The organism is Sphingomonas sp. EU05-FHT14C10 (genome assembly GCF_058790595.1).
Map to the genome: position 1 here is coordinate 1 of NZ_JBYTEN010000020.1, position 56291 is coordinate 56291.

Genomic DNA, 56291 nt, shown 5'->3' on the forward strand with positions numbered 1-56291 from the left:
GCGCAGCGAAGCAATCCAGCACGGTGTCGACATTTTTCTGGATTGCTTCGCTGCGCTCGCAATGACGGGCCGGGGGCGGAAATGGGACTTGCCGTCCGGCGACAGCCGCCCGTTTTCACTTGCCTTCCGTCCCGCTTTCCGTCATTGGCGCGCGGTCCGGGGTGGAGAGTCTCTCTCTGCCCCCGATATTTTTTGAACGACAGCCGGAGGGGCGTCCGCATGGGGCGGCGTCAGCGATCGGCCAAGAAGAGGTGAGTTGCATGGCTCTTTACGAGCATGTGTTCCTTGCGCGCCAGGATCTGGCACAGGCGCAGGTGGACGCACTGGCGGAAGCCGCCACCAAGATCGTCGAGGACAATAACGGCAAGGTCGTGAAGACCGAGACGTGGGGCCTGCGTGGCCTGGCCTACCGGATCGCCAAGAACCGCAAGGCGCACTACGTGATGCTCGACATCGACGCGCCCGCCGGCGTTGTCGCCGAGCTGGAGCGCCAGACCGCGATCAACGAAGACGTGATCCGCTACATGACCATCCGCGTCGACGCGCACGAGAACGGCCCGTCGGTGATGATGCGCAAGAGCGACCGCGACGGCCGCCGTGGCGACCGCCCGGACCGTGGCGAGCGTGGCGACCGCCCGCGCCGCGACCGTGACGACCGCGACGAGATCTGAGGAGCAACAGCACCATGGCACGCCCGTTTTTCCGCCGCCGCAAGAGCTGCCCCTTCTCCGCGAAGGACGCGCCCCGGATCGACTATAAGGACGTCCGGTTGCTTCAGGGCTTCGTCTCTGAGCGTGGCAAGATCGTTCCGAGCCGCATCACTGCGGTTTCGGCCAAGAAGCAGCGCGAGCTCGCCCAGGCGATCAAGCGCGCCCGTCACATCGGGCTTCTCCCCTACATCGTGAAATAAGGAGGGCCCGAAAATGGAAGTCATCCTGCTCGAGCGCGTCGAGAAGCTGGGCCAGATCGGCGACGTCGTGAACGTCAAGGCCGGTTTCGCCCGCAATTTCCTTCTCCCGCGCAAGAAGGCGCTTCGCGCCAACGAAGCCAACCGCAAGGTCTTCGAAGCCAACCGCGCCCAGATCGAGGCCGACAACGCCAAGCGCCGCGATGGCGCGGTCGCCGAGTCGAAGAATGTCGACGGCGCGTCGGTCACGCTGATCCGCCAGGCGTCGAACACCGGCCAGCTCTACGGCTCGGTCTCGGTGCGCGACATCGCGGAGCTGCTGGTTGCCGAGGGCAAGAAGGTCGCCAAGAACCAGATCGTCCTCGATCGCCCGATCAAGGCGATCGGCGTCTACGAGGTGAAGGTCGTCCTTCACCCCGAGGTGTCGGTCAGCGTCTCGGTCAACGTCGCCCGCTCGCCTGAAGAGGCCGAGCTGCAGGCGCAGGGCGTCGACGTGATGGCCGAAATGTTCGAGAAGGACGAAGCTGGCTTCACCGAGGATTTCGATCCGAACGCCGAGCCCGGCACGATCGTTGCCGAGCCGGAAGCCCCGGAAGGCGAGCAGGCGGAAGCCTGATCGATCCGGAACCGGACAAGAAAAGGCCGCGCGACCCAGGGGTTGCGCGGCCTTTTTCTTTTTTGGGTCGAGCACAGACCCTGTTTGCCCCCACTCCGTTCGCTTCGAGCGCAGTCGAGAAGCGGCGGCGCGGGCGTGTCTCAACTACGCTCGACACGAACGGCCGGCTGGAGTGGCGAGACCCAATCCCTCTCGGACGCCCCCAAGGCCCACCGCTGCAAGGGGAGGATTTATTCCCCGATCAACGCAAGCACTTCCTTGCGGCTGCGTTCGTCATCGCGGAACACGCCCATCATGCGGCTGGTGACCATGCCGACGCCCGGCGTGCGCACGCCGCGCGCGGTCATGCAGGCGTGGCTCGCCTCGATCACCACCGCGACGCCATGCGGGTGGAGATGCTCCCAGATGCAGTTGGCGACCTCGGCGGTCAGGCGTTCCTGTACCTGAAGCCGCCGCGCGAAACCGTGGAGCACGCGCGCCAGCTTCGAGATGCCGACGACGCGGTCGCGCGGCAGATAGGCGATATGCGCCTTGCCGATGATCGGCGCCATGTGATGTTCGCAGTGCGACTGAAAGGGAATGTCCTTCAGCAGCACGATCTCGTCATAGCCGCCCACTTCCTCGAAGGTGCGGCTGAGGTGGATCGCCGGATCCTCGGCATAGCCCTGGCAATATTCCTTCCAGGCACGCGCGACGCGCTTGGGCGTGTCGAGCAGGCCTTCGCGCGCGGGATCGTCGCCGGCCCAGCGGATGAGCGTGCGGACGGCGTCCGCCACATCCTCCGGTACGGCGATCTTCGACTGACTTTCCGGTGCGGCAGCGGCCACAGGCATCCCCTTATCGAGTCCGTAACGAGCAATGATACGTGCCAAGATGGGAAGCACGCGCCCGGTTGACCAGACGGCCGGAACGCGCCTTCCGCTACGGCATCGGGGCACGCCGTGCGAAATGCCGCCCCTTCCCGGCCAAGACGAGCGGGAATCGGCGGACAAACGTGGTTGAAGCCATTGACGGCAGCGTCAAGTGAAAGCAACATTCATCACAGAGCACCGAAAATGGTGCCGAGCCGGGAGACCGGCGCCATTTGGGAGGATGGTCTGATGAGGAAGCTCGAACTTCTTGGTGCGAGCGCGCTCGCCCTGTTTGCGGCGGCGCCTGTCTTTGCGCAAACGACGCCGGCCAATAACGCGCCCGACACCGGGCTTGAAGACATTGTCGTCACCGCCCAGCGCCAGTCCGAACGGCTTCAGGACGTGCCGATCGCGGTCTCGGCCTTCTCGGCCGAAGCGCTGCAGAAGCAGCAGATCAACAACGCGACCGACCTGCAGCTCTCGCTGCCCAACATCACCTTCACCAAGACCAACTTCACCACATCGAGCTTCACCATCCGCGGCATCGGCGACCTGTGCGTGGGCGAGACCTGCGACACGGCGACTGGCATCCATGTCAACGACATGCCGCTGGTCTCCACCCGCCTGTTCGAAACCGAATATTTCGATCTGGAGCGCGTCGAGGTGCTGCGCGGCCCGCAGGGCACGCTGTTCGGCCGCAACGCGACGTCGGGCGTGGTCAACTTCATCACCGCCAAGCCCAACCTCTCGGCCTTCGGGGCGAGCGGATCGGCCGAATATGGCAATTACAATTCAATCAAGCTCAACGGCATGATCAACGCGCCGATCGGCGACACGCTGGGCGTGCGCGTGGCGGGCTATTATCTGAACCGCGACGGCTACACGAAGAATCTGTTCGACAACAAGCGCATCGACGGACGCGACCTTTATGCCTTCCGCGCCTCGGTCCGCTGGGAGCCGACGCCCGACACCACGCTCGACCTGATCGGCTATTATTTCCGCGAGAAGGACGACCGCTCGCGCATCCAGAAGCAGCTCTGCCACCGCGACCCGACCGGCATATTGGGCTGCCTGCCCGACAAGCTGGCGAACGAGACGCTCAACGGCAATTCCACGCTCGCGGGCGTCCAGAGCTCGAGCGAGTTCCTCGGCATCGCATCGGCGGCCTCGGGCGGCGCGCTCGCACGCTTCGGCCTCGGCAGCGTCTATGGCACCGATCCCTTCTCGAACGCGGTTAACCCCAATGATCCGCGCACGGTGAACATCGATTATTCGCCGACTTACTACGCCAAGGAATATCACATCATGGGCAAGCTGCAGCAGCAGCTTGGCGAGAAGGCGCAGCTGAGCGTGACCGGCGGCTATGCCTGGAACACGGTCGATTCGACGAGCGACTACAACCTCGCGGTCGAGAATTCGCTGACGGGCAATGCCGGCCTGGCCCAGCTCAACGCGCTGGGCCGCGCCGGATCGCCCTTCGCCTTCCTCAATCCCGTGCGGCAGGCCCTGATCCCCAACGGCCCGGCCAACGGAGTCTGCCAGTCGGCCGCCGATCCCAACGGCGTCGGCGTCTATGGCGGCAATTCGGTCGGTTGCTTTCCGACCAGCCTCGACTTCGACCGGTCCAAGGCGACGACGCGGCAATTCTCGGTCGAGGCGCATGTCGACACGCATTTCGACGGGATGTTCAACTTCCTGATCGGCGGCCTCTATCTGGACAGCAAGACGCGCGACAACAGCTATTATGTGAACTCGTTCGGCCTCGATTACGCCTCGGGTATCCTGGGCGCGGCGAACAGCAACGGCGCGGTGTTCTTCGCCACGCCATTCTACCGCAATTATTCCGAGCTGTTCCGGCTGAAATCCTACGGCATCTTCGGTGAGGCCTATGCCGAATTCACCGACAAGCTGAAGCTGACCCTCGGCCTGCGCTACAATCACGATCAGAAATATGTCCGCGCACGCACGACCTATCTGACGGATTCCGCCGGCAATTATCCGCTGGTGCCGTTCGGTTCGGACAGCTTCATGGACGCGCTCAACTATGCCCAGCTCGATTTCGACGCGACGCAGGCGGGCGCGCAGCCCTTTGCGATCAACCGGGTGAAGTTCGGCCGGCTGACCGGGCGCGCGGTGCTCGACTACAAGATCACCGACGACAATCTGCTCTATTTCTCCTACGCGCGCGGCTACAAGTCGGGCGGCATCAACCCGCCGCTGTCGCCGCTGTTCGCAGTGCCGGTGACCTTCGGGCCGGAGACGGTGAACGCCTTCGAGATCGGTTCCAAGAACACCTTCGCGGGTGGCAAGCTGCGCCTCAACCTGACCGGCTTCTATTATGACTACAAGAATCTGCAGCTGAGCCGCATCGTCGCGCGCACGGCGGTGAACGACAACGTCACCGCGCAGATCTATGGCGTCGAGGCCGAAGCGATCGTCAGCCCGGTGCGCAGCCTGCTGGTCAACATGGGCTTCAGCTACCTGCACACCAAGGTGTCGACCGACAAGTTCCTCGCCAATCCGCGCGATCCTTCGGGCGGGCGGTCCGACGCGGTCATCATCAAGGACATCCAGAACGCATCCAACTGCGCGATCATCCCGACGACGGCGGGCAATGTCGTGGGCGTCAACACCTTCGTCGCTGCGGTCAACAGCGGGCTCGGCCTCCGCGCGCCGACGGCGATCCCGAGCACCAACACCACGGGCGCCTACAGCATCTGCTCGGTCCTCGCGCAGACGGCGGCCAACCCGCCCTCGACGCTGCGCGCGCTGTTCGGCGTGCCCAGCGGCCCCCTGCCCTTCACCATGCTGGGCAGCGGCGTCGAAGTGAACATCAAGGGCAACAAGCTGCCGCAGGCGCCGTCGCTCAAGGCGTCGGCGGGCATCCAGTATACGGCCGACTTCGCCAACGGCATGTCGCTCGTCCCGCGCTTCGACATCACCTACACGGGCGAATCCTACGGCAGCATCTTCAACGGCAATGTCGATCGCATCCCGGGCTATGCGATCCTCAACGCGCAGGTGCAGCTCAACGGCCGCGACGACCGCTGGTTCCTGCGCGGCTTCGTCCAGAACCTGACGAACAACAATGCGACGACCGGCCAATATGTGACCGACCAGTCGTCGGGCCTGTTCACCAACATCTTCACGCTGGAGCCACGCCGCTACGGCATCGCCGCCGGCTTCAAATTCTGAGGCTATCCTGCGGGATGGAGGGGGCTCCGGCAGCGATGCCGGAGCCCCTTTTTCGTCATTGCGAGGAGGCGGAACCGACGAAGCAATCCAGACCGATGCCAAACATCGGCTGGATTGCTTCGCTCCGCTCGCGATGACGGTAGAAGCGGAGGCTACTGCGCGGCAACGCTCGCGGTCGCGCCCGCGCTGGCATCGTAGAAGGCGGCCAGATCGGCGTGCATCTGGTGCCGCGCCTCGGGGTTGAGATAGGCCATATGCCCCGCCGGATAGTAGCGGAACATCACGTTGCCGCGCAGCGCGGGCTCCAGCATCATGTGCGACAGATCATATTCGGTGCCGAAGAAGGGCGTCGCCATATCGTACCAGCCGTTGAGCGACAGCACCTTGAGGCCGGGGTTGGTGCGCATCGCGACCGACAGGTCGATCGCGACGTCGGGCGATGCCTGCGGCTGGCGGAAGCCGGGGGCGCGGTGGCTGAAATCCCAGCGCCAGCCTTCTGAATCGCGCGCGCTGAGGCGGTAGCCGAGATCGGTCTTGTAGCCGAGCCCGTTGGCCAGATAGTCGTGCAGGCTGGCGATATAGGCGCCGCTGACCGCGACATCCGAGGCGTCGAATTCCGGCCCCTCGCCTGCCGCGTCGGCATCGACGCCGGTGTAGCGTGAGTCGAAGCGGCCGATGGTCAGGCGCTGATCGCGCAGCAATTCCTTGCGGAAGCGGCTGAGATCGACGCGCAGATTGGCGTTTTTCAGATACTCGACCGAAAGGCCCGTATAGGCCGCCATCTGCTGCGCGACGGCATCACGCTCCGCATCGGGGAGGTTCTGGCCCTTGGCGAGCGCCGCCGCATAGGGGCCATAGGTCCAGGCGCGCACCTCGGCGAGATAGGCGGACAGATCGGCCGGGCGGTTCTGGATGCGGTTATGGTACCAGGCGGTCGCCGCATAGCTGGGCAGATAGGTGAGATAGATCTGGTCGAAGCCCGGCTGGCGCACGCCATAGTTGAGGATCGACGAGAGCAGGATCACGCCGTTGAGCGCGACGCCGCGATCCTGAAGCTGGTAGGCAAGCGCGCCCGAACGGGTGGTGCCATAGCTTTCGCCGAAGATATATTTGGGGCTGTTCCAGCGGCCATTCTTGCCGAGATAGCGGATCACCGCCTTGGCGAAGGCATCCGCATCCTGATCGACGCCCCAGAAATCCTTGCCCTTCGCGTCGCCCAGCGGGCGCGAATAGCCGGTGCCGACCGCGTCGATGAACACCAGATCGGTCTTGTCGAGCAGCGTATCGGGGTTGGGGCCATAGCCATAGGGCGCGGGCTTCACATAATCGGGATTGGTCGTCTCGACGCGCATCGGGCCGAACGAGCCCATGTGCAGCCACAGGCTCGCCGAGCCGGGGCCGCCATTATAGAGGAAGGTGATCGGCCGGCGCGTGCCGGGCTTGGTGCCGTCTGCCGTGTAGGCGACATAGAAGACGCTGGCGGTGGGCTTGCCTTCGTCGTTGCGGATGGTGAGCGTGCCCGCCGTCGCCTTGTAGGCGATGGTGCGGCCCTGCGCGACGATGCTGTGCGCGCTCGTCTTCTCGACTTCCTCGATCGGCGCCTGCGCCCAGCCCTTGTCGACGGCGCCGGCAGCGCTCGACTCATGCGCGCGATCGGCGGCGGACTGATCCTTCTTGGGGGTGGCATCGGGCTTCTCCTGCGCGACGACGGGCGTGGCGCCGGCCAGGGCGAGAGCAATCAACGGCAGGGTGGAGAACAGGCGCATCGGCAGTATTTCCCTCTGAACTTCAAGGCGACGGCGCCCGCCCCCAGGCGCCTGCATGGCGTTTCTACACGGCTGATCGCAAACCAGCCCCGGCCCGGCGGCAATGGCGGCCCATCAGGGAAACCATGCTGCGGCGCGGCGTTTGTGCCTCGCCATCATACTTTTGGCTAGTGGCTTTGCTGTAACGGGGAGAATGGCGATGGCTCGCCTGCTGGAAAGACTGATCTGCGGCCTGCGCGGGCATCCGGGCCATTATGCCGAGGCCGAGCATCTGCAATTCTATGTCTGCCATTGCCCCAATTGCGGCGCGCAGTTCGAGCGCATGGAATTGGCGAGGGAAAAGCCGGCGCGCGCAGCACCGGCCCGAACTCCGGCTCACGTCCCCGAGATGCACCAGCCCGCCGGCCGCCAGCCGCGTCCCCAGCCTGCGCCGGCGATGGCGTACTATGCGATGCCGGGTGCCGGCCGCCGCCGGATCTGAAAGCCGGAGTGCGCCACGCCGGGCGCGGGGGACACCCCCGCTCCCGGCGATGGATCAGGCCGCCTTGTCCCGCGCCGCGCTGCCCGGCCGCAGCCCCAGCAGGTGACAGATGGCGTAGCTCAGCTCGGCCCGGTTGAGCGTGTAGAAGTGGAAATTGCGGACGCCGCCGGCATAGAGGCGGCGCGAAAGCTCCGCCGCGATCGTGGCCGCGACGAGCTGGCGCGCGGCGGGATGATCGTCCAGCCCCTCGAACAGCCGGTCCATCCACGGCGGGATCGCCGCGCCGCACATGGCGGCGAACTTGCGCGTCTGCGCGACGTTGGAGACGGGCAGGATGCCCGGCACGATCTCCGCATCGATCCCCGCCGCCGCCGCCGCGTCGCGGAAGCGGAAGAAGGCATCGGCCGAGAAGAAGAACTGGCTGATCGCGCGCGTGGCGCCGGCATCCAGCTTGCGCTTCAGATTGTCGAGATCGCTGCGCGCGCTCACCGCCTCGGGATGCGTTTCGGGATAGGCGGCGACCGAAATCTCGAACGGGTGGAGCTTGCGCAGTCCTTCGACCAGCGCGGCGGCGCCGTCATAGCCCTGCGGGTGCGGGGCGAATTTCGATCCCATCACCGGCGGATCGCCGCGCAGCGCGACGATATGGCGCACGCCTGCCGCCCAATAGGCCTCGGCGACCTCGGCGATCTCGTCCTTCGACGCCTCGACGCAGGTCAGGTGCGCGGCGGCGGCGACCGGCGTTTCACGGGCGATGCGCGCCACGGTGGAATGGGTGCGCTCGCGCGTCGACCCGCCCGCCCCGTAGGTGACCGAAACGAAGCGCGGCGACAGCGGCACCAGCGTCTCGATCGCGTCCCAGAGCTGCTGCTCCATCTTCTCGGTCTTGGGCGGGAAGAATTCGAAGCTCACCTGCGCGTCGCCGGACAGATCGGCGAACAGGGGCGCCTCGAGCGCGCGGCGGGCCTCGGCCAGTTGTTCAAGCGACAGGCTCACGCGGCCTTCTCCTGCAAGAGGCCCGGCCGTTCGCCGAGCCATAGTTTAACGGTCAGTTCGCCGCCGGTCAGCGCTTCCACGGCGGCAAGATCGAGCCCGGCGGCGGCGAACCAGCCGGCGACCTGATCATCGTCGAAGCCCAGGCGGACATGCGCATCCTGCTGGCGCAATTCATCCCGGTCATGGCTGGCGAAATCGACGATCAGCACGCGCCCGCCGGGGGCGAGCAGCCGCGCTGCCTCGGCGATCGCCGCCGCCGGCTGGTGCGCGAAATGCAGCACCTGATGCAGGATCACCGTATCGGCGCTGCCATCGTCGAGCGGGAGGGCATACATGTCGCCCTGCCGCAGCTCGGCCTTGTGGACGTCGCATTCGGCCAGCTTGACGCGCGCGAGGCGCAGCATCTCGGGGCTGCGATCGACGCCCGTCGCGCTGACCGCGCCGCTGCCGAACAGCTCGAGCATCCGCCCGGTGCCGGTGCCGATGTCGACGAGCCTGCCGATCGGGCGCAGCCGGATGAGCGCGCCCATCGCGGCCTCGACTTCGCTTTCGGCAACATGAAGCGAGCGGATCGCGTCCCACTGATCCGCATGGGCGGAAAAATAGCGCTCAGCCGAGGCCGCGCGCTCGGTCAGCACATCGGCCAGCTTCTGCGCGTCGCGGGCATTTTCGCCCACGAAGCGGTCGAGCAGCATGAACAACGGCTCGATCGCCGGGCCTTCCCCGATGCCGAGGAAGACCCAGCTGCCTTCCTTGCGGCGCGCGACGAGGCCGGCGTCGGCGAGAATCTTCACATGGCGCGAAACGCGTGGCTGGCTTTGCTCCAGAACCTGTGCAAGTTCGCCGACCGAAAGGTCGATTGTGCGCAGCAACACGAAGATGCGCAGCCGTGTCGGATCGGCAAGGGCGCGCAGAAGATCGAGCAGGCGTCGCATGATGAGACGGATATAAAGATTTCTTTATATGTCGTCAATGGTAACGGGAGGGGGAGCGGGCCGGCGCCGCGAAAAGCGCTTCGGCGCATTTCCGCGCCGCACCTTTGATGGAAGGGATTGCGCGAGCAAAACCGGAACGCTAGAGAATCCGGGCTCGCTCGGGGCAACCTCCCGAGGTGCATGACCGAAACAGGGAGGGATACCCCATGAAGAAGTTCGCCACCGTGTCGCTGATCGCCGCCGCCGCATTCGGCCTCGCCGCTTGCACGAGCCACGCGCAGAACGAGAGCGCCGAAGCCGCCAACGCCGTCGCTGCCGACGTCGCGAACACCACCGATGCCGCGCTGGGCAGCATCGACAACGCCACCGACAATGCCCTCTCGGCGATCGACAACGCCGCTTCGAACGCGACCGACGCCGCCGGCAACACGCTGACCAACGCCGGTGAGGCGCTGAAGAAGTAAGTTTCTTCGCCACGCGAGAAACGGGGCCGTGCGACCGGGAGGTCGCGCGGCCCTTTTCTTTTGCGCGCAGCCGGACGCGGAGCGCCGCCGCGAAATGCGCGCTTGCACGGCTTTCCCAACGCACCCTAAGAATTGACCATGCGCCGCGCCGTGCTGCCCCTCCTGCTGATCGGCCTTTCCGCTTGCCAGGCGAACGACAATGATCCGGGCGTCGGCGGCGTGACCGTGGGCGAGGCGCGCGCGCTGAACGAGGCCGCCGCCAGCCTCGACGCCCAGGCGCTGCCCCCGCTCAACGAAATCGGCGATCAGCAACCCTGACGCCGCCATCCAACCCTATCGCCCAAGGCCAGAATCCAAGGACCGCCATGCGCCATCAACTTCGCACCAGCCTGATCGCCCTCGCAGCCATCCTCGCAGCGCCGATCGCCGCCGCCGACAGCGATCCCAACGCCTATCTGGAGGAGGTCGACGGCGCACGCGCGCTCGATCAGGTGAAAGCCTGGAACAAGGCGACGCTCGACGTGCTTGCCGCCGATCCGCATTTCGCCGCCTATCGCGATCGCGCGCTGACCCTGCTGCAGGACGACGCCCAGATCGCCGAGCCCGACCGGATCATCGGTGGCAATGTGCTCAACCTGTGGCGCGACGCGAAGAACCCGCGCGGCCTGTGGCGCATCGCGTCGCTCGACAGCTTTGCCGCAGGCAAGCCACAATGGCGCGTGCTGATCGATGTCGACGCGCTGGGCAAGGCCGAGGGCAAGAGCTGGGTGTGGAAAGGCGCCACCTGCCGCGCGCCGGCCTATGATCGCTGCATCGTCGCGCTGGCAGACGGCGGCACCGACGCGGCGGTCGAGCGCGAGTTCGACATGGCGAGCACCAGCTTCGTCACCGGCGGGTTCACTTTGCCCGCCGCCAAGACCGGCGTCGCCTGGGCGGGGCCGGACGCGCTTTACGTCGCGACCGATTTCGGGCCGGGCAGCCTGACCAGCTCGGGCTATGCGCGGATCGTGAAGCTGTGGAAGCGCGGCATGCCGATCAGCGCCGCGACGACGGTGTTCGAAGGGCAGGCCACCGACGTATCGGTCGGCGCGAGCGTGAGCGTGGACGGCGACAGGAGCTGGCCGATCATTCGCCGCGGCATCGATTTCTACCATAGCGAGCTGCGCCACGTCGCGCCCGACGGGAAGCTCTTCGCCTCGCCGCTGCCGACCGACGCCGACCTGCAGGATATATTGAACGGCCGCGCGATCGCGCTGCTCAACAAGGACTGGCGCGGCATTCCCGCCGGTTCGCTGGTCGCCTATCGCATCGACGACGTTCTCGCCGGGCGCACACCCGCGATCGAGCGCGTGTTCACCCCCGGACCGACGCAGGCGATCGAGGACGTCTCGGCCAGCAAATCGCTGCTGTGGGTGAAGCTGCTCGACGACGTGTCGGGCAAGCTGCTGACGCTCGGCCGCCAGCCGGACGGCAGCTGGGCGCAGAACGCCATCGCGCTTCCAGCCAATTCGACCATCCATCTGGACGCGACCGCAGGCGTCAGCGACCTCGCCTTCGCGACGGTGGAAGGGATGCTGACCCCGCCGACGCTCTATGCCGTCGCGCCCGCGCAGGCGCCGCAGGTCGTGCAGGCGCTCCCTGCCCGCTTCGACGCCGCGAACATGCAGGTCAAGCAGCGCTTCGCGACCTCGAAGGACGGCACCAAGGTCCCTTACTTCCTCGTCCGGCGGAAGGACGTGAAAGGCCCCGTTCCGGCGCTGATCCACGCCTATGGCGGCTTCCGCCTTGCCCAGACGCCGACTTACCTCGTCGATCAGCCCTATCGCGCCGGCCCGGCGGGGCTGTTCTGGGTCGAGGAAGGCAATGCCTTCATCCTCGCCAATATCCGCGGCGGCGGCGAATATGGGCCGCGCTGGCACGACGCCGCGCTGCGCGAGAAGCGCCAGAATGCCTATGACGATCTCCATGCCGTCGCCGAGGATCTGATCAAGGCCGGGGTCAGCGCGCCGAAGCGGATCGCGGTTTCCGGCCGCTCCAATGGCGGCCTGCTCGTCGGCGTCGCGATGACGCAGCGGCCTGACCTTTACGGCGCGGTGGTGATGGGATCGCCGCTAACCGACATGAAGCGCTATTCGCACCTGCTGGCGGGCGCATCGTGGATGGGCGAATATGGCGATCCGGACAAGCCGGCCGACTGGGCGTTCATCTCCAGATATTCGCCCTATCAGAATCTGAAGGCAGGCGTGAAATATCCCGTTCCCTTCATCTACACCTCGACCCGCGACGATCGCGTCCACCCGGCGCATGCACGCAAGTTCGCCGCGAAGCTGGGCGAGCTGGGCGACCAGTTCTTCTATTCCGAGGCGATCGAGGGCGGTCACGCCGCCGGCGCGGACCGCAAGGAAGATGCGCAGCGCGCGGCGCTGATCATCACCTATCTCAACCGCGAGCTGCCGGATGATACGACGGCAAAATGAGGAGGCTTGCCCTCAATGATATAATATATCATTGAGGAGTCATGACGTCTCCCGCACATGATCGCAGGGGCGAGGATTGGATCGAGCGCGCGGCGCTCGCCGCGTCGTTCCTCTGCCTCGTCCACTGCCTCGCCCTGCCGCTGCTCATCGCCGCGCTCCCTGCGCTGTCGGCGCTCTTTTCGCTGCCCGAGACAACGCACGTCTGGCTGCTCGGCTTTGCGGCACCGGCCAGCGGCGCCGCATTGCTGGCGGGGCATCGCCGCCACCAGGCGCCATGGCCGCTCGGCGCCGGAGGGTTGGGCCTGCTGCTGCTCGCGATCGGCGCGTTGCTTCTGGCGGGCGGCAATGCCGAGACGCCGGTAACGGTGGCAGGCAGCTTGATCCTGGCGACCGCGCATATCGGCAACTGGCGGCTGCGCCATTGCGACGGCGCGTGCGACACGCGGCCGGAATGAAGACATGGTTCAGTTCTGCCCGCCTTCGCCTTAGCCTGAGGGCATGATCCACCGATTCGCCGCCGCAACGCTCCTCCTCCTGACCGCGCTTCCTGCCTTCGCGCAGACCGCGCCCGTGCCGGTAGCATCGCCCGCACCGGCGGAGGATCTGCCCAGGGTCGCGATCGTCACGGCCGACGGCACGATCGTCGTCGCGCTGGAGGTCAGGAAAGCGCCGATCACCAGCGCCAATTTCCTCCGCTATGTCGACCAGAAGCGCTTCGATGGCGCGACCTTCTACCGCGCGTTGACCGTCAAGGGCGGCAGCGGGGAAGGACTGGTCCAGGGCGGCGTGAGCAACGATCCGAAAAAAGTGCTGCCCCCGATCAAGCATGAGCCGACGACGCTGACCGGGCTCAGCCATGTCGACGGCGCCATATCGATGGCGCGCCACGAACCGGGCAGCGCGCAGGGCGAATTCTTCATCACCATCGGCTCGATGACCTATATCGACGCCGATCCCAAGGCAGCAGGCGACAATCTGGGTTTCGCCGCCTTCGGCCATGTCGTCGAGGGGATGGACGTGGCGAAGAAGATCCTCGCCGAACCGATCTCGGCCACCGACACCAGCCCGATGAAAGGCGAGATTCTTGCCAAGCCGGTGAAGATCATCTCGGCGCGGCGGGTGAAATAGGCCCGGGCGGCGCTAACCTCCTCGTCATTGCGAGCGCAGCGAAGCAATCCAGAATGCCCGGCATCGCACTGGATTGCTTCGCTGCGCTCGCAATGACGAAGGGGCTAGCCTTCAACCCTGGGGAAAGCCCTTATTGGCCGCGCGCCCGGCCATCGCCGATATGGCAGAATCGATGTCCGGAGGTTCCATGTTTCTTTTCGCGCGTCTGCTGCTCCTCGTGCCGTCGATCGTCGCGGGATGGTTCGTCTCGCGGGAGGATCCGCGCTACTGGGTCATCGCGCTCGTCGTGGCGCTGACCTTCATGGCGCTGAGCATCGTCGCCGGCATCTATGTGCCCGACCTGCGCCTCTGGCCCGCGAAGCGAAAATAGAGGCCCGAGCAATCAAACCAGAACGGATTGTTTCGATCGGCCGTGTGGCATAGCCTCGTCCTTCGCGAGGGGGCGCGATGACCGACGAGCAGAAGCTGGCAGCGAAGCGGCTGAACGAAACGCTGAAGGCGGTGTCGGGTCTCTGCGCCAATGGCGGGCTCGGTCTCGTCGGTTATGCGATCGGTATTCTGATCCTCGCCCAGCCGACGGGCTGGGCCATTGCGGCCGGTGCGACAGGGCTGCTGTTGCTCCTTCTCTCCGTCGGGGCAGTGCGCTATATTGAGCTCGAGGAATGATATGAGCGAAATCGCGCAAATATTGCCTTTCTTCTCGGGCTTGGCCTTGCTGGCGATTGCCGGCATCGCGATCTGGCGCGCCCGGGCCAGCTATCGGCTGGCCTTCGCCGAAACCGCTGCCGCTCGGGCCGACGAAGGGCAGGAAGTGGTTTTGCCGGTCGGTATCGATAATGGCGGGAGCGTGATCGCGCCGGGGAGCTACCGCGTCACCGTCGGTGCCGGAGCCGTGACCTTCATCGAGGAAGATCCCTTTCTCGCCGGCATGGAAACGCCCCAGCCCGCGCGCGCGCGATAGCCTCAGGCAAAAGGATCGCGCGCCGTCGCATAGTGCGACATCGCCATCGTCGTCAGTTGCGCGTTCACGCGGATGCAACTGGGGAAGACGCTGGCGTCGGTGACGAAGACGTTGGTCGTGCCATGGACGCGGCAATCGAGGTCGACCACGCCCTTCGCAGGATCGGCATTGCGGGCGTTGCCGCCCTGCGGGTGCGAGCTCGACAGCACGATATCGTCGGCCTCACCGATCGCCTCGGCGAAGAAGGCATCGACATCGTCGCCGGGCCGTATCGCCCGCCCGCGCGCGATCCCCGGATAGACCTCGATCGCGCCGGCGGCGAAATGCACCCTGGTCAGCGTCGCGAGCGCGCGGCGGATGAGCGGCAGCTCGACATCGTCGCGCAGCTTGAAGCTCAGCCCGCCGCCGCGCATCCGCCCGCAACGATCGGCGGGGACGAGGATGCCGGCAGAGGCCATGCGGTTATAGTTGATCATCCGCGCGGCATGTTCGCCGAACCAGCCGGGCATCAGCGTCGACATGCTCATCGGCGGCTGGAAATGCGATTCGAGCAGGAAATCGCCACGATCGACATAGGTCGCCATCTGGTCCTCGTCCCACGCCTTCACGCTCCGCCCCTCGGGCATCAGCGCGACGACGGGGCAGGCGATGTTGAGCGACATGCCCTCGCCGGTGCCCTCGATCCCGCTCGCGTCGAGGATGCGGCTGGAATTGAGCGCGCCGGCGGCGACGACCACGCCTTTGCGGGCCTTGACGAAGCGCTTGCGCCCGTCGGTCATCACGATCTCGATCCCGTCGGCGACGCGGCGGCCGCCGGCTTCCTCCTCGCGCCAGACGATCCGTTTGACCGGCGCTTCGGCGAGGATGCGCGCGCCGCGCGCGCAGGCGTCGCGCAGGTAGGACTGAGCCATGCCCTGCTTGCGGCCATAAGGACAGCCGGTGTTGCAATAGCCGCAATAGGCGCATTCCGCGCCGATCTGGCGCGGGCCGTAATTCTTGCTGAACCAGGTGGCGGGCGCGGCATGATCCTGCGGGTCGGCGCTCGCCGCCGCATAGGCCGCCCAGCCGTTCAGCAGATGCGGCCCATTGTTGCGGCCGGTGCGTGCGGCGAGCGGCTCGATCCCCAGCCGGTGCTCGACGGCTTCATAGGCGGCGACAAAGCGCGCGGCGTCGACGGGCGCGCCCAGCGAGGCCCAGGTCGCGAGCACGTCGTTGGCGGCGGGATGGACCAGCCCGTCCTGCTTCACGCGCAGGCAGATGCCGTTGTTGATGACCGTCGACCCGCCGACGCAGCGTCCCTGGAAGACGACGATGTCGTGATCGCGGCTGGTCTGCACGCCGCCGTCGACGAACAGCCGGGCGGTCATCCGCCGTTCCTCGTGCGTGATCCGCGTCGAGGGATAATGGGGGCCGGCCTCGACGATCAACGGTTTGTGGCCATGTGCGGTGAGGTTGGCGGCCGCGACCGCGCCACCCGCGCCCGATCCGATCACGATCACGTCGACTTCGGCGGGCACGTCGTCCTCGCCCACGAAATCCTCGTGGGTCAGCTCGCGCCCCGGAAAAAGCGCGATCGCCACGTCGGCCTGCGGATTGCGGACGCGGTGGGCAGGCAGTGTGAAGTCGATGCGCCTGAACACCGGATTGTCGCGATTATCGTCTTCGGTCAGCCCTTCCCAGTGGCCGTAATAGCCCGCGTAGATCACGCCGCGCAGCCGGGCGAGATCCTGCATCAGATCGTTTTTCGACCGCGCCAGCCGCTTCTCGACTCGCCGCGCGCGCCATGCCGGCCCCATCAGCAGGAACAGCGGCCCGCCCATGAAGAAGCAAAGCACATAAAGCGTGACGGCGATCTCGCGGGGCTTGTTCCCCTCGACCAGGCTGAACTGATATTGGAGGTTGTCGACGACGCGGGCGGCCGGAATCGCCATCTCGACGCCGTGAAAAAGCGCCTCGGTCAAAGCCTTCAATATCGCGGCCTCGATCGGCCCGAACGGCTTGCGCATGATCGTCCCCCTTTTGCAGGATATCGTCATGCGACCCAATTTTTCGCGCGGTGATAGGGGCTTGGCGGGGCGAACGCCAGCCTGCGCGAATCAGCGCTGATAGAAAATCGACAGCACGACCGCGAAGAGGAAGGCGATGGCGAGACGCGTGGCCAACCGCCGGCTGGGATGCATGGCGCGCCAGGCCGCATCGAAGCGCGCGCCGACGCCGCGCGCCGATCGCTGCTCCGCCGCCCGCCCTTCCTGTTCCATCCCCCGCAACTCCGCCCACGGAACGCCATCATCGACCTGCCACGTCCCTGTGTCGGATGCGTGTCAAAGATTGTAAAATGATGCTTAACCACCTCGCTAGACCGCGGAATTCTGCTATTTCAATATCGAGGCGAGGCCCTTCGGGAGCGTTTTGTGAGAGTGGCGTCGCGTGTCTGAGTAGTAGGGTGGTGGAATGAAGATTGGCATTCTCGACGACGAGCCTGTTCTTGCTTCCCATGTTGAGAATATCCTGACATCGGCGGGGCATAGCTGCCAAGTTTTCCAGAGCGGCCGCCGCCTGATCAACGTGCTTCATCACGAGACGTTCGATCTTCTTCTGCTCGACTGGAACGTGCCCGACGTATCGGGCATCTCGGTGATCGCCTGGCTGCGCGAAAATCTGGAAAAGGCCCCGGCGGTGCTGCTGCTGACCAACCGCTCGGCCGAGGAAGATGTCGTGCAGGCGCTGCGCATGGGCGCCGACGACTATATATTGAAGCCGGTCAGCGCATCGGTGCTGCTCGCCCGGGTCGAGGCAGTGCTCCGCCGCGCCTATCCCGAGCCGCCCGCCGCCGCGATCGAGCAGCATGGCGACTATGTCTTCGATATCGCGACAGGCTCAGTCACCCATGCCGGCCGGCCGATCCAGATGACCGCGAAGGAATTCCTGCTCGCGCTCATGCTGTTCCGCAACGAGCATCGCGCGCTGTCGCGCAGCTATATCTTCGAGGCGATCTGGGGCCGCAATCCCGACCTGCCGACGCGCACACTGGACGCGCATGTCTCGAAAGTGAGGACCAAGCTCAACCTCCGGCCCGAAAATGGCTACAAGCTGGTAACCATCTATGCCTATGGCTATCGGCTCGAGCGGCTGGTGAAACAGGCCGCATGACCGCGTTGATCCCGGCACTGCTGCTTGCCGGCGCCGCGCCGGCGGCGGCGGAGCCGGTCGTCGTCTATACGGCGAAGGCGGGCGACAATCTCTACACGCTGGCCGAGCGCTATTTCGACCGGACGAGCGATGTCGCGACCGTCCGGCGGCTCAACCGCATCGCCGACCCCTATCGCATCCCGGTCGGCGCGCGCATCCGCATCCCGCGCACGGTGCTGCGCCAGTCTCCGGTGCCCGCCAGGGTCGCGGCGTTCAGCGGGCCGGTGAGCATCGGCGCGGCCGGAAAGCTCCGGCCCGCCGCGCTGGGCATGACGGTCAACGAGGCGGACCGGATCGAGACCGGCGTGCGCGGGCATGCGACACTGCGCCTCGCCGACGGGTCGCTCGTCTCCATCCCGTCGCAAAGCGCGGTGCAGATCGCGCGGATGCGCCAGACCGCGCTGATCGGCTCGGTCGACCGGTTGTTCGCGCTCTCGGACGGCGGCCTGCGCGCGAAGGTGACGCCGATGACGAACGGCGACAGCCGCTTCCGCGTCTCGACCCCGACCGCCGTCGCAGCCGTGCGCGGCACGATGTTCGCGACCCGTTACGATCCCGCGACGCAGGCGACACTGACGGGCGTGACCGAAGGCAAGGTGGAGCTGACCGACGCCGCCTCGCGCCACATGCTGGCGCTGCCCACGGGCTTCGGCGCGCATGCGGGCGACGATGCGCCGCACCCCCTGCTCGCAGCGCCCGAGCTGATCGACGGCGGCCGCATCCAGAACCAGCCGCGCCTGGCCTTCGCGGTGAAGCCGGAGGACGGTGCGAACGGCTATAGCGTCGGCATCGCGCGCGATGCGGGCTTCATCGACGTGATCGACGAAACGCAGTCGGCGACGCCCGAGGCGAGCTTCGACTCGCTGCCGACCGGCACCTATTTCGTCCGCGCCGCCGCGATCGACGCGAGCGGGATCGAGGGCATCTCCTCCACCTACGGCTTCCAGCGCCGGCTCAATAGCATTTCGGCCAGCGTCGAGGGCAGCGGCAAGGGCCGCCGCAGCGAATATCTGTTCCGCTGGACCGGGCTGGGCGACGGCGCGCGCCAGTATCGCTTCCAGCTTTCCACCCACGCCGACGGCAGCCAGCCGATGATCGACCGGATCGGGTTGACGGGGGACCGGCTGATCGTCACCGATCTCCCGATCGGCGATTATTATTGGCGGGTCATGTCCGTCCAGTTCGCCGACGGTCAGGCGAACGGGGCGTGGGCGGCAACCGAAACTCTCCATATCGAGGCGCGCGATTGAGCCCATTGCCGGGCGGCCGCCGCCTGCGCATCGAATGGTGGGCGGTCGCGCTGATCGCCTCAGCCGTCGTGCTGTTCCTCGCGTGGGACCGGACGGCGACGCGGCTCGACAATCTCATCTACGACGCATTGCTGCGCGCACGATCGCGAAGCGCGGACCCGGCCGTCGTGATCGTCGCGATCGACAATCGCAGCCTGGCGGAGGCCGGGCGCTGGCCCTGGCCGCGCGAGACGCACGCTCGCCTCGTCGAACAGCTTGCCGCCGCGCACCCCCGCGCGGTCGGCTATGATGTGCTGTTCGTCGAACCCGCCCCCGGTGAAGCCGACGCGAAGCTCGGCGCGGCCTTCGCACGCACCCGCTCCTTCCTGCCGCTGCTGATCGACCGGCCCGGATCGAACGGCGCGGAATTCGACGCGATCGAGCCAGTCGCGCCGATCCGCGCGGGCGCCGCCGGCATCGGGCAGGTCAATATGCGCTTCGACGGCGACGGCATCGTCCGGCGGATCGACATGGTGGCGGGCGACGCCTCGCACCAATGGCCACAGCTCACCGAGCTGATGCGCCGCGCCGCCGGGCGCGGGGCCGATGTCGCGCGCGGCGTGCCGGGCACGATCATGCTGTCCTATGCCGGGCCGCCGGGGCATTTCCCCACCGTCTCGGCCGCAAGCCTGCTGCGCGGCGAGGTGCCGCCCGAATTGCTGCGTGACCGGCTCATCCTCGTCGGCGCGACCGCCGACGGGCTGGGCGATCAATATCCCGTGCCCTTCGGCGCCCATGGCGGAGTGATGGCCGGGGTCGAGATCCACGCCAATCTGCTCGACGCGCTGTTGGGCGGCCATATCGTCCGCCCGGTCGACGGACGGGCGCTGGCGGCTGCCTCGCTCGTTCCGCTCTGGCTGCTCCTTGTCGCCTTCCGCCGCTTCAGCCCGCGCGCGACGGCGCTGCTGCTCGGCCTCATGCTGGCGTCGATCCTCGCCGCCAGCGGGGTGCTGCTCGCGCTCGGGCTCTGGCTGCCCCCGGCGACCGCGATGATCGCGCTCGCCATCGTCTATCCGCTCTGGGGCTGGCGGCGGCTGGCGGCGACGAGCGCCTATATGACCAACGAGCTTGAGGCGTTCAGCGCCGAGCCCGACATCCTGCCCCATACCGCCACCGACCCGGGCGGGAGCGACCTTGTGGAGCATCAGTCGCTGCTGCTCCACGACGCGATCGGGCGGATGCGCGCGATGCGCCGCTTCGTCTCGGACCGGCTCCACCAGTTGCCGGACGCGACCTTCGTCACCGATCGCGACGGGCATATCCTGCTTGTCAACGGCGAAGGTCAGCGGCTGCTCGAAAGCCTCGGCGTCACGGGTGAAGGCGAGCGCCTGACGCGGCTGCTTGCCCAGCTCGCGCCCGAGCGCGAAAGCGAAGGCGGCCCGCCCGCCCTGCCCCCCGCCGACACGCGCGAGACCGTGGCGCGCGCCGTCGCCACGACAGACGGGCGCAGCTTCGACCTGCGTTTCGCCCCGCAATCGGATGCGGGCGACGCGCTGGTCGGCTGGATCGTGATGATGATCGACACCAGCGTCGCCCGCGCCAGCGAGCGCCAGCGCGAACAGATCATGCAGCTTCTGACGCACGACATGCGATCGCCCCAATCCTCGATCATCGCGCTGATCGAGGATGCGCCGGCGGGCGCGCTCGATCCCGGCACGAGCCGCCGGATCGAGGCTTATGCCCGCCGCACGCTTTCGCTCGCCGACGGCTTCGTCCAGCTCGCCCGCGCCGAGGCGGTCGACCATGTCTTCGCCGAGGTCGATCTGGACGACATCGTGGTCGAGGCGGTCGACGAGCTGTGGCCGCAATCGTCGGCGCGGCGGATCTCGGTCGATTTCGAGAGCCCCGGCGACGAGCTGCTGATGATGGGCGACCGCGCGATGCTCGCCCGCGCGTTCATCAACCTGATCGGCAACGCGATCAAATATAGCCATGACGGCGGCGCGGTTCGCGTCTCGCTCGCGCGGCGCGGGACCGAAGCGGTCTGCGCCATTGCCGACGACGGCGTCGGCATCGCGCCCGACAAGATCGCGACGCTGTTCGAGCCCTTCACCCGCGCGCGCCACGGCGAGGGTCCGGACGGCATCGGGCTGGGTCTCGCGCTGGTGAAGACCGTGGTGATGCGCCACCAGGGCAGCATCATCTGCGAAAGCGCCCCCGGCAAAGGCGCGACCTTCACCATCACGCTGCCGCTGCTGGGGGAGTAAGCCCCTACCCCGTCATTGCGAGCGCAGCGAAGCAATCCAGCCCGCCGCCGAACATCTCTGGATTGCTTCGCTACGCTCGCAATGACGGGGCGGAGACAATCAGCCGGCAGCCGGAGTCATCGCGGCACAGGCAGCATCGGCAAGCGCCGCGCCGGTCGCCTCGCCCCGGCGCGTCGCGCTCGTCCGCCAGACTTCGCGACCGCTGGCGACTTCGCTCAGCGTGACGACCAGCGTGACGTCATGACGCTTGCCGCCTTGCTTCTTCGGCGCCGGCTGGGTCGGGTCGATCGCCTGCGTCCGCGCCGGATGATCCGAAAGCGCGATCTGGACGAGATAGGCGGGATCGCTCGCCTGCGTCAGCCCATGCGCTGCAAGGCAGGCGCCGATCCGGTTGCGCAGCGCATCGGGCTCGCCCGCATCGAACGACGCGAAACCGAAGCGCGCCTGCGCCGGCAGCGCGCCGCTGGTCTGGACGCTCTCGCGCGGCGCCATTGCACATCCGGCCAGCAGCGCGGCGATCGACGCCAGCGATGATATTTTCCCCCGCATATGAGCATCCAATAGGCGCGCGCGACGATTCAGGCCAGATCGACCCTGCCCGGCGCGGACAAAAAAGCGGCGGCCGCGCAAGGCGGGCCGCCGCATTGTTCTAGCCTTGGGGAAGGGCCTAGAATTTGTAGCCGATGCTGAACCGCGCCGAGCGGCCGACGATCGGGCGCGCAAGGATCGTGCCCGCGCCCTGCGAACCCAGGTTGCGGATATTGCCTTCGGTCAGGCCGATCGTGTTGGTGATGTTGTCCACCGACACCTGGAAGTTCAGCCCGTTCCGCATGTCGTAGGTCAGGCCGGCATCCCATTTGAGATAGTTGGGCAGAACCTGCAGGTTGCGGATGTCGGAGAAGCGATCGCCGATATAGTTGATCGAGGTGTAGATCGTCGCCTTGCCCGGACCGATATCGGTCTCGTACGAAGGCGAGATACGCCACTGCCACTTGGGCTGACGCTGCACGCGGTTACCGGTCAGATCGTCGAGCACCGGCACGCCGTTGATGACGATCGGATTGCCGTTGGCATCGACCGCGGGCGTGAAGAAGTGGCGATACTTGCTGTCGAGCCAGGTGCCCGAGAAGCCGATCGACAGCCCCTGCACCGGGCGGATCGCGCCTTCCAGCTCGACGCCCGTCGCCTTCGCGCCGCCCACCGACGCGATCGGCGCGCCGTTGGTGATGACGGTGGTGGCAAGGCCGTCGAACTTGTTGTGGAAGATCGTCGCATAGGCGCTGACCAGATCGGTCGAGACCTTCAGCCCGCCTTCATAGGTGTCGACCTTCGGCGCGACGGTGATGCCGTCACGCAGATTGTCGAAGAAGGGGAAGCTGTTGCCGCGGCTGTAGCGCGCGAAGACGCCGATCGAGCTGGTGATGTCGTAATTGGCGCCGGCCGTCCACGAGACGCGGTGATCCTTGAAGCTGAGCGTGCTGTAAGTGCCGTTCAGCACCGCGACGTTGTTGTCGTAGAGCGTGTTCGGATTGCCGTCGACATCGACGCCGAAGGTGTTGTTCTCAAGCGTGCCGCTGACCTTGTGGTGCTGGTAGCGGACACCGGCGTCGAGACGCAGCTTGTCGGTCACCTGGAACTCGTCGACCGCATAGACGGCGGTGTCGCGGCCGTCATAATCGGCGTTGACGTTGAAGGTCGAACCGCTGGTGAAGCCGCGATTGGTGACGATACGGCCATCGGCCAGCGTCATGTTGAGGATGCGGGCATTGGGCTCGGCGGTGAGCAGGACGTTGTTGCCGAGGTTCCACTTATCCTTCGACGAATAGTCGGTGTAGAAACCGCCCACCGTGAAGGTGTTGTTGCCGCTCTTCCATTCGAGCGCGAGGTCGTTCGAGAAGGCTTCGATATCCTTCTGCACGCGCCACATGCCGGCCTGGACGACCTGCGTGTCGGCCGCAGCAGCGCCGCCGCCGTTCGCATAGGTCAGGCTGCCGATCGTGCTGCCGAAGGTCGCGGCATAGGCCGACGCCGATTGCGGCGCGGCCGATCCGGGGACGAGGCCGTTGGTGTTGGCCTTGCCTTTCAACCAGCTCAGGCGATCGCGGACCTTGATGCCCTCGCCCAGCTCATATTCGAAGTTCGCGCCGAGGTTGACGACCTTCGCGCCGCGACCGTCGGACAGATCGAAGTTCGAACCGTCGGGCAACGTCGCAAGCCGCGTCTCGGGGCCGGCAAGCGTGCCGGTGCCCGCGCTGAAGCCCGGATATTTGCTGACCTTCTTGCCATCCTGCACGACCGGGATCGGCAGCAGCCACTGGCCGTGATCGTTGAGGTAGCGACCGAAGACGAGCAGCGTGCCACGCTCGAAATCATGCCGGATGTTGCCGGTGATCTGGCCGCCCTTCTCGGCGGTGAACTTGGGATCGCGGATGCCGTTGCCGGCGGAATAATAGCCGCCGACCATATAGGTCGTGTCGGGGCCGAGCGGGCCCGAGACATAGCCGTCGGCGCGATATTCGCCGAAGGTCGTCGCCGAGAGCTTGAGCAGGCCTTCGAACTCGGGGCCGCCTTCGCGCTGGACGAAGTTGACCGTCAGGCCCGGCTGGCCGTTCGAGAAGAGCGCACCGGTGCCGCCGCGCACGGCTTCGACGCGCTTCAGCGTCTCGTCGATGCGGATGAGCTGGGTGTTCTCGAGGAAGGACAGCGTGGGCGGCGGGAAGATCGGCACGCCTTCGCTCTGGATCGTCACGAATTCGGCGTCGCCGCCCGACGGATAGCCGCGGACGAAGATGTTGGCGCCGTTCTGGCCGCCCGAGCTTTCGGTGCTGACGCCGGGGACGAGGCGCAGCACTTCGGCGGTGCTGGCGGGGGCGAGCTGATCGATCGCCTTGGCATCGACCGTGGTCAGCGCGAACGATGCATCCTGGCGGCGCGTGCCGCCGCCGGCGGTGCCGGTGACGATGATGTCGTCATTGTTCGTTTCATCGGCAGGTGCAGCGGCAGGGGCCGCCTGCTGTGCGTCCTGAGCGAACGCGAGTCCCGACTGGGCGGCAAGCGCGCAGGCGAGAGCCAGCGGCGCCGAGCGGCCGAAAAAGGTAGAGATATGGCGGTAACGACTGGTCATGCGGGTCCTCCCTTATCTTATCGCCATGGCGGTTCGATCGACACGCCTTCTGACCGGGCTTCTATGATTCTGTGCAATGCATTTCAAGCGATTTTGAAACACTATTGAAACATGCGGCACTTTCGCAACGCTTGGCGATCACGCCGCAAGCGCATAAGACAAGTGCATGGGGACTGGACGGATGCTGGGGCGTGGCTGACGCGCAGGGGGAAAAGCGCGAGCGCGTATCGCGCTCGATGGCGGTCAACATGGGCGACATCGCCCGGCTCGCCAATGTCTCCAAGCCCACCGTCTCGCGCGTCCTCAACGACAGCCCGCTGGTCAGCAAGGAAACGCGCGAGCGCGTGCTGGAGATCGCGCGCGCGCAGGGCTATGCGGTCAACCGCAACGCGCAGAAGCTGCGCCAGCTGCGCACCTCGACCATTGCTGTGCTGCTCGATTTCGGATCGCACCGGCGCGGACGGATCGGCGATCCCTTCATCTTCGAACTGCTCGCCGGCGTCTCCGAAGCGCTGTCGATCCGCAATCAGGACTTGCTGCTCTCGCCCCCCGGGCTGACCGACGCCAAGAGCTGCGTCGACCTGCTTCGCGCGCGCGCCGCCGACGGCTTCATCTTCCTGGGGCAAGGCGGGCGCGAGCCGATGCTGCGCGAGCTGGGGCGGGCGAACGCGCCCTTCGTCGTGTGGGGCGCGGTCGATGCGGGCGACAATTATTGCGCGGTCGGCAGCGACAACCGGCTGGGCGGGCGGCTGGCGGGCGAACAGTTCGGCAGGCGCGGCGCGAAGCGCTGGCTGTTCGTCGGCGACATCAGCCATGCCGAGATCCGCCTGCGCTACGAAGGCATGCGCGAAGCCGCCGCCGCCAGGGAGGCCGAGGTGTTGCACCTTCCCGTTTCGGACATGGCGTTCAACGCGGTCCACGCCGCCGTCGCCGGCTGGCTGCGCGATCATGACGCGCCCGATGCCGTCTTCGCCTTTTCGGATACCGCTGCGATGGCGGTGATCAGCGCCTTCCGCGCCGCCGGGCTGGTCGCCCCCAAGGATTATGCGCTGGTCGGCTATAACGACATTCCGCCCGCCGCGCATTTCAGCCCCTCGATCACGACGATCGAACAGGAGACGCACCTTGCCGGCGCGATCCTCGTCGAAAAGCTGATGCAGCAGATCGAGGGGATACGCGCCCAGTCGGCCATGCTGCCGACGCGCATCATCGTCCGCGAGACTTAGGGCCAGCGCGCCGCGCTATGCGGGCTTCGTCATCACGGCCAGCGCCTGCCAGAATTGCGGGTGGTGGCTGTCGTCCGTGCCGTCGGTGAAGCCGACATCGGTGAAGCCGATGTCCGACGCCCAGAAGCGAATCCAGTCGCGATGCAGAAAGACGTCGAGTGTAGCGGACCAGCCGCGCCTATCGAACCATTTCACCCGATTGCGGAAAACATGGTGATGTTTGACGTCAGCGAATTCGAGGAAGGAGAAGATCAACCGCCCGCCCGGCCTGAGCGCGCGATAGGCATCTCTCATGTAAAGATAACATTCCTCGGGATAGAGATGCGTGAAGACTGACCAGTTGAAGACCATGTCCTGCGAATCATCATCCGCCACGATCGTCAGCTTGCGATGGACGAACGCCTCATATCCCGGACATTTTGATTTGAGATAATCGACGAGCGGCCTGACGATGTCGGCGCCCCGGTAGGCCCCCTGCCAGCCCGAGCGCTGCAGCGCCATGGCGGTCCGCCCGCAGCCGCACCCCAGATCATAGATCGCCATCCCGTCGCGCAGACCGTGGTGACGGAGCACGGCGACATGGCCATCGCCTTGCCGGTTGAACTCGTCCGGCGAGATGCCGCCGATCGAGGCGATCATCGCCATCTCGTAATCGCCGCGGTGGATGCGGCGCTGGCGGGCGACGAGCGCCTTATAGGAATGGACCGAATGCCAGCGGTTCGCCCGCGTCAATATCGCCTGTACCAGACTGCCCATCTCTGCCCCCGAACTATGGACAGGGCGTCTGGCATAGTTCGGATCGATCTGAAATCCCTATTCTTTGCCGCCCGCGAGCAGCGCATCCAGATCGACCGAGGCCGTGTCTGCATAGACGATGTCCGCCGCGCCGAGCACCGCCGGATCGCCGATCCCCACCGCATACATGCCCGCCGCGCGGATCGCCGCAATCCCCGCCGCCGCATCCTCGAAACCGATGCAACGATCGGGTGCGATGCCCAGTGCGTCGCTGCATGCCAGGAAAATGTCGGGCGCCGGCTTGCCCTGCGCGACCTTGCCTGCATCGGCAACGAAATCGAACAGCCCGGAGACACCCATGCGGTCGAGCAGCAGCGGTGCGTTGCGGCTTGCCGAAGCGACCGCGCAGGCCAGCCCCCTCGCCTTCGCCGCACGCACCAGCGCCTCGGCGCCGGGGAGCAGATCGGCGGGGGTCATGCCCCTGACCGCCTCGAGATAATAGCCATTCTTGCGCGTCGCGAGCGCCTCCATCTCGGCCTCGGGCAGCGTGCACTTGCCGAGCGCGAGGATGTGGCGCAGCGAACCCATCCGGTCGACGCCCTTCAGCGCCTCATTATCCTCATGGGTGAAGACGATGCCCAGCTCGTCGGCGAGGCGCGACCAGGCGGCGAAATGCGCGGTCGCGCTGTCCGCCAGCACGCCGTCGAGATCGAAGATGGCGGCGGCGAAGCGCGTCATGCCGCGCACAGCCCGGCATCCGTCGTCAGACGCAGCGCCTTGCCCCGATGACCGATCTCGATCGGATCGCCCGCGACAAGGCGATAATGCGCGCTTTCGCCTTCGACCGAGACCTCGATCAACCGCCCGCGATAGCGCGTGCGGAAGGCATAGGCGCCCACGCCCGGGATCGCGATCGGCGCGAAGCTGATCGCACCCGCCTCGGCACGCATCCCGGCGAAACCCATTGCCAGCGCGGTCCAGCTTCCGGCCAGCGCCGCCATGTGCAGCCCGTGCCCGCTGTTGCCGAACAGGTCGAGCAGATCGGTGAGCAGCGAAACGCGCCAATAGCTTGCGGCGCGGTCGCCGTCGCCGATGCCCGCCGCCGCCGCCGCGAAGGCGCTCGCCGACAGCGTGGAATCGTGCACCGTCACCGCTTCATAAGCATCGAACATCCGCCGCCGCGTCTCCGCGTCGAAGCGGTCGCGGAACAGCACCGTCGCCAGCACCGCATCGGCCTGCTTGTTGACCTGATGCCGGTAGATGGTGAGCGGATGAAAATGGAGGAGCAGCGGATATTGCTCGGGCGGCGTCGTCGCGAAGGGCCAGGGCTGGCGCGCGAAAAAGGCGTCGTCCTGCGCGTAGATGCCGCGCGCCTCGTCATAGGGAAGCAACATCTTCGCCGCCGCGCGGCTCATCCGCCCGGCCTCGTCGGCGGACAGCAGATCGCTGCCGCCCAGCTCGGCGACCGCGAAGCGCAGATGCGCGGCGGCGAGCATGTTGGTGTAGAGATTATTATCGACCAGCGCGGTATATTCGTCCGGCCCGGTCACGCGATTGATGACGAAGGCGTCGTCGCGCGCGGGATCGTGATAGCCGATCTCCAGCCAGATGCGCGCCGTCTCGACCAGCATCTGCGCCCCGCCCTCGGCGAGGATCGTGCGATCGCCCGTCGCCTCGACATAGAGGCGCAGCGCGTGCGCGATATCGGCATTGATATGATATTGTGCGGAGCCGGCAGGGAAATAGGCCGAGCATTCGCTGCCCTCGATCGTCCGCCAGGGATAAAGCGCGCCGCGTTCATGCCCCATGGCGCGGGCATTGGCGCGCGCGGGGTCGAGCCGATCGATCCGCCAGCGCAGCATCGATCGTGCAATCTCCGGCCGGATCGCGACAAGCGCCGGGAGCACATAGGAATCAGCGTCCCAGAAGACATGGCCTTCATAGCCTTCGCCGGTCTGCCCCTTGGCGCCGATCGAAGCACTTCCGTCGCGCCCGACGGCCTGGACGAGCTGGAACAAGGCGTGGCGCAGCGACTGTTCGGCAAGCGGCGCATCGGGGAAGGAGACGAAGGCTTCGTCCCACCAGGCCGCGAACCAGTTCGTCTGTTCCGCAAGCAGCGCATCGAAACCCGCGGCGCGCGCGGCGGCAAGCCCGGCTTCCGCAGCGACGAGTGCGGCGGCAGCGCTGTCATCGCCACGGCGCGCGGCATAAACGGCGAAGCTGTCGAGTGCGCCGCCCTCGCCCGCCGCCAGCGCGATCTCGCCGCCGCCGCTCCCAAGCGCGGCGACCGCGAAGCCGGTGTGGCGCAGACGATCGACGCGGCCATCGGCGCGGACCAGCTTCTCTTCCCAGGGCGAAGCCTTGAAGGCGGGGCCGACGCGCGGATCGTGCGGCGCATCCGGATCCACCTCATGCGCGTCGACCGGCGGCGCGGAGACGCGCGGCGTCACCGAAAGCCGCACCGGCGCATCGCCGGCATCGACCGCGACCCGCCTCGCGATCAGCCCCGAATGATCCATCGAGACCAGTTGCTCGACGCGCAGCGCGCGGCCCGCAACAATGAAATGCTGCACCAGCAGCCCGCGCCGCATATCCAGCTCGATCCGCTCGGGCGCGCCCGGCTCAGCTCCGTCGATCAGGATGGCCGGCCGCGTCGCATCGGCGACAGCCAGCCGCGTATCGCTTTCGGTCGCGAAGCCGTGCGCCGATTCATGATAGGCGATCGGCATCTTCTCGAAGACGCCGTTCAGATAGACGCGCGGCGCGCCGTCCGCCTCACCCGGCCCGCGCACGCCGACGAAGCCGTTGCCCAGCGCGAAGATCGGCGGAACATGGGAAGCGCCCAGCGTCGCGCCCTCGGCCGTCAGCCGCCAAGGATCGGCGCCGAATGGCAGCTTCGCGAAATCGGCAACTGGCAACGCACGTCCCACCCTCGGCTTCTCCCCGGATCGCTTGTTTTGATATGCATTTCATAATAGGTGGAGCGAGCGATGCAAGGGCAGAACGAAAAGCCCGCCGTCCGAGGGGAGGAAGAATGATGAGCGCGCCGCGCCTCAAACTGGCGATTCTGCTGAGCTATGCGATCTTCGCCGTGCTGCTGAACAGCGTCGGCACGGTCATCCTCCAGTCGATCGAATATTTCCGCGTCGACAAGATCGCGGCGAGCACGCTGGAGGGATTCAAGGACATCCCGATCGCCATCGCCAGCTTCCTGCTCGCCTCCTTCCTGCCGCGCATCGGCTATCGCCGGGGGATGATGGCGGGCCTCTCGATCGTCGGCCTCGCCTGCCTGGCCATGCCCCTGCTCGACAGATTCTGGATGACGCGGCTGCTCTTCCTTTCGGTCGGCGTCGGCTTCGCCCTGACCAAGATCGGCGTCTATTCCTTCGTCGGCCTGCTGACCGACAGCCCGCGCGGCCATGCCAGCCTGCTCAATGTGATCGAGGGCGTATTCATGCTCGGCGTGCTGAGCGGCTACTGGCTGTTCAGCCTGTTCATCGACGCGGGCAATCCGGCCTCGCCGCGCTGGCTGGGCATCTACTGGTGGCTGGCGGGCGCCTGCGCGCTGACCGTTCTGCTCCTCGCCGTCTCGCCCTTCGACGAATCCGCCGCGCGCGACGCCGCGCACGCCACGACCCCGCGTGAGGATTTCGCGGCCATGCTCGCGCTCGCCGCCAAGTCCCTGACACTCGTCTTCATCCTCTCGATCTTCCTCTATGTGCTGATCGAACAGGGCATCGGATCGTGGCTGCCCACCTTCAACCGCGAGCTGCTCGGCCTGTCGGCGCCGATGAGCGTGCAGGCCGCCTCGATCTTCGCGGTCGGGCTGGCGGCGGGCCGGCTGGCGGCAGGCGCGATCGTCAGGCGCACGGGCTGGTACAGGCTGCTGATCGGCTGCCTCGCCGCGATGGCGGTGCTGATCGTCGCGGTGCTGCCGCTTGCCGAGGCGCATCACGGCACGCAGGTGACGAGCTGGGCGCACGCGCCCCTCGCCGCTTTCCTGCTGCCGATGATCGGGCTGTGCATGGCGCCCATCTATCCCGCGCTCAATTCGGCGATCCTCAGCGCCATGCCGCGTTCGTCGCAGTCGGCGATGGTCGGCCTGATCGTCGTCTTCTCGGCGCTGGGCGGGACGACGGGGTCCTTCATCATCGGCCGCACCTTCGAGGCCGTGGGCGGCACCTATGCCTTCTACCTGCTGCTGATCCCGATCGCCGGCGTCTTCCTGTCGATGCGCGCGCTCAACCGCATGGTGGCGGGCAAACAGGGCTGAACAGCTACTGGATCGCACGGCGCAAATCGCGCTAGGGACAGGCGCATGTTCCGCGCCCTGCTTCCCCTCGCCGCCCTCGTCGCCACCGCATTTCCGGCGCACGCCGCGCCGCCCGCGCCTGCGATCGTGCGGGTCGACATCGTCACCAGCCTCGGCACGATCACCGTCGATCTCGACCAGAAGCGCGCGCCGATCACCACCGGCAATTTCCTGCGCTATGCCGACAGCCACCGTTTCGACGGCACCAGCTTCTACCGCGCGGCGCGGACGCCGCGCACCAATGGCCTCGGCTTTATCCAGGGCGGGACGCGCCACGATTATCGCCGCATCCTTCCCCCCATCGCGCACGAACCGACGAGCAAGACGGGCATCAGGCATCTCGACGGCACGATTTCGATGGCGCGCAACGAGCCCGGCAGCGCGATGGGCGATTTCTTCATCACCGTCGGTCCCATCGCCTCGATGGACGCACGTCCGGGCAATCCCGGCTATGCCGCCTTCGGCCATGTCGTCTCGGGCATGGACGTGGTGAAGAAGATCCTCGCGGCGCGCACGATCGCCCAGAAGGGCAATGGCGCGATGAAGGGCCAGATGATGGTCGATCAGGTGCCGATCGTCCGCGTCCGCCGCGCTGCCCGCCAGCCGCGCTAGGGCGCCCCGGCCACGCGACAGATGCGCAAAAGCCACAGCACGCGGCGATCCTTTCCGCGCATCTGTTCAGCTGAGGTTTAATTTGGCAGTTTCATGACAATTGGGCTCGCCCGGTCTTCCCGGCGAAACGGGAAGATCGAGGAGTAATGCTGGAATGACGATGGTTGCGCGCGCCGACGCCACGGCGCGGAGTGGCGATTCCCCGTTTGCCGGGGACCGGAACGGCCTGATTCCGGGCTATTGGTTCGCGCTCGCGCTCGCGTTCAGCCTTGCCGCAGTGGTGATGATGCTCTTCCACGAGCGGCTGGGAATCCAGGCTTCGCTGCTCACCGGATCGCTGTTCGCCGCAGGCGGCATGGCTGCGATCGGGCTGCGCTATCATTGCCGCGATGCCGCGACGCGGGGCCGCCGCGTGATTCGCGATCTTGCCGAATATGTCGGCATCTTCGCGCTGATCGCGCTGCTCGGCGCGGTCGCCACCTATCCGCTCGCCGCCGCCAGCCATGGCTTTGTCGATCCGACGCTCGCGCGAATCGATCATGCGCTGCATTTCGACTGGCCGCGCTGGTACGGCTTCGTCGCCGAGCATCGCGGGCTCCAGCTTCTCGGCAGCGCCGCATATTCCAGCATCTTCGTGACGCCGGCACTGGTCCTTTTCCATTATGCCCATGCCGGCAAGCGCACCGAGGCGCGGCTCTTCCTTGCCGCCTTCTGGATGGCGGCGGTGCTGACGCTGGTGCTTTTCCCGTTCGTGCCTGCCGAAGGTCCGCTCGCCTATCTGTGGCGTGAGCACATCCCCTATATGCCGGCCAGCGCACTTTATCAGGCCGAGCTGATCCCTGCGCTGCGCCAGCACGCGATCGGCGCTGTCGGCCTTGGCGAGCTGCGCGGACTGGTCTGCGCGCCGAGCTTCCACACGACCAGCGCCGTGCTCTACATCTGGGCGGCGCTGCGCATCCCCACGCTGCGCTGGCCGCTGACCGCTCTCAATGTCGCCATGCTCGCCTCGACCCCGGTCGAAGGCACGCATTATCTGACCGACATGATCTGCGGCGCGGGCGTCGCCTTTGCCGCGATCAGCGCTGCCGGGGTGCTGGCGCGGCGGCTGCAGGCGGCACCCGCCGGCCTCAGCGAGAGGGAGTCGGCTCGCGCGGCAGGATGAAGGCGTCGATCGCCTTCGCCACGCCATCCTCATTGTTCGACGCGGTGACGTGCATCGCCGCCGCGCGCACCGCATCGGGTGCCTGGCCCATCGCGATCGAGAGCGCGGCGCGCTCGAACATCGGCACGTCGTTCGCCATGTCGCCGATCGCCGCGACCGCCGCCATCGGCACGTTCATCGCCGCCGCCAGCGCGACCAGCCCCTCGCCCTTGTTGGCGGCCGGCGCAGTGACGTCTAGATAATAGGTCTGCGACTGGCCGATATTGGCTGCATCGCCAAACTCGGCCCGCCCGCGTGCGAGCAGATCGGCGAGCACGCCCGGCTCGTCCGAGACGAACGTGATCTTGTCGACCTCGTCGTAGAAGGGCGCGAAGTCACCCACTACCTGGGGGTCCTGTTCCGAAGATAACCGCTCGCGCGCGGCATGGGGATCGTCCGGGGCATGAGCATACCAGCGCCCGCCCGCGAACAGCCAGGACGCGGCCCCCGTCCCCGCCGCCAGCGCGAACATGCCGCGCACCGCTTCGGGATCGACGGTCTGGCGCTGGAGCACCGTTCCCGTCGGCGTCACCAGCGTGCCGCCGTTGAAGGCCGCGAGCGGCGCATCGACGTTCAGCAGCCCGGCCAGCCGCAGCAGGCCCGAGGGCGGCCGTGCGCTGATCAGCGTGAAGCCGATGCCCGCCGCGCGCAGACGCTCGACGGCGTCGATCGTCGCCGGCCTCAGTTGCTTGTCATGATCGACCAGCGTCCCGTCGACATCCGAGACGAAGAGCGCGATCGCCGGATCGCTCATTGCGGAATCTCGACATGCCCGCCGAAGCCATAGCGCATCGCCGACAGCAGCTTGTCGCCGAACGTATGCTCCACCCGGCTGCGATAGCGGGCGAAGAGCGCGCTCGACAGAACATAGGCCGGAACCGCCTGCTCCATCGCCGCCTCGATCGTCCAATGGCCCTCGCCGCTGTCCGCGACATGGCCCGAGAAATGATCGAGCTGCCCGTCCTTCGCCAGCGCGTCGGCGGTAATATCGAGCAGCCAGGACGAAATCACGCTGCCGCGCCGCCACACCTCTGCAATGTCCGTAAGGTTGAGATCGAAGCGCTCATCCTCGGGCAGCTTGTCCGACAGCTTGGTCTTCAATATGTCGAAGCCCTCGGCATAGGCCTGCATCAGCCCATATTCGATGCCGTTATGCACCATCTTCACGAAATGGCCCGATCCGGCGGGGCCGCTATGGACATAGCCCTGCTCGGCACGCGCATCGGCGTCGGCCGGGCGGCCCTCGGTGCGCGCGATCGTGCCGATCCCCGGCGCCAGCGCGGCGAAGATCGGGTCGAGATGGCGGACCGCCTCGTCCTCGCCGCCGATCATCATGCAATAGCCGCGCTCCAGCCCCCAAACGCCGCCCGAGGTGCCGACATCGACATAATGGACGCCCTTTTCGGCCAGCGCCTTCGCGCGGCGGATATCGTCCTTGTAGAAGGTATTGCCGCCGTCGATCACGATGTCGCCGGCTTGGGCCTTTGCGGCGATCGCCGCGATCGTCTCTTCGGTCGGCACGCCGGCGGGGAGCATGACCCAGTAGATCGCGGGGCTCGCCAGCGCGGCGGGCAGCGCATCGAGCGAGGCGACGCCCGTCGCGCCTTCGCCCGCCAGCTCGGCCACCGCCGCCGCGTCGCGATCATAGACGACAAGCTCATGGCCGGCGCGCATCAGGCGGCGCGCGATATTGCCGCCCATGCGGCCAAGGCCGATCATCGCAAGACGCATCAAATTCTCCGATAGACTGACTGGAACAGGATAAGGCGGAACGCGGTCAGGCGGGCTGCTTGGCCTCGATGGCGTCGAGCAGGGTGGTCGCGGCGTCGGCGAACTGCTTAACCCCGTCGGCAACCAGCCTGTCGGTGACGCCCGACAGGTCGAGCCCCAGCCGCTCGACTTCGGCCATGACCTTGAGCGCGCCCTTCACGTCGCCGGTCAGCGTCTCCGCCGCCGTGCCGTGATCGCGGAAGGCGTCGAGCGTCTTGGGCGGCATGGTGTTGACCGTGTCCGGGCCGATCAGCGTGTCGACATAGAGCGTGTCGGGAAAAGCCGGATCTTTGGTTCCGGTCGACGCCCACAACAGCCGCTGCGGCCGCGCACCGGCTTCGGACAATGTCCGCCAGCGCGCCGAGGCGACGACACCCTGATAATGAAGATAGGCGAGCTTGGCATTGGCGATGGCGACCTTGCCGCGCAGCGCCTTCAGTGCGTCGCTCTCCGCATCGCCCGCCGCCAGACGCCGGTCGATCTCGCCGTCGATCGCACTGTCGATGCGGCTGACGAAGAAGCTCGCCACGCTTGCGACGTGCGAAATCCGTTCACCGCGCGCGAGGCGGGTCTCGAGCCCGGCCAGATGCGCCTCGGCAACCGCGGCATAGGCATCGATCGCGAATAGCAGGGTGACGTTGACGTTGATCCCGGCTTCGATCAGCGCGCGGATCGCCGGCACGCCCTCGGGCGTCCCCGGCACCTTGATCATCGCATTGGGCCGGTCGAGCGCGGCCCAGAGCCGCTTCGCCTCGGCGATCGTCCCGTCGGTATCGTGCGCGAGGAAAGGCGAGACTTCGAGGCTGACATAGCCGTCGGCACCGCCCAGCCGGTCATAGACCGGGCGCAGCACGTCGGCCGCCGCGCGAATGTCGGCGAGCGCGAGGCTCTCGTAACGCTCGACGGGGGTGGCGTGCGGATGCACCGCGTCGAAGGTCGCCAGACCCTCGTCATAAGCCGCGCTCTGCCCGATCGCCTTCTCGAAGATCGATGGGTTGGAGGTGACGCCCGTCACCCCGTCCTCGTCGACGAGGCGCTTGAGGTCGCCGCGCGCGACGAAGGCCCGTTCGACGAAATCCAGCCAGACCGCCTGACCCTGCGCTTCGAGTTGCCTCAAGGGATTGCTCATCGCCTGTCCTTTCCGCGCGCGGTCGCTCCAAGTCGAACGCGCATGTCCCGATCGGGTTGCGCCTCAGGGGCGTTCGATCCGAGTCACCACACCGTCCTTCGCGATATAGGTCGCATCGACCTCATCGACAAAGAGGCCATGGCCCAAAATCCCCGGAATCATTGAGAGCGCCGCCGCCGTCGCGCGCGGATCGGGAAGCGCGGGGAAATGACAATCGGCGATGACGTTGCCCTGATCGCTCCGCGCCGGACGGCCGCCCGCCATGCGCAGCGAGACGCGCGCGCCCATGCGCTCGACCGCCGCGATCGCCGAAGCGCGCGCGAAGGGCAATATCTCCACCGGCACCGCCGCGCCGCCGATCGCCGCCACCTGCTTGCTAGCATCGGCGACGACGATCATCCGCCGCGCCATCGCGGCGACGATCTTCTCGCGCAGCATCGCGCCGCCCGCGCCCTTGATCGCGAACAGCCGCGCATCGATCTCGTCGGCGCCGTCGATGGCGATATCGATCGCCGCGACCTGCGCGGGATCGAGCAAGGCGATTCCCACCGTGCGCGCCGCGCGCGCAGTGCGGATCGAGGTCGCCACCCCCCGGATCGCCAGCCCTCCGGCCACCAGTTCGCCCAGCCGCGCGATCGCATGCGCCGCCGTCGATCCGGTCCCGAGCCCGACGATCATCCCGTCGCGCACCTCGGCAACGGCGGCGTGCGCGGCGATCCTCTTGTCCTCATCCTGCATGGGCGCGAGGATCGCAGTCCCTGCGTCCCGGCGCCAGCCCCCTTTATCTTGTCTGCCGGGCGCTGGCTTCGTATCGCTCGCTCGATGGCCGACCCCTCGATGCCCCCGCTCGCCCTTCGCCGCCGCACGCTGATCAAGGCGGCGGCATCCACGCTGGCGGCAGGCGCGCTGCCCGTCGCGGCGCGCGCGGACGACGCGATCGACTGGACCGCGCTCGGCGCCGACGTGCGCGCCGAAATGATCTGGGCATGGGGCCAGTATCGCGAACGCGCCTGGGGCCGGGACGAGATCAAACCGATCAGCGGCGGCTATTCCAGCTTTCCGCTCAAGTCGCATCATCTGGGCCTCAGCCTGATCGAGGCCATGGACACGCTCTGGGTGATGGGGCTCGATTCGGCGTTCGCGGACGCGCTCGGCTGGGTGAAGGCGACGCTCGATTTCGACGTGGACGGCGAAGTCTCGGTGTTCGAGACGTCGATCCGCCTCGTCGGCGGGCTGCTCTCGGCGCATCATGCCTGCGGCGATCCGGCGCTTCTCGCCAAGGCGCGCGATCTGGCGGATCGCCTGCTCCCGGCCTTCGCGACGCCCACGGGCCTGCCCTATCGCTACATCAACCTGCGCACGGGCGCGGTGCGCGATCCGCGCACCAACCCTGCCGAGATCGGCACCTATCTGCCCGAATGGGGCGCACTCAGCCGCCTGACCGGCGACATGCGCTATCGCGACGCTGCGAAGAAAGCGCTGGTGGCCGCGTTCGAGCGACGCTCGAAGATCGGCCTGCTCGCCGACGGCATCGATGCCGAAACCGGCCATTGGACCAGCCGCCGCGCGACGGTCGGCCCGCCGTCCGACAGCTATTACGAATATCTGTGGGATGGCTGGCAATTGCTTGGCGATGCCGATTGCAAGCGGATGTACGACGTCTGCACCGCTGCGATCCTTCGCTATCAGCAGGACCGCTTCGACGGTCGCCTGTGGATCGCCGACGTCGATTTCGAGACCGGCAAGCGCCTGTCGCGCGAGCAGGACGAGCTTGCCTCCTTCTATGGCGGCCTGCTGGCGCAGGGTGGCGCATCCGCGACCGGCGCGGCGGTGACGATGGCGTGGGACTGGCTCCAGAACCGCTATGGTGTGCTCCCGGAAGGGTTCGACTATGGCTCCGGCCGCGTCACGCAGAAGAGCAACAGCCTGCGCCCCGAACTGGCCGACGCCGCGTTCAACCTCTGGCTGCTCGATCGTGCGCCGCGCTGGCGGATGATCGGCCGCACCCATTATCTCAACATGAAGGCCGCCAATCGCGCAGCCTATGGCTATGCCGATCTCGCCGACGTGACCAGCGACCCCAAGCTGCAGAAGGATCATTGCCCGGGTTATTGGTGGTCCGAGCAGATGAAATATTATTATCTGCTTTTCGCCGACAGCCCGCGCTTCGACTATGCCGACAATTATCTGTCGACCGAAGGCAATGTGCTGCGCGGCTTCAAGCGGCCCGCCTGACGCCCCACAATGACCGCCGATTCCCAATCCTACGACGCGATCATCCTCGGCGCGGGCGGCGCCGGGCTGATGTGCGCCGCCGCCGCCGGGCAGCGCGGGCGGCGCGTGCTGGTGATCGACCATGCCGACGAGGCCGGGCGCAAGATCCTGATCTCCGGCGGCGGGCGGTGCAATTTCACCAATATCCACACCGCGCCCGATCGCTATCTGTCGGCCAATACGCATTTCGCGCGCTCCGCGCTCAGCCGCTATACGCCGGCCGACTTCGTCGCCCTGGTCGACCGGCACCGCATCGCCTGGCACGAAAAGACGCTGGGCCAGCTTTTCTGCGACGGATCGGCCAAGCAGATCGTGCATATGCTGCTCGACGAATGCGCGGCGGGCGGGGTCGAGATCGCGCTCGGCCAGCCGATCCGCTCGGTCGATCATGGCAACGGCCGGTTCAGCGTCGCGCACGGCGCGCGCGTCTCGACCGCGCCCGCGCTGGTGATCGCCACCGGCGGCCCCTCGATCCCCAAGATCGGCGCGACGGGCTTCGCCTATGATCTCGCGCGCCGCTTCGGCCTCAAGGTCGTCGAGCCGCGCCCGGCGCTGGTGCCGCTGACGCTGGGCGGCGAGGAAGCGCTGTTCCGCTCGCTGTCGGGCGTCTCGGCGGAGGTCGTCGCGCGCTGCGGCAAGGCGGCGTTCCGCGAGGCGGCGCTGTTCACGCATCGCGGCCTCTCCGGCCCCGCTATCCTGCAGATATCCTCCTACTGGCGGCGCGGCGAGACGATCGCGATCGATTTCCTGCCCGATCGCGCGCCCGGCTGGGCGACCGCCGCCAAGCGTGAGCGCCCGCGCACCCAGTTCCGTACCTTGCTCGGCGAAGCGCTGCCCGCGCGGCTGGCCGAAGCGCTCGGCGAACGCATCGGCCTGTCGGGCGATCTCGGCAACCTCCCCGATCGCGCGCTCGCCGATGCCGAGCGCAGCCTCGCCGCCTGGCCCTTCAACCCCAATGGCAGCGAAGGCTTCGCCAAGGCCGAGGTGACGGTCGGCGGGATCGCGACGGATGCGTTGTCGCAGCGCACGATGGAGGCACGCGCCGTCCCCGGTCTCTACGCGATCGGCGAGGCGGTCGACGTGACCGGCTGGCTCGGCGGCTATAATTTCCAGTGGGCCTGGGCAAGCGGACAGGCGGCCGGGCAGGCGATCTGACTTCCAACCGTCCCGATCGCGCTCTAGACGTTCCTGATGCCCCGCCACCTCTATGCCGCCGTCGAAACGGGCGGCACCAAGCTGCTCTGCCGCGTCGCCGACGAGGATGGCGGGATCGTCGCCGAGGGACGCTGGCCGACCGGTCACCCGGACGAAGCCCGCGATGCGATAACGGGGTGCATCGACGAAGCGATCGCCGGCGACGCCAGTCTTCGTGCGATCGGCATCGCCGCCTTCGGCCCGCTGATCGTCGATCCCGCGTCGCCCGACTATGGCCGGATGCTTGCCACGCCCAAGTCGGGCTGGAGCGGGTCCAACCTGCGCCGCGCTCTGGCCGATCGCTTCGCCGTTCCCGTCCATGTCGATACCGACGTCAACATCGCCGCGATCGCCGAGCAGGCGCTGGGCGCCGGGCGCGGGTTGCGTAGCGTCGCCTACATCACGATCGGCACCGGCATCGGCGGCGGGCTGGCCATCGAAGGCCGGTCGCTCAAAGGCGCGCTCCATCCCGAGATCGGGCATGTCCGCCTCGTCCGCCGCGTGGGTGACGAGATGCCCAGCGCCTGCCCCTTCCATCCCGACTGCGCCGAAGGGCTGATCGCCGGCCCCGCGCTCCACCGGCGGCTGGGAGCGGACGGCGATCTCGTCCGCTCGCCCGCGGCCATGGCGCTCGTCGCCGATTATCTCGGCCAGCTTTGCGCCGCGCTCGTCCTTGCGTGGACGCCGCAGCGCATCGTGATCGGCGGGGGAATCGGGTCGGTGCCCGGCCTGCTTCCGCCCGCCCACGCCGCGATGCTCGCCTCGCTCGGCGGCTACGGCATCGGCGACGCCGCGCATATGCCCGATTTCCTTGCCCCCGCGCGCCTTGCCGACGCCGGGCTCGAAGGCGCGATGCTGCTCGCACGCCACATCTGAAAAGAAACTGCACCGGGCAGCGAAACTTCGCTTCACATTCGCCGCGAAACCCGCATAACTAGTCAACTGACTAATAGGCATATGGGGTGAATGTGGCGAACCGTTCCTTTCCGATCAAAATGCTCTCGCTCGCGGGCCTTGCGCTTCTCGCGACGCCGGCCCTCGCCGAAACCAGCTATGTCCGCGCCGGGCGCTTCGTCGATACCGAAAAGGGCGTGGTGCTGACTGACCGGCTGATCCGCATCGAGGACGGGCGCGTCGCCGCCGTCACGCCCTATGCGCCCCCGCCCGCGGGCGCGACGGTGACCGACTGGTCGGCCTATACCGTCATGCCCGGCCTGATCGACATGCACACGCATCTGGCCGATTGGCCGCAAAGCAACAATGTGGCCGAGCCCTTGCTGCACAGCACGCAGGAAATGGCCTATGTCGGGCTGGTCAACGCCCGCGCGACGCTCAACGCCGGCTTCACCGCCGTCCACGACGTCGGCTGCTTCCGCGGGTTGAGCGACGTGGCGCTGCGCGACGCCATCGACAAGGGCGTCATTCAGGGGCCGCGCATGAATGTGGTCGGCGCCTATGTCACGGTCCCCGGCGGCGGCGGTGAAGTCACCGGCTTCGCACCCGACGTGCATGTGCCCGACGATATGCGCCTCGGCGTCGCGGGCAGCCCCAACGAAGCGCGGCTGAAGGTCAATTATCTGTTCCAGCACGGCGTCAACTCGATCAAGCTGATCGCGACCGGCGCGGTCCTCGCCGAAGGCACCGAGCCCGGCCGCCAGGAAATGACCGACGACGAGATTCGCGCCGCCGTCGAGGCCGCCGCCGCCAATGGCGGCTGGGTGACGGCGCACGCCCACGGTGCGGAAGGCATCAAGGCCGCGCTCCGCGCCGGGGTGCGCTCGATCGAGCATGCCTCGCTCATCGACGACGAAGGCATAGCGCTCGCCAAGGCCAAGGGCGCCTTCCTCGTCATGGACATCTACAATGGGGATTATATCGAGGACGTCGGCACCAAGGAGGGCTGGCCCGCCGGCTATCTCCGCAAGAATCGCGAGACGACCGACGCCCAGCGCGCGGGCTTCACCAAGGCGGTGAAGGCCGGGGTCAAAATCTCCTACGGCACCGACGCGGGTGTCTATCCGCACGGCAACAACGCCCGCCAGTTCAAATATATGGTCCGCTACGGGATGACGCCGATGCAGGCGATCCAGGCCGCGACCGTGGTTCCCGCCGAACAGCTCGGCTGGTCGAAGGATGTCGGCGCGCTGTCGGCGGGCCATTATGCCGACATGGTCGCGGTGAAGGCCGATCCGCTCGCCGACATCTCGGCGCTCGAGCATGTCGATCATGTGATGAAGGGCGGCGCGATCGTCCGCTGAACCAGGGGCGACCGCGCAGGCTCAGCCCCGCCCGCTGTTGCGCGTCGCCCAGATCAGCAGGCGGACGATCAGGTGCAGATCGCACGGCTTCGCGCTCGCACGCGCGGCGGCTTGCTCGCGCGGCTGCGGCGCGGCGCGGGCGCCCCCCTCAGGCGGCGCGGCGCGAGGCGTGGACGCGGCTTGCATAAAGGCCGAACAGATCTGCGAAATGCGCATCGATCGTGCGCGATTGCGGCGCCGATGCGCGCGCAGCGATGCCCGGCGCGCGGCGATCCGCGGCGAAACGGCGGACGGCGGCCGCAAGCGACGCGGCGTCGCCCGCCGTATAGAGCAGCCCGCCCCCGCCGCGCGCATGGTCTGCCGCACCACCGACATCGGGCACGATCACCGGCACGCCCGATGCGCGCGCCTCGGCCGCGACCATGCAGAATGTCTCCGCCTCGCAGCCATGGACCAGCGCATCGGCGCTCGCCATCAGCCGCGCGAGACGATGGCGGTCGGCGATCGCGGGAAGCATGGCGATATGCGGATTATGTCCGATCGCGCGCACCGACCGGTCGCTCGAGCGCCCGTCGCCGACCAGTACCAGCCCTACCGGCGCCGCATAGCCCGCTGCCGCGACGGCATCGATCACCATCGGCCAGCGCTTCTCGGGCGCGTGGCGGCCGACGCCGATCAGCAGCAGCGCCTCGGGCGGCAGGTTGCACGCCGCGAGCAGTTCGGCGCGCAGTTCGGGATCGCGATGCGCGGGCGAGAAGAGATCGGGCTCGACGCCCATCGGCACGGTCACGACATTCTTCAACCCGCCGCCGCTCAGCCGCCCGCCCAGCTCGCGATTGGCCGTCACCACGAAATCGAAGGCAGGGTCGAGGCGGCGGAGGTGATTCCAGAACCAGCCGAAATGCCGGTTGATCGTCTCGCGGGATGCCACGCGCCCGAACCAGCGATAGGCATAGGCCGCCAGCGGATCGGCATGCATCACCAGCGCGCGCGACGCATCGCCGCGCCAGCGCGCGATCGTCTCCGCGCTCCGCCAGGGCGAGGAGGCTTCGAGGAAGTCGGGTCGCTCGGCATCGATCGCCGCGAGCAGCCGGTCGTCATCGTCGAAATAATGATAGTTGCGGTCGAGCGGGAATTGCCGGGCGGGGATCGTCACGATCCGTCCCGCTCCGCGCGCCTCGACGCGCCGTTCGGGGCCGGGCGCGACGATCACCACTTCATGCCCCAGCGCCTCGGCGGCAGCCAGCTTGCGCTCGACATAGGTGCGCACGCCCCCGCCCGTCGGCGAATAGAAGGCGCAGACATCGACGATCTTCATTTTCCCGGCCTCCTGAGCGGTGCGAAGCTGAGCAGCCCCTGGCGATAGTTGAGCGTGATGCTGGCCGGCGTGATCCCCGCGCCCGCCGCGATGCGCACCGATGCGGCGGCCGGCTTGCCCAGCCCCAGCTTCGGGTTGCGCGAGAAGCCGATGCCGTCGACCGACAGCCCGAACTTGTGGTTGGAATCGCGATCGTGGAGCAGCGACAGCGCATAGTCGCCGGCCGAGGGCACGCGGATGCAGAGCCGGACCGGCCCCTGCTGCGGCACCGGGACCTCGATCCGGCGGAAGGTCTTGCCCGCCGCGATCAGCACATTGTCGTCGGCAAGGAAATCGCCCTCGGCGGGTGGATAGACTTCGAGCTTGAGCAGCCCGGCATGGTCCTTCAGCCCGTCGACCGTGACCATGAAGGCAGGGCCGGGCTCGTTCGCGCGGCACTGCCCCTCCGCCTTGCCGAGATCGGGCGTGGACCGGAGCGCGACGGTGGCAAGGGCGATCGTTCCGATCACGCCTTGCCCTCGGCATTGACCAGCCCCGATGCGCCCAGCGCCGCGCCGATCACGATATGCGTCGCAGCGATCAGCCCGGCGATCATCGTCAGCAGCGCGCCGACCTGCAGGTCGTGCCCGACCACGAAGACGGCGGCGGCCGCGAAGGCGAGATCCTTGTTGGGGATGAAGGGCAGGCGCGAGATCACCATGCGCACCGCGCAGAGCAGCAGCCACCAGCCCATCGCCACGTCGGGCAGCGCGATGTGCCACATCCACGCCCCCAGCCCGAGCCGCAGCGCAATGCGCAGCATCTGCATCCAGAAGGAGAAGCGCAGTTCGTTCGCCGGCAGGCTGAACAGCCGCCCGCGGAACAGCATGATGACCAGCGAGATGGCGAGCACCACAGCCGTCGACCACAGGATCGCCGCCGAATGCGGGCCGAGATCCAGCCGCCCGACGAAGGGAATGGCCAGTCCGACGAGGAGCAGCGTCACGATATTGCCGGTCAGCGCCGACAGGATGGCGACATCCTTGATCGCGCCGAAGGGCGCGGTGGTCAGATGCGCGCGCCGCCGCGCCCAGGTGTAGAAATAGAGCTCGCCGCTATAGCCGAGCAGCAGCTCGTTATTGATCATCTTGCGGACGAGCGCGACGAAGCCGCTCGCCGGTATCCTCCACAGCCGCCTGAAGATCGCCCATTCGCACGCCGGCCCGCTGAAATAATGGAGCAGGAAGACGACCCAGAAGAGCGGCGAGCGCGGCACCGATTCGACGATGTCGCGCAGGCCCAGCGTGCGAAGCTGCCAGAGCACGACGCCGAGCAGGCAGGCGGCGAGCACCGGCCCGACCCACGCCGTCCAGTTGCGCGACGCGCGCCTTAGCCCGTCCAGCCCCTCGCCGGCCGTCAGGCCCTGCGGAATGAACTTGTCTGGGGAAACCGGGGAAACCGCGACACTGTTATCGTAGAGGCTCATGCCGAACTCACGCCTGCTTTGCGGGTGAGACGACGCGGCGCAGCATGACCCGCACGGCCCGAACGTAAAAAATCGGGCTCAGCCCAGAGCGGCGACAAGATCCAGATAATGGCGCGCGGCGGCGCCCAGCTCGTATCGACGCACCACGGCAAGCTGCGCCGCGCGGTCGGGCGCCTGCCCGATGCTCGACGCGATGGCTGCGGTGAGCGCTTTCGCATCGCCGCGCGGGACGAGCGTAGCCGCACCACCCGCGGCCAGGCTTCGCATGGCTGGCGTGCAATCGGTCGCGACCACCACCAGCCCCGCCGCCAGCGCCTCGACCATCGCGGCCGGCACGCCCTCATAGTCGGAGGAGAGCAGATAGGCATCCGCCTCCGCCAGCCAGGGCGCGGGATCGACATGGCCGGGCAGGATCACGCGATCGGCGAGCCCGAGCTTTTCGACCAGCGCCTCGATCCGCCGCCGCTGCCCGCCCTCGCCCAATATCGCCAGCCGGTCTTCCGGCCCCGCCCCCACCGCAAAGGCCTGCAGCATCAGCGGGTAATTTTTCTGCGGCTCCAGCCTGCCCACCGCGACGAAGCGATGCCCGCGCCTTTGGCTCAAATCGGCGCGCGGTGCGGAAAGCGCGACGATCTCGGCATCGGTCAGCAGCGGATTGGGGATGGCGGCGATCGCGCCGGGCGCGGGTTGCAGCAGACGCTCGACCTGCCCCACCAGTGCATCGTCGGGCACGATCAGCCGCGCGAAGCAGCGTCCCTGCACGCGCAGCCAGAAACGATAGAAAGCGCCGCCCACGCGCCCCATGTCGGCGCGATCCAGCTCATTGCTGATCTTCATGATCAGCGGCGGGCATCGCCGGCCGAGCAGCAGGCGCAATGCCGCGCCCACCACCGCATAGCTGTTGCCGGGGCAGAAGATCGCATCGGGCCGTTCGGCGCGCGCGAAACGCCACAGGCAGAGGATCATCCAGATCGTCTCCCAGCGCGCGGTCGGCACGCGGCTCGGCGTCGTCAGGAAGCGGAGATCGGGGAAGCGGTGCATCCCCGGCGGATCGTCGCGGCCCAGCACGATCGTCACGTCATGACCGGCCTTGCGCCATTCGCCGGCAAGGCGCAGCGCCACGCGCTCGACGCCGCCCGGCGCGAAACTGTGGATCGGGATCATGATGCGCAGCATCGCCGGCTCAGCCCCGCGCGAGCAGGTCGCCATAGCGCCCTGCCGTCCGTCCCCCCGCCATCAGCCCCGATACCGTTCGCGCGATGCTCGTCATGATCGCGTCCTTGGTCGTATCCCCCGGATGCACGGCGACGCGCACGACCGGCAGCGGCTTCAGCGCGTGCCGCGCCAGCGCCGCGAAGGCGAGCGACGATGCGGTGCGCGCCCGGCTGCGGCTCGCCCAGGTGACGACGGGGCCACGCGCCAGCGCCTGCCCGTCCGAGGGTCGCCAGACGCGCATATGATCCTCGGCCAGCGCGAAGCCGGCATCGCCGAGCGCCGCCCTGGCGTCCTCGCTGTAAAGCCATGCCGGCGCGACGAAGCCCGCCGTCGCCACGCCCGTCGCATCCTCGATCAGCGCGCGGCCGCGCTGCATCCTGTCGAGCGCGGTCGCCCGGTCGAGCGCGGCGAACTCGCCTTCGCCCGCCGTCATGTGGCGCTGGCGGAAGTCGCGGCGCGGTGCATCGTCGCGGTGGAACCAGCCATGGACGAACATCTCGATCCCCGCCTCGGCCCATCCGCGCAGCCGGCGGCGGAAAGCGGCGTCGCCCGCCAGCGGCGACGATCCCCAATGATCGGGAACCACGAGCATCGCCAGCCGCGGTCCGCCGAGCAGCGGCTCGAGATGCCCGATGAGCTGGTCCACCTCGCGCTCGAAACGCGGCGATACGTCATGGATCGACGCCAGAAGGCTTTTCGCCGGAGAGGGGCCGGTGCCGCCTGCCTGATCAAAACGCCGCATCGATGCCGAACCTCAATGTGCGCGGGCGCAGCGGCGTCATCTGCCGGCGCTGGGTGACGGTGAAGGGATTGCCGTAGGAAAAGCGGTTGCCCGTCTCGTCGAACATGTTGGTCAGCGACAGCGACAGGCCGATGCCGTGTACTTCCAGCCGCGCGCTCGTCCCCGCGTCGAGATAGCGGCCCTGCGGTATGTTGAGCACCGGGCCGACGCCCAGCCGCGACTGGCCCGAATAGCGCCCCGAGGCCTCCAGCGTCAGCTTGCCCCAGCCGCCGGTCGGCACCGTGATCCGCCCGCTCAGCCGCACGCCCATTTCGGCGATGTTGGGCAGCTCGTCGCCATTGGAATCGGCAAAGCCGTCGTCGGGATGGTCGAGGCTGCTTCGATTGCCGAAAATCGATGCGGCGATCAGCGCCTGCGGCGTGGGCGACCAGCTCAGCGAGGCTTCGATCCCCTTCACCTGCCCGTCGCCGATATTGTCGGTGTAGGGAAGGCCGCTGCTGTTCACCAGATCGGCCTGGATGTCGGACCAGTTGGCCTGCGACAGCGTGACCGCAGCCGAGAGCCTGTCGCGGCCGGGCTCGCCGAAGCGCACGCCGATTTCCTTGGTTGCGATCGTGTCGGACTGGAATTCGCGCACCGTCGGGTCGGCCGATGCACCGTCGACGGCCAGCCCGCCCGCGCGGAACCCGCGCTGGTAGCGCGCGAAGACGATCAGCTTGTCGACGGGCTCCCACGACAGCGCCGCGCTCGGCAGCACGCGGAAGGCGTTGCGCTTCGGCTCGGCCGGCCGCGTCGTCACGTCGTCGAGCACTTCGCCGACGCGGTGCGAATAAGCGAGGCGCACGCCGCCCGTCACGAAGACATGCCGCCATACGTCCACCCGAACCTCGCCGAACAACGCAGTATCGATATCGGTATTGCGCACGTCGCTGCTGATCGCCGCCTCGCCCAGCGGACCGCTCAGCCGCCTGGTGCGCGCCTCGTTGCGAACGAACGAGCCCCCCGCGATCCAGTGCCCCCCGCCACCCAGGTCGCCCGACAGCCGGGTCTCGTGCGAGAAGAGGTTGATCGCGCTGTCCTCGATCAGCGCGGCAGGCCCCGGCGTCGCGACGAAGCCCGTCGCGTCGAAGGTACTGCCCAGCCGCTGGCGCGCGACACCGGTGGCCGAGACCAGCTCGCCCCAGTCCCAGCTCTTGCGGATCACGAGTTGCCCGAGCAGGAAATCATTGTCGAAGGGCTGGGCGATCGCCGATCGGCGGGTGAGCGGCGGCTCGCCGCGCTCCGAATATTGGCCGTCGTCGGCATCCCCATTGTGGAGGACGATCCCCGCATCGATCGTCCAGCCTTCGCCGGGAGTCAGCCGCAACATGGCGCGCCCGCCATAGCTGGCGGTGCGGTTGACGTTCTTCAGCCCGCGTTCGGCATCGTCGATATAGCCGCCGTCGACCGTGCGGTAGCCGACCACGCGCAGCGCGGCGCGCCCCTCGCTCAGCGGGAAATTGAGCATCGCGGCAAGGTCCGATCCCCAGTCGCCGTGCGCGGTCGTGCTCAGTCCCGCCGCCGCCGATCCCGAAAAGCCGGTGCTGACCGGGGCGTTGGGCACGATGCTGATCACCCCGCCCAGCGATCCCGCGCCGTAAAGCGTGCCCTGCGGCCCTTCGAGCACCTCGACCCGGTCGGTGTCGTAAAGGTTCAGATTGGGATCGGGCGCGCTGTAGGTCAGCCGCACGTCGCCCAGATATTGCGCGACGGTCGATTGCGAAGGGCCGGTGAAGCTGCTGTCGGCGATGCCGCGGATGAACAGCTTGTTGCGCCCCGGCCCCAAATTGGTCTGCGCGAGGATCGGCAGCCGGCCGACCAGCGCGTTGCCGCTGCCCGCTGCGAACGCCGCATCGCGCTCGAAGCGCACCACCTCGACGCTGCCGGGATAGTCGGTCAGCGGCGTATCCTGCTTGCTCGCGGTGACGATGATCGGCGCATCGTCGCTCGCCTGCACCACCGGTGTCGGCGCGGACGTCCTCGCGCGGCGGCGCGGCGCCTCGACGATCTGGATCGTGTCGCCACCCACGCGGCGATAGTCGTAGCCCGTGCCGTTCAGCAGCCGGCGCAGCGCACCTTCGACCGAGCGGCATCCGCTGACGCCCTGCGATCGCGCGCCGCCGGCGGTGACGCCGGTACCGCCGATCGAGAGCCCAGCCTGCCGCCCGAATGCGATCAGCGCGCCGGAAAGCGGGCCGGGCGGCACTGCGAACGCGCGGCATCCCGCCGCCTCGCCTGGCTGGGGCGCGGCGGCGAGCATCGAGACGCCGAAAAGACTAAGGGCGCGCTTGACCATCGCTGGCGCCGCCATGCGTGGTGAGCCGCCAGCCCTGCCCGTTCTGGACCATGTCGACATCGAGCAGCGCCTGAGCGCGGCGGACGACGTCGGCGCGCGGCCCGCTCGTCACGATCGTGCCCGTGAAGCGCTGCGCCGCGACGCCGGGATCGACGCTCACCGGTCGCCCGATCGCGCGCGACAGATCGGCGGCGACGCGCGTCACCGGCGCGTCGCGATAGTCGAGCCTGCCGCTGCGCCAGCCGCCCACGCTTGCCGTCGGAACCTTGCCGCGTTCGATCACGTCACTTCCTTTCGCAAGGTAGACGGCGTCGCCCGGGCCGAGCCGCACGGCCTCGCCCTCCGGGTTGAGCATCACCGCACCTTCGGCGACCGCGACGCTCAGCCCGCCCGCATCCTGCGTGACGTTGAAGACGGTGCCGACGTCGCGCAGCTCCTGCCCGCCGACCATCACGCGGAACGGGTTCTTCTCGTCATGCGTGACGTGGAAGGTCGCCTCGCCGCTGGCCAGCGTCACGCGCCGCGCGTCGCTGCGATCCACCTCGATGCGCGTGTCGCCGTTGAGCGCGATCTGGCCGGCGCCCTTCAGCGTCACGACGCGCGTCTCGCCCGGCTGCGTCACGATCGCATAGCCGCCCGTCTCCTGGCGCATCATCGGCGCGATCATCGATACGGCGAAGACAAGCGCGATCAGCGCAGCCGCCATCGCGCCCCAGCGCGAGACCTGCCAGCCGCGCGGCAGCGCGGGCTCGTCATCATTGGCGACTGCCGGGCGCGCGACCGCGTCGGCATGGATCTCGCCCAGTTCGGCGTCGAGCAGCGCCACCGCGTCATAAGCCTCGTCATGGCGCGGATCGGCTTCCAGCCAGCGCGTGAACGCCTGCCAGTCCTCGTCCCCGCCCTGTTGAAGGCGGAGATGCCATGCGATCGCCTGATCGCGAATGCCTGCCCCCTGTCGTTCCGTCATTTCGTTCTTCCCTGCGAGAGAAGACGCCGCGGATCGTCCTGACCCGCATCTGCCTCGCTTCGCAGATCGAGAATCGCCCGATAGGCCCGTTGCAGATGCTTTTCGACCGCGCTCAGGCTGATCCCCTGCACCTCGGCGATCTGCTTCTGCGCCAGCCCCTCGAAGCGGAAGGCGCGAAAGATCAGGCCGGTGCGCTCGGGCAAGGCATCGAGCAATGCGTTCACGCGCCGCAACTCGTCGCGCGCCGCGACGATGCGTTCGGGCGACGGCGTTTCGTCGCGGTCGAGCGAGGCATCGGGCCGCGCGTCGCTCCACGCCTTGTCGCGTGCCTCGCGGCGCTGCTCGGCGCGCCGGCGATCGAGCAGCAGATTGTTCACGGTGCGGTAGAGATAGGCGCGCGGCTCGTCTATCGGGCCGGTCTCGCGCTGGCTGAGCTTCAGGTGCAGGTCCTGCAGGAGATCGTCCTGCTCGTCGGGCGTCACGCGGCGCGCAGCAAGGAAGCGGCGCAGCTCGGGCTGCATCGCCGCCAGCAACTGCAGAAGGCCGCCGTCGCTCATTCGCTCTCCCTTGGCCCCGACCCTCTCCGCCGGCGCTGCTGATCTAGCCCCGCGCGCGGCATCGGGCAATGTTTCGCGCCCGCGGCCGTCCCCGCGGCCGTCCCCGCGGCCGTCGACGTGCGGGTCGCCGCGTGCGGCGGCGTCATTGCGATGAATCGGTGTTGAGCGATGAAAGGACATGTGCGTGGCCGTGCGGAGCCCCTATTCGACTTCCTTCTATGACGGGCAGGTGGACGCCTCATTACGGTCCGCGCGCGTCGTCGCCCCGCTGGTCGCGGCGCTGGTCGAACCCCAGTCGGTGATCGACATCGGCTGCGGGCGCGGCGGCTGGCTCAGCGTCTTCGCCGAGGAAGGCATCGCCGACATTGCCGGCGAGGACGGACCGTGGGTCGATCCCACGCGCATGCTGATCGATTCCGCGCGCTTCACCCGCCGCGATCTCGCTGCACCGCCCGCCCCCCAGCGCCGCTACGACATGGCGATGAGCCTCGAGGTCGCCGAACATCTCGACGCATCGGCCGCGCAGGGCTTCGTCGATTATCTGTGCGGGCTGGCCGATACCGTCCTCTTCTCCGCCGCCGTGCCGGGCCAGGGCGGCACGCATCATGTCAACGAACAGCGGCTGAGCTACTGGGTCGATCGCTTCGAGGCGCGCGACTATGTGCTGTGCGACGTGCTGCGTGGGCGCATCTGGGACGATCGGCGCATTTCCTGGTGGTATCGCCAGAATATGGTGCTGTTCGCGAAGCGCGGATCGGACGCGCATCTGAGGCTCGGCCGCCATCCCAATCTCAACGCCGGGCCGATCGACATCATCCATCCCGACGGATTCTTCCAGAAGGCGGATCTGCGCACGCGCTTCGTCACGCACCCGATCTTCACGCTCAGGCGCGATCTCGGCGCGCTCGCCGCGCGTTTCGGCCTTCGTGCGCCCCGGCGGCTCGCCCGGCAGGACTGATCTTGCCGCCGGCGCGCGGCCAAGCGACTATGCCCGCTCGACGATTCGGCCATGGCGGCCGAGGGGGGAGAGACAGGTCGTGCAATTCTTCGCGCTTGCAGGACTGATCCTGCTGGTCATCGCCGCCGCCGTGGGCATCAAGTCCTGCGACCAGATGCCCGAAACGGCGGCGCAGGTCGCGCAGGAATCGGCGTCGCCTTTCAACGTCGTGGCGCTTCCGGACGGTGCGACGATCATCGCCGCGCCCGGCACGATCGGTGCCGAGATGTCCGCCTATATGGCGTCGGGCGCCACCGCGCCGCGCCGTTTCGAGCCCGGCGGGCGCGGCTTCAATGCCTGGTCCGGCGATCCGACGCCTGAATCGCAGGCGCGGCTCATCGCCTTCACGCAATTGCTGACGGCCTATCCCAACGCCACCGCGCAGATCATCGGCTATACCGACAATGTCGGCGATCCGGCGGCGAACATGAAATTGTCGCAGGATCGCGCCGAATCGGTGGTCCGCCGCCTCGTCGAGAACGGCATCTCGCAGAACCGCCTGACCGCGATCGGCAAGGGCATGGCCGATCCGGTCGCCGACAACGCCACGGAGGATGGCCGCGCGCTCAACCGGCGCATCGCGATCGTCCTCGATCCCGACGGGCTCAAATAGTCCCCTCCGTAAGATAACGCATATCGGGCCGCCCCCGCCTCTCCTTAGTCTCGCCTGCGGGACGAAGGAGGCGAGCGATGAAGAATATCCTGCTGCTGGTCCATGACGACGACGGCCAGGAAGCGCGGCTGCAGGCGGCGCTGGACCTGACCCGCACGCTCGAGGGGCATCTGACCTGCCTCGACGTCGCGGCGCTGCCGATGGTCGCGGCCGATTATTATGCCGGCATGGGCGAGGCGATCCTGCTCGCCGACGAACGCGAGCGCGAAAGCAAGAACAAGGTCGCGCTGGAAGCCCGGCTGATGAACGAGGACGTGACCTGGAACTGGGTCGACAGCTCCGGCCCGGTCTCGGACTGCATCCTGAAGGCGGCGACGCTCGCCGACGTCATCGTCCTCAACCGCAAGCTGGACGGCTTCCCCTATCCCGACATGCACGAGATTGCGAGCCGCGTGGTCACGCAGGCGCGCAAGCCCGTCGTCGCCGTGCCCGACAGCCTGCGCCGCTTCGACACCGGCCGCGCGCTGATCGCGTGGGACGGGCAATCCTCCGCCGCCGCGACGATGCGTGCCGCCGTGCCGCTGCTTGCGCTCGCGAGCGAGGTCGAGATTCTGACGGTGAACGACGGCGCCGCGCGCGTCGATCCCAATCATGCTGCCGAATATCTGTCGCGCCACGGCATCCACGCCGTGGTCAAGGTGATCGACGATGTCGTCCATGTCGCCGATACGGTCATCACGCAGGAAGCTAAGCGCTGGCGCGCCGACTATATCCTGATGGGCGCCTATGGACGCGGCCGGATGATGGAAACCTTCGGCGGCATCACCCGCCGGATGCTGGCCAGCAGCGACGTGCCGCTGATCCTCGGCCACTGAGGACAGCCACGCTCTCCCGTCATTGCGAGCGCAGCGAAGCAATCCAGAATGTCAGGCGTAGGACTGGATTGCCGCGCTGCGCTCGCAATGACGATGGCTGAAGACGCAGCCGCGTGAGCCTGCCCGGCTAGCGCGGCAGCCACAACCGGGCGCGCAGCCCGCCCTCGGCGCGATTCTCCAGCGTCAGCCGCCCGTCATGCCCCGTCGCGATCGCGCGTGCGAGCGCCAGGCCCAGGCCCGCGCCGCCCGTCTCCCTGCTCCGCGAATTTTCCGCGCGCGTGAAGGGCTCGAACATGCGCTCGATATCCTCAGGCGGAATCCCCGGCCCGTCATCGTCGATCTCGACGACCGCGCCATTCTCCTCTGGTTTCACGCGTATCCGCACGGCCCCGCCATATTTTACGGCGTTCTCGATCAGGTTGCGCACCGCGCGGCGCACCAGCGTCGGCCGCATCGTCACCGCCAGCCGGTCGCTTTCCTCGGCGGTCACGTCGACGCCGAGATCGTGGAAATCGTCGACCACGCTGTCGACCAGCCCGGGCAGGTCGACGCGCGACGGCTCCTCGCTCGGCCGCCCGAGCCGCGCCAGCGACAATATGTCGTCGAGCGTGCGGTTCATCTCGTCGATCGTCGCGGCCATGCGCCCGCGCTCGCCCTCGTCCTCGACCAGCTCGGTGCGGACGCGCAGCGAGGCGAGCGGCGTGCGCAGGTCATGCCCGATCGCGCCCAGCATCCGGTCCTTCTCGTCGAGCATCGCGACAAGGCGCGCGCGCATCGAATTGAACGCCGCGATCAGCCGGCGGATGTCGCCCGGCCCTTCCTCGATCACCGGCGGCGCCGGCGCCGCGCTGGTGAAGCCTTCCACTGCCGCGCGCAGCTTGCGCAGCGGCTGCGACAGCCGCCACACGAACCACACCACGGGCAGCACGATGAAGCCATAGAGCAGCATCGTCTGGAACAGCAGCCACAGTACCACGCCATAATCCTGGCGCGGGAACTGCGCGATCGCCGTCACCCAGCGCGTGTCGCCGACCTGCGCGGTCAGGATCAGCGCATTGCTTTTCGGGCCCTCGATCCGGCGCAGCGCGCCGCTGGCGGGATCGCGGATATAGCGGAACTCACGCCCCATCGCCTCGGCCGCGACGATCTGCCGCGCGGACAGGCCGAGATCGGCAAGCGCCTGATGCGCGCGTTGCGCGACATCGTCGCGGCGCGTCATCTGCGGCGTGATCGGATTGACCCTGGTTTCCAGCCGCGGCGCGATCTCGATGCTCGCAGCGGATTCGGAGCGCGCGACCGCCTCGGCAAGCCGCGCGATCGCGACAGCCGTGGTCTGCGCGGTGCGCTGGCGCTGGCTGGCGCTCAGCTGCAGCCCGAAATTGATCGCCTGCGCGACGAGCAGCGCCAGCGCCACCAGCAGCGCCATCTGGCGCGCGAGGCTGCGGGGCCAGAGCCGCTTCAAAGCCGCGTCACGTCTGCGGCCAGCGAATAGCCGCCGCCCCACACCGTCTTGAGCAGCGTCGGCGTCTTGGGATCATCCTCGATCTTGCGGCGCAGGCGGCTGATATGATTGTCGATCGCGCGGTCGAAGGCATTGGCCTCGCGCCCCTGCGCCAGATCGAGCAGCTGGTCGCGGCTCAGCACCTGACGCGGATGGGTGACGAAGGCGAGCATGATGTTGAACTCGCCGGTCGACAGCGGCACGGTCACGCCTTCGCGGTCGACCAGCGCGCGCTCGCCCGCCTTCAGCACCCAGCCGGCGAAGGCGTAGCTCTCGGTATCGGGCGCGCGCTGGCGAACCCCGGCCCCGCCCCGTCCGGCGCGGCGCAGGATCACCTTGGTCCGCGCGACCAGCTCGCGCGGCGAAAAGGGCTTCACGACATAATCGTCCGCGCCCATCTCCAGCCCGACGATCCGGTCGGTCTCCTCGGTCATCGCGGTCAGCAGCACGACGGGCGTCTCGCTCGTCTCGCGGATGTGGCGGCACAGGCTCAGCCCGTCCTCGCCGGGCATCATGATGTCGAGGATGACGAGATCGATCGCATAGCCTTTCAGCCGGTCGCGCGCGGCGGCGGCATCGGCGGCCTGCGTCACGCGAAAGCCGTTGCGGGTCAGGTAGGCGGCCAGGGGTTCGCGGATCGATCGTTCGTCGTCGACCAGCAATATGTGCGGCTTGTCGTCCATGCCCCGCCCTTATGCGTCAGAGGTTGATGTATAGGAAGCGGGAGAAGCCCGTTTGGTATCGGCACCGGCCCTCTCCCCCACCCGGCCTCCCACAGAGTGTATCCTGGATGGGAGGCCGGGTGGGGGAGCGGGCCGGCGCCGCCAGTTTTTCGGCCACGCCGAAACACCACGAAAAAAGCGAAAGGGCTCCGCTCCTTGGGGGGAGAGCGGAGCCCTTTTTTCGGGGGTCGTCATGCGCTTCGTTTCAAGTCGATCGGGTGGGTGGGGATGATCCACCCGATCGGGGGAGCCGGCGGGCGCGCCACAGGGGGAAAGACGCGCTCCGCCGGCTGGGATCGCCGCGGCAGGGGTCAGCTACCGGGGCTCTCCTCCGCCGCGACCGAGCCTGCTCAAACTCTCTCGCGGCGAAACTCAACTCTCGGGCTCGTTCCGGATGGGGTAGGTTCCGGTCCGAGACCCGCTGTCTCGATGAACCTCTTATCCCCCCGCCCTGTCGCTGGAGTTTGTCGCGAAACCGGAAATTTGTCGCAAATTGTCGCAAGCCTTGTCGCGGCGCGTGCGAGGCCATGGCCGGGGGCTGGAGCGGGTAGCGGGGATCGAACCCGCATCACAAGCTTGGAAGGCTAGTGCTCTACCATTGAGCTATACCCGCCTGTCGCCAGCCTGCCCCGGCTGCGCGGGGTTGCGGCGTAAAGCGTCCGCGCCAGTGCCACAACCGCCGCAGGCGCGTCAACGCCGAGTTGCTATGCGCGCACCAGCCCGCGCGACGCCATCCAGTCCAGCACGATCGTCGCGATCACGTTGCTATTGTCGTCGGCCATCAAGGCGTGGCTGTTGCCGGTCACGCCCCGCGCCGGCAAATCGATCCACTCCACGTCCCCGCCTTCCGCGCGCAGCGCGTCGCGCCAGCTTTCCGACGCCGGTCGCGATCGCGCCCAGAAGGCATTGCCGCGCCAATTGTCCCCCCACAGGAACAGATGCGGCACATGGGCGATGCTCGCGGCGTCGGCCAGCGCCGGATCGGGCGCGCCCGAAGGTTCGAGCGAAACCACGGCCCGCACGCGATCGGGCGCATGAAGCGCGGCGGTAAGGCCGAAATTGCCGCCCTGGCTGTGCGTCAGGATGATCACGCCGGGGTCCAGCCGCGCGACCAGAGCGTCATAGGCCGCCTGCGTCAGCGCGTCGTTGCAGCCCCAGCGCGGAACGCACTGGCCCAGAAACGCCTCGAAGGCGTCGAGGGGAAAGCGCGACCCGTCATAGGCCGCACGCAGCGCGGGATCGGCGTGCCACGATCCCGGCGGGCCGAAGCGGAAGGTCTCCTCCCACAATTCGCGCGCCGTCCGGAAATAGGGCGCCTCGGCATAGACATAGGGATGGGGCGCGAAGGATGCCCGCCCGCGCTCGACCGCGTCGGACACATAGGTGTCGAATCCGGCGCGCAGGAAGAACATCTGCCAGCCCGGCCGCCCGTCCGGCGTGGTTTCCCAATTCGCCCCGGTCATGCCGCCGCCATGCCACATCAGCAGCGGCCCCGCCCCTTTCGGATCGGCCTGCCGCACATATTGGACATACATCTGGCCGGCGATCATCTCGCCATTAGGATCGACATGATGCACCGGCCCGCCCGGCGTGCTCACCCGCTCGCGCAGCGGCTGCCCCTCGATCCGGATCATCCTGCCCCCGATATGGAACGAACCGATCTCGTCGATCAGCACCGGTCGATCCG

Annotated in this window: 54 protein-coding genes and 1 tRNA gene (1 of these 55 running past the window's edge); 28 read left to right on the forward strand and 27 right to left on the reverse strand. The window is 67.6% G+C overall.

Going from position 1 to position 56291, the window contains the following annotated elements; translation table 11 throughout:
* From AC3WT0_RS16040 to rplI, 4 genes are all read left to right on the forward strand, one after another.
* On the forward strand, positions 1–196 hold a 196-nt coding region (locus AC3WT0_RS16040), incomplete at its 5' end, for a hypothetical protein (RefSeq protein ID WP_492754453.1).
* Between the two features lie 64 nt (positions 197–260).
* On the forward strand, positions 261–671 hold the full coding sequence (rpsF, locus tag AC3WT0_RS16045; protein WP_492754454.1) for a 30S ribosomal protein S6: 411 nt from the start codon (positions 261–263) through the stop codon (positions 669–671).
* Positions 672–685: 14 nt separating this feature from the next.
* The gene (gene rpsR, locus AC3WT0_RS16050; protein ID WP_025292255.1) at positions 686–910 is read left to right on the forward strand and encodes a 30S ribosomal protein S18; all 225 of its coding nucleotides are present in this window, start codon (positions 686–688) and stop codon (positions 908–910) included.
* A gap of 13 nt (positions 911–923) precedes the next feature.
* Positions 924–1523, forward strand: coding sequence for a 50S ribosomal protein L9 (gene rplI, locus AC3WT0_RS16055; RefSeq protein ID WP_492754455.1), 600 nt, complete (start codon positions 924–926; stop codon positions 1521–1523).
* Positions 1524–1753: 230 nt separating this feature from the next.
* Here the strand turns inward: rplI and folE are convergent, their stop codons facing one another.
* The gene (folE, locus tag AC3WT0_RS16060) at positions 1754–2356 is read right to left on the reverse strand and encodes a GTP cyclohydrolase I FolE (RefSeq protein WP_492754456.1); all 603 of its coding nucleotides are present in this window, start codon (positions 2354–2356) and stop codon (positions 1754–1756) included.
* A gap of 267 nt (positions 2357–2623) precedes the next feature.
* Here folE and AC3WT0_RS16065 point away from each other — a divergent pair, with 267 nt between their 5' ends.
* Positions 2624–5569: a TonB-dependent receptor gene (locus AC3WT0_RS16065; protein WP_492754457.1), complete on the forward strand. Its 2946-nt coding sequence runs from the start codon at positions 2624–2626 to the stop codon at positions 5567–5569.
* 152 nt (positions 5570–5721) lie between these two features.
* Here AC3WT0_RS16065 and AC3WT0_RS16070 read toward each other — a convergent pair whose 3' ends face one another.
* Positions 5722–7335, reverse strand: a complete 1614-nt coding sequence (locus tag AC3WT0_RS16070) for a S10 family peptidase (protein WP_492754458.1) — start codon at positions 7333–7335, stop codon at positions 5722–5724.
* A 199-nt stretch (positions 7336–7534) separates the two neighbouring features.
* On the opposite strand from AC3WT0_RS16070, the gene AC3WT0_RS16075 reads away from it, so the two are divergent.
* Positions 7535–7816: a hypothetical protein gene (locus tag AC3WT0_RS16075; protein WP_492754459.1), complete on the forward strand. Its 282-nt coding sequence runs from the start codon at positions 7535–7537 to the stop codon at positions 7814–7816.
* 54 nt (positions 7817–7870) lie between these two features.
* Here the strand turns inward: AC3WT0_RS16075 and metF are convergent, their stop codons facing one another.
* Positions 7871–8812, reverse strand: coding sequence for a methylenetetrahydrofolate reductase (metF, locus tag AC3WT0_RS16080; protein WP_492754460.1), 942 nt, complete (start codon positions 8810–8812; stop codon positions 7871–7873).
* Complete coding sequence (locus tag AC3WT0_RS16085; RefSeq protein ID WP_492754461.1) at positions 8809–9747, reverse strand: ArsR/SmtB family transcription factor; 939 nt, start codon at positions 9745–9747, stop codon at positions 8809–8811. Before AC3WT0_RS16085 ends, metF begins: the two co-directional genes overlap by 4 nt.
* A 206-nt stretch (positions 9748–9953) precedes the next feature.
* Between AC3WT0_RS16085 and AC3WT0_RS16090 the strand changes: the two genes are divergently transcribed.
* The 8 genes from AC3WT0_RS16090 (at position 9954) to AC3WT0_RS16125 (ending at position 14777) form a co-directional block, all read left to right on the forward strand.
* Positions 9954–10211: a circumsporozoite protein gene (locus tag AC3WT0_RS16090; protein WP_492754462.1), complete on the forward strand. Its 258-nt coding sequence runs from the start codon at positions 9954–9956 to the stop codon at positions 10209–10211.
* 138 nt (positions 10212–10349) lie between these two features.
* On the forward strand, positions 10350–10529 hold the full coding sequence (locus AC3WT0_RS16095) for a hypothetical protein (protein ID WP_492754463.1): 180 nt from the start codon (positions 10350–10352) through the stop codon (positions 10527–10529).
* 47 nt (positions 10530–10576) lie between these two features.
* Positions 10577–12688, forward strand: a complete 2112-nt coding sequence (locus AC3WT0_RS16100) for a prolyl oligopeptidase family serine peptidase (RefSeq protein ID WP_492754464.1) — start codon at positions 10577–10579, stop codon at positions 12686–12688.
* Between the two features lie 41 nt (positions 12689–12729).
* The gene (locus tag AC3WT0_RS16105; protein WP_492754465.1) at positions 12730–13143 is read left to right on the forward strand and encodes a MerC domain-containing protein; all 414 of its coding nucleotides are present in this window, start codon (positions 12730–12732) and stop codon (positions 13141–13143) included.
* Between the two features lie 43 nt (positions 13144–13186).
* Positions 13187–13816, forward strand: coding sequence for a peptidylprolyl isomerase (locus AC3WT0_RS16110; RefSeq protein ID WP_492754466.1), 630 nt, complete (start codon positions 13187–13189; stop codon positions 13814–13816).
* Between the two features lie 187 nt (positions 13817–14003).
* The gene (locus AC3WT0_RS16115; RefSeq protein WP_492754467.1) at positions 14004–14186 is read left to right on the forward strand and encodes a hypothetical protein; all 183 of its coding nucleotides are present in this window, start codon (positions 14004–14006) and stop codon (positions 14184–14186) included.
* Between the two features lie 77 nt (positions 14187–14263).
* Positions 14264–14482 (forward strand): hypothetical protein, encoded by a 219-nt coding sequence (locus AC3WT0_RS16120; RefSeq protein ID WP_492754468.1) that lies wholly within the window; start codon positions 14264–14266, stop codon positions 14480–14482.
* Position 14483: 1 nt separating this feature from the next.
* Positions 14484–14777, forward strand: coding sequence for a hypothetical protein (locus AC3WT0_RS16125; protein ID WP_492754469.1), 294 nt, complete (start codon positions 14484–14486; stop codon positions 14775–14777).
* A 2-nt stretch (positions 14778–14779) separates the two neighbouring features.
* Here AC3WT0_RS16125 and AC3WT0_RS16130 read toward each other — a convergent pair whose 3' ends face one another.
* The gene (locus AC3WT0_RS16130; RefSeq protein ID WP_492754470.1) at positions 14780–16783 is read right to left on the reverse strand and encodes a GMC family oxidoreductase N-terminal domain-containing protein; all 2004 of its coding nucleotides are present in this window, start codon (positions 16781–16783) and stop codon (positions 14780–14782) included.
* A 90-nt stretch (positions 16784–16873) separates the two neighbouring features.
* Positions 16874–17035, reverse strand: coding sequence for a hypothetical protein (locus AC3WT0_RS16135; protein WP_492754471.1), 162 nt, complete (start codon positions 17033–17035; stop codon positions 16874–16876).
* Positions 17036–17228: 193 nt separating this feature from the next.
* Here AC3WT0_RS16135 and AC3WT0_RS16140 point away from each other — a divergent pair, with 193 nt between their 5' ends.
* Genes AC3WT0_RS16140 through AC3WT0_RS16150 form a run of 3 tightly spaced genes read left to right on the forward strand, consistent with a single transcriptional unit; the run spans position 17229 to position 21462 of the window.
* Positions 17229–17927 carry a response regulator transcription factor gene (locus AC3WT0_RS16140; protein ID WP_492754472.1) on the forward strand — a complete coding sequence of 233 codons (699 nt, stop codon included), beginning with the start codon at positions 17229–17231 and terminating at the stop codon, positions 17925–17927.
* Positions 17924–19216, forward strand: a complete 1293-nt coding sequence (locus AC3WT0_RS16145) for a FecR domain-containing protein (protein WP_492754473.1) — start codon at positions 17924–17926, stop codon at positions 19214–19216. The genes AC3WT0_RS16140 and AC3WT0_RS16145 overlap by 4 nt, the downstream gene beginning before the upstream one ends.
* A complete protein-coding gene (locus tag AC3WT0_RS16150; protein ID WP_492754474.1) occupies positions 19213–21462 on the forward strand; it encodes a CHASE2 domain-containing protein in 2250 nt (749 codons plus the stop codon). Before AC3WT0_RS16145 ends, AC3WT0_RS16150 begins: the two co-directional genes overlap by 4 nt.
* 99 nt (positions 21463–21561) lie before the next feature.
* On the opposite strand, the gene AC3WT0_RS16155 is transcribed toward AC3WT0_RS16150, so the two are convergent.
* Positions 21562–22011, reverse strand: a complete 450-nt coding sequence (locus AC3WT0_RS16155; RefSeq protein ID WP_492754475.1) for a hypothetical protein — start codon at positions 22009–22011, stop codon at positions 21562–21564.
* Between the two features lie 118 nt (positions 22012–22129).
* Entirely contained in the window at positions 22130–24586 is a 2457-nt protein-coding gene (locus tag AC3WT0_RS16160) for a TonB-dependent receptor (RefSeq protein WP_492754476.1), read from the reverse strand.
* Positions 24587–24777: 191 nt separating this feature from the next.
* Between AC3WT0_RS16160 and AC3WT0_RS16165 the strand changes: the two genes are divergently transcribed.
* The gene (locus AC3WT0_RS16165) at positions 24778–25812 is read left to right on the forward strand and encodes a LacI family DNA-binding transcriptional regulator (RefSeq protein ID WP_492754477.1); all 1035 of its coding nucleotides are present in this window, start codon (positions 24778–24780) and stop codon (positions 25810–25812) included.
* Positions 25813–25827: 15 nt separating this feature from the next.
* On the opposite strand, the gene AC3WT0_RS16170 is transcribed toward AC3WT0_RS16165, so the two are convergent.
* Genes AC3WT0_RS16170 through AC3WT0_RS16180 form a run of 3 tightly spaced genes read right to left on the reverse strand, consistent with a single transcriptional unit; the run spans position 25828 to position 29477 of the window.
* Entirely contained in the window at positions 25828–26568 is a 741-nt protein-coding gene (locus tag AC3WT0_RS16170; RefSeq protein WP_492754478.1) for a class I SAM-dependent methyltransferase, read from the reverse strand.
* Positions 26569–26625: 57 nt separating this feature from the next.
* Positions 26626–27285 (reverse strand): beta-phosphoglucomutase, encoded by a 660-nt coding sequence (gene pgmB / locus AC3WT0_RS16175; protein WP_492754479.1) that lies wholly within the window; start codon positions 27283–27285, stop codon positions 26626–26628.
* Complete coding sequence (locus AC3WT0_RS16180; RefSeq protein WP_492754480.1) at positions 27282–29477, reverse strand: glycoside hydrolase family 65 protein; 2196 nt, start codon at positions 29475–29477, stop codon at positions 27282–27284. Before AC3WT0_RS16180 ends, pgmB begins: the two co-directional genes overlap by 4 nt.
* A gap of 107 nt (positions 29478–29584) precedes the next feature.
* Here AC3WT0_RS16180 and AC3WT0_RS16185 point away from each other — a divergent pair, with 107 nt between their 5' ends.
* The 3 genes from AC3WT0_RS16185 (at position 29585) to AC3WT0_RS16195 (ending at position 32633) form a co-directional block, all read left to right on the forward strand.
* Positions 29585–30820: an MFS transporter gene (locus tag AC3WT0_RS16185; RefSeq protein ID WP_492754481.1), complete on the forward strand. Its 1236-nt coding sequence runs from the start codon at positions 29585–29587 to the stop codon at positions 30818–30820.
* Between the two features lie 45 nt (positions 30821–30865).
* Positions 30866–31471, forward strand: coding sequence for a peptidylprolyl isomerase (locus tag AC3WT0_RS16190; RefSeq protein ID WP_492754482.1), 606 nt, complete (start codon positions 30866–30868; stop codon positions 31469–31471).
* Positions 31472–31625: 154 nt separating this feature from the next.
* Positions 31626–32633: a phosphatase PAP2 family protein gene (locus AC3WT0_RS16195; protein WP_492754483.1), complete on the forward strand. Its 1008-nt coding sequence runs from the start codon at positions 31626–31628 to the stop codon at positions 32631–32633.
* Here the strand turns inward: AC3WT0_RS16195 and AC3WT0_RS16200 are convergent.
* The 4 genes from AC3WT0_RS16200 to rpiA all read right to left on the reverse strand — a co-directional run bounded on the left by AC3WT0_RS16200 (position 32599) and on the right by rpiA (position 36309).
* On the reverse strand, positions 32599–33426 hold the full coding sequence (locus AC3WT0_RS16200) for a Cof-type HAD-IIB family hydrolase (RefSeq protein ID WP_492754484.1): 828 nt from the start codon (positions 33424–33426) through the stop codon (positions 32599–32601). The genes AC3WT0_RS16195 and AC3WT0_RS16200 overlap by 35 nt on opposite strands.
* A complete protein-coding gene (gene gnd / locus AC3WT0_RS16205; RefSeq protein ID WP_492754485.1) occupies positions 33423–34403 on the reverse strand; it encodes a phosphogluconate dehydrogenase (NAD(+)-dependent, decarboxylating) in 981 nt (326 codons plus the stop codon). Before gnd ends, AC3WT0_RS16200 begins: the two co-directional genes overlap by 4 nt.
* Before the next feature lie 46 nt (positions 34404–34449).
* The gene (gene tal, locus AC3WT0_RS16210; RefSeq protein ID WP_492754486.1) at positions 34450–35571 is read right to left on the reverse strand and encodes a transaldolase; all 1122 of its coding nucleotides are present in this window, start codon (positions 35569–35571) and stop codon (positions 34450–34452) included.
* 63 nt (positions 35572–35634) lie between these two features.
* Positions 35635–36309 (reverse strand): ribose-5-phosphate isomerase RpiA, encoded by a 675-nt coding sequence (gene rpiA / locus AC3WT0_RS16215; RefSeq protein WP_492754487.1) that lies wholly within the window; start codon positions 36307–36309, stop codon positions 35635–35637.
* 84 nt (positions 36310–36393) lie between these two features.
* On the opposite strand from rpiA, the gene AC3WT0_RS16220 reads away from it, so the two are divergent.
* The 4 genes from AC3WT0_RS16220 (at position 36394) to AC3WT0_RS16235 (ending at position 41297) form a co-directional block, all read left to right on the forward strand.
* The gene (locus AC3WT0_RS16220) at positions 36394–37806 is read left to right on the forward strand and encodes a glycoside hydrolase family 47 protein (RefSeq protein ID WP_492754488.1); all 1413 of its coding nucleotides are present in this window, start codon (positions 36394–36396) and stop codon (positions 37804–37806) included.
* Positions 37807–37815: 9 nt separating this feature from the next.
* Positions 37816–39000: a BaiN/RdsA family NAD(P)/FAD-dependent oxidoreductase gene (locus AC3WT0_RS16225; protein ID WP_492754489.1), complete on the forward strand. Its 1185-nt coding sequence runs from the start codon at positions 37816–37818 to the stop codon at positions 38998–39000.
* 36 nt (positions 39001–39036) lie between these two features.
* Positions 39037–39915, forward strand: a complete 879-nt coding sequence (locus tag AC3WT0_RS16230; protein ID WP_492754490.1) for an ROK family protein — start codon at positions 39037–39039, stop codon at positions 39913–39915.
* Positions 39916–40034: 119 nt separating this feature from the next.
* Complete coding sequence (locus AC3WT0_RS16235) at positions 40035–41297, forward strand: Xaa-Pro dipeptidase (RefSeq protein ID WP_492754519.1); 1263 nt, start codon at positions 40035–40037, stop codon at positions 41295–41297.
* 148 nt (positions 41298–41445) lie between these two features.
* On the opposite strand, the gene AC3WT0_RS16240 is transcribed toward AC3WT0_RS16235, so the two are convergent.
* From AC3WT0_RS16240 to AC3WT0_RS16275, 8 genes are all read right to left on the reverse strand, one after another.
* Positions 41446–42615 (reverse strand): glycosyltransferase, encoded by a 1170-nt coding sequence (locus AC3WT0_RS16240; protein ID WP_492754491.1) that lies wholly within the window; start codon positions 42613–42615, stop codon positions 41446–41448.
* Positions 42612–43124, reverse strand: coding sequence for a DUF2141 domain-containing protein (locus AC3WT0_RS16245; RefSeq protein WP_492754492.1), 513 nt, complete (start codon positions 43122–43124; stop codon positions 42612–42614). Before AC3WT0_RS16245 ends, AC3WT0_RS16240 begins: the two co-directional genes overlap by 4 nt.
* The gene (locus AC3WT0_RS16250) at positions 43121–44080 is read right to left on the reverse strand and encodes a hypothetical protein (protein WP_492754493.1); all 960 of its coding nucleotides are present in this window, start codon (positions 44078–44080) and stop codon (positions 43121–43123) included. The genes AC3WT0_RS16245 and AC3WT0_RS16250 overlap by 4 nt, the downstream gene beginning before the upstream one ends.
* A 78-nt stretch (positions 44081–44158) precedes the next feature.
* Positions 44159–45289 (reverse strand): glycosyltransferase, encoded by a 1131-nt coding sequence (locus tag AC3WT0_RS16255; RefSeq protein ID WP_492754494.1) that lies wholly within the window; start codon positions 45287–45289, stop codon positions 44159–44161.
* On the reverse strand, positions 45264–46037 hold the full coding sequence (locus AC3WT0_RS16260) for a DUF2334 domain-containing protein (RefSeq protein WP_492754495.1): 774 nt from the start codon (positions 46035–46037) through the stop codon (positions 45264–45266). Before AC3WT0_RS16260 ends, AC3WT0_RS16255 begins: the two co-directional genes overlap by 26 nt.
* Positions 46024–48372, reverse strand: a complete 2349-nt coding sequence (locus tag AC3WT0_RS16265; RefSeq protein WP_492754496.1) for a TonB-dependent receptor — start codon at positions 48370–48372, stop codon at positions 46024–46026. The genes AC3WT0_RS16260 and AC3WT0_RS16265 overlap by 14 nt, the downstream gene beginning before the upstream one ends.
* Positions 48353–49339 carry a FecR family protein gene (locus tag AC3WT0_RS16270; RefSeq protein WP_492754497.1) on the reverse strand — a complete coding sequence of 329 codons (987 nt, stop codon included), beginning with the start codon at positions 49337–49339 and terminating at the stop codon, positions 48353–48355. Before AC3WT0_RS16270 ends, AC3WT0_RS16265 begins: the two co-directional genes overlap by 20 nt.
* Positions 49336–49896 carry a sigma-70 family RNA polymerase sigma factor gene (locus AC3WT0_RS16275; protein ID WP_492754498.1) on the reverse strand — a complete coding sequence of 187 codons (561 nt, stop codon included), beginning with the start codon at positions 49894–49896 and terminating at the stop codon, positions 49336–49338. The genes AC3WT0_RS16270 and AC3WT0_RS16275 overlap by 4 nt, the downstream gene beginning before the upstream one ends.
* Positions 49897–50080: 184 nt before the next feature.
* Here AC3WT0_RS16275 and AC3WT0_RS16280 point away from each other — a divergent pair, with 184 nt between their 5' ends.
* From AC3WT0_RS16280 to AC3WT0_RS16290, 3 genes are all read left to right on the forward strand, one after another.
* Positions 50081–50854: a class I SAM-dependent methyltransferase gene (locus tag AC3WT0_RS16280; protein WP_492754499.1), complete on the forward strand. Its 774-nt coding sequence runs from the start codon at positions 50081–50083 to the stop codon at positions 50852–50854.
* Between the two features lie 79 nt (positions 50855–50933).
* A complete protein-coding gene (locus AC3WT0_RS16285; RefSeq protein WP_492754500.1) occupies positions 50934–51506 on the forward strand; it encodes an OmpA family protein in 573 nt (190 codons plus the stop codon).
* Between the two features lie 77 nt (positions 51507–51583).
* Entirely contained in the window at positions 51584–52381 is a 798-nt protein-coding gene (locus tag AC3WT0_RS16290; protein WP_492754501.1) for a universal stress protein, read from the forward strand.
* 127 nt (positions 52382–52508) lie between these two features.
* Here AC3WT0_RS16290 and AC3WT0_RS16295 read toward each other — a convergent pair whose 3' ends face one another.
* The 4 genes from AC3WT0_RS16295 to AC3WT0_RS16310 all read right to left on the reverse strand — a co-directional run.
* Positions 52509–53843 carry a sensor histidine kinase gene (locus tag AC3WT0_RS16295; protein WP_492754502.1) on the reverse strand — a complete coding sequence of 445 codons (1335 nt, stop codon included), beginning with the start codon at positions 53841–53843 and terminating at the stop codon, positions 52509–52511.
* Positions 53840–54565, reverse strand: a complete 726-nt coding sequence (locus tag AC3WT0_RS16300; protein ID WP_492754503.1) for a response regulator — start codon at positions 54563–54565, stop codon at positions 53840–53842. The genes AC3WT0_RS16295 and AC3WT0_RS16300 overlap by 4 nt, the downstream gene beginning before the upstream one ends.
* A 578-nt stretch (positions 54566–55143) precedes the next feature.
* Positions 55144–55217: transfer RNA gene (locus AC3WT0_RS16305), tRNA-Gly, on the reverse strand.
* A 91-nt stretch (positions 55218–55308) separates the two neighbouring features.
* Positions 55309–56291 carry the 3' portion of an alpha/beta hydrolase gene (locus tag AC3WT0_RS16310; protein ID WP_492754504.1) on the reverse strand. 13 nt of this gene lie beyond the right edge of the window, so 983 of the gene's 996 nt are visible here — the last part of the coding sequence; its start codon lies beyond the right edge, outside the window — the gene reads right to left on this strand; its stop codon occupies positions 55309–55311.

Bases quoted from the DNA above. Each gene is read 5' to 3' on its own strand.
- rpiA (WP_492754487.1), bottom strand. From the start codon at position 36,309: ATGCAGGATGAGGACAAGAGGATCGCCGCGCACGCCGCCGTTGCCGAG.
- gnd (WP_492754485.1), bottom strand. From the start codon at position 34,403: ATGCGTCTTGCGATGATCGGCCTTGGCCGCATGGGCGGCAATATCGCG.
- AC3WT0_RS16170 (WP_492754478.1), bottom strand. From the start codon at position 26,568: ATGGGCAGTCTGGTACAGGCGATATTGACGCGGGCGAACCGCTGGCAT.
- AC3WT0_RS16065 (WP_492754457.1), top strand. From the start codon at position 2,624: ATGAGGAAGCTCGAACTTCTTGGTGCGAGCGCGCTCGCCCTGTTTGCG.
- AC3WT0_RS16250 (WP_492754493.1), bottom strand. From the start codon at position 44,080: ATGAGCCTCTACGATAACAGTGTCGCGGTTTCCCCGGTTTCCCCAGAC.
- AC3WT0_RS16155 (WP_492754475.1), bottom strand. From the start codon at position 22,011: ATGCGGGGGAAAATATCATCGCTGGCGTCGATCGCCGCGCTGCTGGCC.
- AC3WT0_RS16230 (WP_492754490.1), top strand. From the start codon at position 39,037: ATGCCCCGCCACCTCTATGCCGCCGTCGAAACGGGCGGCACCAAGCTG.
- AC3WT0_RS16185 (WP_492754481.1), top strand. From the start codon at position 29,585: ATGAGCGCGCCGCGCCTCAAACTGGCGATTCTGCTGAGCTATGCGATC.
- AC3WT0_RS16300 (WP_492754503.1), bottom strand. From the start codon at position 54,565: ATGGACGACAAGCCGCACATATTGCTGGTCGACGACGAACGATCGATC.
- AC3WT0_RS16125 (WP_492754469.1), top strand. From the start codon at position 14,484: ATGAGCGAAATCGCGCAAATATTGCCTTTCTTCTCGGGCTTGGCCTTG.
- AC3WT0_RS16140 (WP_492754472.1), top strand. From the start codon at position 17,229: ATGAAGATTGGCATTCTCGACGACGAGCCTGTTCTTGCTTCCCATGTT.
- AC3WT0_RS16225 (WP_492754489.1), top strand. From the start codon at position 37,816: ATGACCGCCGATTCCCAATCCTACGACGCGATCATCCTCGGCGCGGGC.
- rpsF (WP_492754454.1), top strand. From the start codon at position 261: ATGGCTCTTTACGAGCATGTGTTCCTTGCGCGCCAGGATCTGGCACAG.
- AC3WT0_RS16270 (WP_492754497.1), bottom strand. From the start codon at position 49,339: ATGACGGAACGACAGGGGGCAGGCATTCGCGATCAGGCGATCGCATGG.
- AC3WT0_RS16095 (WP_492754463.1), top strand. From the start codon at position 10,350: ATGCGCCGCGCCGTGCTGCCCCTCCTGCTGATCGGCCTTTCCGCTTGC.
- AC3WT0_RS16255 (WP_492754494.1), bottom strand. From the start codon at position 45,289: ATGGCGACCTGCTCGCGCGGGGCTGAGCCGGCGATGCTGCGCATCATG.
- AC3WT0_RS16195 (WP_492754483.1), top strand. From the start codon at position 31,626: ATGACGATGGTTGCGCGCGCCGACGCCACGGCGCGGAGTGGCGATTCC.
- AC3WT0_RS16105 (WP_492754465.1), top strand. From the start codon at position 12,730: ATGACGTCTCCCGCACATGATCGCAGGGGCGAGGATTGGATCGAGCGC.
- tal (WP_492754486.1), bottom strand. From the start codon at position 35,571: ATGAGCAATCCCTTGAGGCAACTCGAAGCGCAGGGTCAGGCGGTCTGG.
- AC3WT0_RS16220 (WP_492754488.1), top strand. From the start codon at position 36,394: ATGGCCGACCCCTCGATGCCCCCGCTCGCCCTTCGCCGCCGCACGCTG.
- AC3WT0_RS16135 (WP_492754471.1), bottom strand. From the start codon at position 17,035: ATGGAACAGGAAGGGCGGGCGGCGGAGCAGCGATCGGCGCGCGGCGTC.
- folE (WP_492754456.1), bottom strand. From the start codon at position 2,356: ATGCCTGTGGCCGCTGCCGCACCGGAAAGTCAGTCGAAGATCGCCGTA.
- AC3WT0_RS16090 (WP_492754462.1), top strand. From the start codon at position 9,954: ATGAAGAAGTTCGCCACCGTGTCGCTGATCGCCGCCGCCGCATTCGGC.
- AC3WT0_RS16085 (WP_492754461.1), bottom strand. From the start codon at position 9,747: ATGCGACGCCTGCTCGATCTTCTGCGCGCCCTTGCCGATCCGACACGG.
- AC3WT0_RS16115 (WP_492754467.1), top strand. From the start codon at position 14,004: ATGTTTCTTTTCGCGCGTCTGCTGCTCCTCGTGCCGTCGATCGTCGCG.
- AC3WT0_RS16145 (WP_492754473.1), top strand. From the start codon at position 17,924: ATGACCGCGTTGATCCCGGCACTGCTGCTTGCCGGCGCCGCGCCGGCG.
- AC3WT0_RS16265 (WP_492754496.1), bottom strand. From the start codon at position 48,372: ATGGTCAAGCGCGCCCTTAGTCTTTTCGGCGTCTCGATGCTCGCCGCC.
- AC3WT0_RS16235 (WP_492754519.1), top strand. From the start codon at position 40,035: ATGCTCTCGCTCGCGGGCCTTGCGCTTCTCGCGACGCCGGCCCTCGCC.
- AC3WT0_RS16075 (WP_492754459.1), top strand. From the start codon at position 7,535: ATGGCTCGCCTGCTGGAAAGACTGATCTGCGGCCTGCGCGGGCATCCG.
- AC3WT0_RS16120 (WP_492754468.1), top strand. From the start codon at position 14,264: ATGACCGACGAGCAGAAGCTGGCAGCGAAGCGGCTGAACGAAACGCTG.
- AC3WT0_RS16100 (WP_492754464.1), top strand. From the start codon at position 10,577: ATGCGCCATCAACTTCGCACCAGCCTGATCGCCCTCGCAGCCATCCTC.
- AC3WT0_RS16130 (WP_492754470.1), bottom strand. From the start codon at position 16,783: ATGCGCAAGCCGTTCGGGCCGATCGAGGCCGCGATATTGAAGGCTTTG.
- pgmB (WP_492754479.1), bottom strand. From the start codon at position 27,285: ATGACGCGCTTCGCCGCCGCCATCTTCGATCTCGACGGCGTGCTGGCG.
- AC3WT0_RS16190 (WP_492754482.1), top strand. From the start codon at position 30,866: ATGTTCCGCGCCCTGCTTCCCCTCGCCGCCCTCGTCGCCACCGCATTT.
- AC3WT0_RS16200 (WP_492754484.1), bottom strand. From the start codon at position 33,426: ATGAGCGATCCGGCGATCGCGCTCTTCGTCTCGGATGTCGACGGGACG.
- AC3WT0_RS16110 (WP_492754466.1), top strand. From the start codon at position 13,187: ATGATCCACCGATTCGCCGCCGCAACGCTCCTCCTCCTGACCGCGCTT.
- rplI (WP_492754455.1), top strand. From the start codon at position 924: ATGGAAGTCATCCTGCTCGAGCGCGTCGAGAAGCTGGGCCAGATCGGC.
- AC3WT0_RS16240 (WP_492754491.1), bottom strand. From the start codon at position 42,615: ATGAAGATCGTCGATGTCTGCGCCTTCTATTCGCCGACGGGCGGGGGC.
- AC3WT0_RS16160 (WP_492754476.1), bottom strand. From the start codon at position 24,586: ATGACCAGTCGTTACCGCCATATCTCTACCTTTTTCGGCCGCTCGGCG.
- AC3WT0_RS16275 (WP_492754498.1), bottom strand. From the start codon at position 49,896: ATGAGCGACGGCGGCCTTCTGCAGTTGCTGGCGGCGATGCAGCCCGAG.
- AC3WT0_RS16290 (WP_492754501.1), top strand. From the start codon at position 51,584: ATGAAGAATATCCTGCTGCTGGTCCATGACGACGACGGCCAGGAAGCG.
- rpsR (WP_025292255.1), top strand. From the start codon at position 686: ATGGCACGCCCGTTTTTCCGCCGCCGCAAGAGCTGCCCCTTCTCCGCG.
- AC3WT0_RS16260 (WP_492754495.1), bottom strand. From the start codon at position 46,037: ATGCGGCGTTTTGATCAGGCAGGCGGCACCGGCCCCTCTCCGGCGAAA.
- AC3WT0_RS16070 (WP_492754458.1), bottom strand. From the start codon at position 7,335: ATGCGCCTGTTCTCCACCCTGCCGTTGATTGCTCTCGCCCTGGCCGGC.